General features: G+C 37.0%; 48 protein-coding genes. 20 read left to right on the top strand and 28 right to left on the bottom strand.

The window, feature by feature from the left end:
- Positions 1–126: 126 nt before the first annotated feature.
- Positions 127–570, bottom strand: a complete 444-nt coding sequence (locus tag BGO88_RS06155; RefSeq protein ID WP_056073015.1) for a DUF4268 domain-containing protein — start codon at positions 568–570, stop codon at positions 127–129.
- Between the two features lie 66 nt (positions 571–636).
- Between BGO88_RS06155 and BGO88_RS06150 the strand changes: the two genes are divergently transcribed.
- Both BGO88_RS06150 and BGO88_RS06145 read left to right on the top strand, forming a co-directional pair.
- A complete protein-coding gene (locus BGO88_RS06150) occupies positions 637–1,275 on the top strand; it encodes an NUDIX hydrolase (RefSeq protein WP_273237985.1) in 639 nt (212 codons plus the stop codon).
- Positions 1,276–1,327: 52 nt separating this feature from the next.
- On the top strand, positions 1,328–2,143 hold the full coding sequence (locus tag BGO88_RS06145) for a lysophospholipid acyltransferase family protein (protein ID WP_101473022.1): 816 nt from the start codon (positions 1,328–1,330) through the stop codon (positions 2,141–2,143).
- A gap of 31 nt (positions 2,144–2,174) precedes the next feature.
- Here BGO88_RS06145 and BGO88_RS06140 read toward each other — a convergent pair whose 3' ends face one another.
- Both BGO88_RS06140 and BGO88_RS06135 read right to left on the bottom strand, forming a co-directional pair.
- Positions 2,175–2,810, bottom strand: a complete 636-nt coding sequence (locus BGO88_RS06140; RefSeq protein WP_286706305.1) for a DUF8845 family protein — start codon at positions 2,808–2,810, stop codon at positions 2,175–2,177.
- A 16-nt stretch (positions 2,811–2,826) separates the two neighbouring features.
- Positions 2,827–3,321: an RNA polymerase sigma factor gene (locus BGO88_RS06135; RefSeq protein ID WP_056073003.1), complete on the bottom strand. Its 495-nt coding sequence runs from the start codon at positions 3,319–3,321 to the stop codon at positions 2,827–2,829.
- A 121-nt stretch (positions 3,322–3,442) separates the two neighbouring features.
- Here BGO88_RS06135 and BGO88_RS06130 point away from each other — a divergent pair, with 121 nt between their 5' ends.
- Complete coding sequence (locus BGO88_RS06130) at positions 3,443–4,747, top strand: NAD(P)/FAD-dependent oxidoreductase (RefSeq protein ID WP_286706304.1); 1,305 nt, start codon at positions 3,443–3,445, stop codon at positions 4,745–4,747.
- On the opposite strand, the gene BGO88_RS06125 is transcribed toward BGO88_RS06130, so the two are convergent.
- Positions 4,748–5,830 (bottom strand): DUF3810 domain-containing protein, encoded by a 1,083-nt coding sequence (locus tag BGO88_RS06125; RefSeq protein ID WP_286706303.1) that lies wholly within the window; start codon positions 5,828–5,830, stop codon positions 4,748–4,750.
- 163 nt (positions 5,831–5,993) lie between these two features.
- Here BGO88_RS06125 and BGO88_RS06120 point away from each other — a divergent pair, with 163 nt between their 5' ends.
- The 3 genes from BGO88_RS06120 to mazG all read left to right on the top strand — a co-directional run bounded on the left by BGO88_RS06120 (position 5,994) and on the right by mazG (position 8,666).
- Positions 5,994–6,251 carry a (2Fe-2S) ferredoxin domain-containing protein gene (locus BGO88_RS06120; RefSeq protein ID WP_056072994.1) on the top strand — a complete coding sequence of 86 codons (258 nt, stop codon included), beginning with the start codon at positions 5,994–5,996 and terminating at the stop codon, positions 6,249–6,251.
- A 59-nt stretch (positions 6,252–6,310) separates the two neighbouring features.
- Entirely contained in the window at positions 6,311–7,777 is a 1,467-nt protein-coding gene (locus BGO88_RS06115; protein ID WP_101473017.1) for an aminoacyl-histidine dipeptidase, read from the top strand.
- 115 nt (positions 7,778–7,892) lie between these two features.
- A complete protein-coding gene (gene mazG, locus BGO88_RS06110) occupies positions 7,893–8,666 on the top strand; it encodes a nucleoside triphosphate pyrophosphohydrolase (RefSeq protein ID WP_286706302.1) in 774 nt (257 codons plus the stop codon).
- 64 nt (positions 8,667–8,730) lie between these two features.
- Here the strand turns inward: mazG and BGO88_RS06105 are convergent, their stop codons facing one another.
- The 18 genes from BGO88_RS06105 to BGO88_RS06020 all read right to left on the bottom strand — a co-directional run bounded on the left by BGO88_RS06105 (position 8,731) and on the right by BGO88_RS06020 (position 30,504).
- Positions 8,731–9,189, bottom strand: a complete 459-nt coding sequence (locus BGO88_RS06105) for a hypothetical protein (protein WP_286706301.1) — start codon at positions 9,187–9,189, stop codon at positions 8,731–8,733.
- Between the two features lie 76 nt (positions 9,190–9,265).
- Positions 9,266–9,619 (bottom strand): hypothetical protein, encoded by a 354-nt coding sequence (locus BGO88_RS06100; protein ID WP_056072969.1) that lies wholly within the window; start codon positions 9,617–9,619, stop codon positions 9,266–9,268.
- 104 nt (positions 9,620–9,723) lie between these two features.
- Complete coding sequence (locus BGO88_RS06095) at positions 9,724–11,754, bottom strand: DUF349 domain-containing protein (RefSeq protein ID WP_286706307.1); 2,031 nt, start codon at positions 11,752–11,754, stop codon at positions 9,724–9,726.
- A 162-nt stretch (positions 11,755–11,916) separates the two neighbouring features.
- Positions 11,917–12,660, bottom strand: a complete 744-nt coding sequence (locus BGO88_RS06090; RefSeq protein ID WP_286706300.1) for a shikimate dehydrogenase family protein — start codon at positions 12,658–12,660, stop codon at positions 11,917–11,919.
- 75 nt (positions 12,661–12,735) lie between these two features.
- Positions 12,736–14,124 (bottom strand): tetratricopeptide repeat protein, encoded by a 1,389-nt coding sequence (locus BGO88_RS06085; protein WP_056072964.1) that lies wholly within the window; start codon positions 14,122–14,124, stop codon positions 12,736–12,738.
- A gap of 127 nt (positions 14,125–14,251) precedes the next feature.
- Positions 14,252–15,451 (bottom strand): aspartate aminotransferase family protein, encoded by a 1,200-nt coding sequence (locus BGO88_RS06080; RefSeq protein ID WP_286706299.1) that lies wholly within the window; start codon positions 15,449–15,451, stop codon positions 14,252–14,254.
- Positions 15,452–15,475: 24 nt separating this feature from the next.
- Complete coding sequence (locus BGO88_RS06075) at positions 15,476–17,173, bottom strand: OstA-like protein (RefSeq protein WP_286706298.1); 1,698 nt, start codon at positions 17,171–17,173, stop codon at positions 15,476–15,478.
- A gap of 321 nt (positions 17,174–17,494) precedes the next feature.
- A complete protein-coding gene (locus BGO88_RS06070) occupies positions 17,495–18,766 on the bottom strand; it encodes an adenylosuccinate synthase (protein ID WP_056072958.1) in 1,272 nt (423 codons plus the stop codon).
- Positions 18,767–18,788: 22 nt separating this feature from the next.
- Positions 18,789–19,253, bottom strand: a complete 465-nt coding sequence (locus tag BGO88_RS06065; RefSeq protein ID WP_056072956.1) for a Fur family transcriptional regulator — start codon at positions 19,251–19,253, stop codon at positions 18,789–18,791.
- Between the two features lie 135 nt (positions 19,254–19,388).
- On the bottom strand, positions 19,389–21,608 hold the full coding sequence (locus BGO88_RS06060; RefSeq protein ID WP_056072953.1) for a RelA/SpoT family protein: 2,220 nt from the start codon (positions 21,606–21,608) through the stop codon (positions 19,389–19,391).
- 144 nt (positions 21,609–21,752) lie between these two features.
- Positions 21,753–23,279 carry a serine hydrolase gene (locus tag BGO88_RS06055; protein WP_286706297.1) on the bottom strand — a complete coding sequence of 509 codons (1,527 nt, stop codon included), beginning with the start codon at positions 23,277–23,279 and terminating at the stop codon, positions 21,753–21,755.
- A 13-nt stretch (positions 23,280–23,292) separates the two neighbouring features.
- Complete coding sequence (locus BGO88_RS06050) at positions 23,293–24,078, bottom strand: TrmH family RNA methyltransferase (protein ID WP_101473010.1); 786 nt, start codon at positions 24,076–24,078, stop codon at positions 23,293–23,295.
- Between the two features lie 155 nt (positions 24,079–24,233).
- Positions 24,234–25,565 carry a DUF58 domain-containing protein gene (locus BGO88_RS06045; protein ID WP_286706296.1) on the bottom strand — a complete coding sequence of 444 codons (1,332 nt, stop codon included), beginning with the start codon at positions 25,563–25,565 and terminating at the stop codon, positions 24,234–24,236.
- Positions 25,566–25,582: 17 nt separating this feature from the next.
- Positions 25,583–26,599 carry an AAA family ATPase gene (locus BGO88_RS06040; RefSeq protein ID WP_056072942.1) on the bottom strand — a complete coding sequence of 339 codons (1,017 nt, stop codon included), beginning with the start codon at positions 26,597–26,599 and terminating at the stop codon, positions 25,583–25,585.
- A gap of 12 nt (positions 26,600–26,611) precedes the next feature.
- Positions 26,612–27,832 (bottom strand): DUF4350 domain-containing protein, encoded by a 1,221-nt coding sequence (locus BGO88_RS06035; protein ID WP_286706295.1) that lies wholly within the window; start codon positions 27,830–27,832, stop codon positions 26,612–26,614.
- Positions 27,832–28,593: a DUF4129 domain-containing protein gene (locus BGO88_RS06030; RefSeq protein ID WP_277017262.1), complete on the bottom strand. Its 762-nt coding sequence runs from the start codon at positions 28,591–28,593 to the stop codon at positions 27,832–27,834. Before BGO88_RS06030 ends, BGO88_RS06035 begins: the two co-directional genes overlap by 1 nt.
- Positions 28,586–29,539 (bottom strand): hypothetical protein, encoded by a 954-nt coding sequence (locus BGO88_RS06025; RefSeq protein WP_286706294.1) that lies wholly within the window; start codon positions 29,537–29,539, stop codon positions 28,586–28,588. The genes BGO88_RS06030 and BGO88_RS06025 overlap by 8 nt, the downstream gene beginning before the upstream one ends.
- Complete coding sequence (locus BGO88_RS06020; RefSeq protein WP_101473006.1) at positions 29,536–30,504, bottom strand: stage II sporulation protein M; 969 nt, start codon at positions 30,502–30,504, stop codon at positions 29,536–29,538. The genes BGO88_RS06025 and BGO88_RS06020 overlap by 4 nt, the downstream gene beginning before the upstream one ends.
- Before the next feature lie 20 nt (positions 30,505–30,524).
- On the opposite strand from BGO88_RS06020, the gene BGO88_RS06015 reads away from it, so the two are divergent.
- Both BGO88_RS06015 and BGO88_RS06010 read left to right on the top strand, forming a co-directional pair.
- The gene (locus BGO88_RS06015; protein ID WP_286706293.1) at positions 30,525–31,268 is read left to right on the top strand and encodes an RDD family protein; all 744 of its coding nucleotides are present in this window, start codon (positions 30,525–30,527) and stop codon (positions 31,266–31,268) included.
- A gap of 156 nt (positions 31,269–31,424) precedes the next feature.
- Positions 31,425–32,027, top strand: coding sequence for a trimeric intracellular cation channel family protein (locus tag BGO88_RS06010; protein WP_056072929.1), 603 nt, complete (start codon positions 31,425–31,427; stop codon positions 32,025–32,027).
- A gap of 1 nt (position 32,028) precedes the next feature.
- Here the strand turns inward: BGO88_RS06010 and BGO88_RS06005 are convergent, their stop codons facing one another.
- Positions 32,029–33,840, bottom strand: a complete 1,812-nt coding sequence (locus BGO88_RS06005) for a T9SS type B sorting domain-containing protein (RefSeq protein ID WP_286706292.1) — start codon at positions 33,838–33,840, stop codon at positions 32,029–32,031.
- Between the two features lie 133 nt (positions 33,841–33,973).
- Here BGO88_RS06005 and BGO88_RS06000 point away from each other — a divergent pair, with 133 nt between their 5' ends.
- Both BGO88_RS06000 and BGO88_RS05995 read left to right on the top strand, forming a co-directional pair.
- Positions 33,974–34,951 carry a GNAT family N-acetyltransferase gene (locus BGO88_RS06000; RefSeq protein ID WP_286706291.1) on the top strand — a complete coding sequence of 326 codons (978 nt, stop codon included), beginning with the start codon at positions 33,974–33,976 and terminating at the stop codon, positions 34,949–34,951.
- Entirely contained in the window at positions 34,948–36,045 is a 1,098-nt protein-coding gene (locus BGO88_RS05995) for a DegT/DnrJ/EryC1/StrS family aminotransferase (RefSeq protein ID WP_286706290.1), read from the top strand. The genes BGO88_RS06000 and BGO88_RS05995 overlap by 4 nt, the downstream gene beginning before the upstream one ends.
- Here the strand turns inward: BGO88_RS05995 and BGO88_RS05990 are convergent.
- Positions 36,042–36,221 (bottom strand): hypothetical protein, encoded by a 180-nt coding sequence (locus tag BGO88_RS05990; protein WP_286706308.1) that lies wholly within the window; start codon positions 36,219–36,221, stop codon positions 36,042–36,044. The genes BGO88_RS05995 and BGO88_RS05990 overlap by 4 nt on opposite strands.
- Here BGO88_RS05990 and BGO88_RS05985 point away from each other — a divergent pair.
- Together BGO88_RS05985 and BGO88_RS05980 are read left to right on the top strand one after the other, a co-directional pair.
- Entirely contained in the window at positions 36,139–37,338 is a 1,200-nt protein-coding gene (locus BGO88_RS05985) for an O-antigen translocase (RefSeq protein ID WP_286706306.1), read from the top strand. The genes BGO88_RS05990 and BGO88_RS05985 overlap by 83 nt on opposite strands.
- Before the next feature lie 17 nt (positions 37,339–37,355).
- A complete protein-coding gene (locus BGO88_RS05980; RefSeq protein ID WP_286706289.1) occupies positions 37,356–38,090 on the top strand; it encodes a glycosyltransferase in 735 nt (244 codons plus the stop codon).
- 5 nt (positions 38,091–38,095) lie between these two features.
- On the opposite strand, the gene BGO88_RS05975 is transcribed toward BGO88_RS05980, so the two are convergent.
- Together BGO88_RS05975 and BGO88_RS05970 are read right to left on the bottom strand one after the other, a co-directional pair.
- Entirely contained in the window at positions 38,096–39,760 is a 1,665-nt protein-coding gene (locus BGO88_RS05975) for a hypothetical protein (protein ID WP_286706288.1), read from the bottom strand.
- A gap of 3 nt (positions 39,761–39,763) precedes the next feature.
- On the bottom strand, positions 39,764–40,915 hold the full coding sequence (locus tag BGO88_RS05970) for a glycosyltransferase family protein (RefSeq protein ID WP_286706287.1): 1,152 nt from the start codon (positions 40,913–40,915) through the stop codon (positions 39,764–39,766).
- Between the two features lie 66 nt (positions 40,916–40,981).
- Between BGO88_RS05970 and BGO88_RS05965 the strand changes: the two genes are divergently transcribed.
- Together BGO88_RS05965 and BGO88_RS05960 are read left to right on the top strand one after the other, a co-directional pair.
- Complete coding sequence (locus BGO88_RS05965) at positions 40,982–42,052, top strand: glycosyltransferase (protein WP_286706286.1); 1,071 nt, start codon at positions 40,982–40,984, stop codon at positions 42,050–42,052.
- A gap of 3 nt (positions 42,053–42,055) precedes the next feature.
- The gene (locus BGO88_RS05960; RefSeq protein ID WP_286706285.1) at positions 42,056–42,454 is read left to right on the top strand and encodes a sugar 3,4-ketoisomerase; all 399 of its coding nucleotides are present in this window, start codon (positions 42,056–42,058) and stop codon (positions 42,452–42,454) included.
- Here the strand turns inward: BGO88_RS05960 and BGO88_RS05955 are convergent.
- Entirely contained in the window at positions 42,445–43,389 is a 945-nt protein-coding gene (locus BGO88_RS05955) for a glycosyltransferase family 2 protein (RefSeq protein WP_286706284.1), read from the bottom strand. The two genes, BGO88_RS05960 and BGO88_RS05955, sit on opposite strands and share 10 nt — an antisense overlap.
- Before the next feature lie 81 nt (positions 43,390–43,470).
- Here BGO88_RS05955 and BGO88_RS05950 point away from each other — a divergent pair, with 81 nt between their 5' ends.
- A complete protein-coding gene (locus BGO88_RS05950; protein ID WP_286706283.1) occupies positions 43,471–44,595 on the top strand; it encodes a glycosyltransferase family protein in 1,125 nt (374 codons plus the stop codon).
- Here BGO88_RS05950 and BGO88_RS05945 read toward each other — a convergent pair.
- Positions 44,592–45,275 carry a cell division ATP-binding protein FtsE gene (locus BGO88_RS05945; protein WP_056072895.1) on the bottom strand — a complete coding sequence of 228 codons (684 nt, stop codon included), beginning with the start codon at positions 45,273–45,275 and terminating at the stop codon, positions 44,592–44,594. The genes BGO88_RS05950 and BGO88_RS05945 overlap by 4 nt on opposite strands.
- 233 nt (positions 45,276–45,508) lie before the next feature.
- Here BGO88_RS05945 and BGO88_RS05940 point away from each other — a divergent pair, with 233 nt between their 5' ends.
- The 5 genes from BGO88_RS05940 to BGO88_RS05920 form a co-directional block, all read left to right on the top strand.
- Positions 45,509–48,526 (top strand): tetratricopeptide repeat protein, encoded by a 3,018-nt coding sequence (locus tag BGO88_RS05940; protein ID WP_286706282.1) that lies wholly within the window; start codon positions 45,509–45,511, stop codon positions 48,524–48,526.
- Positions 48,527–48,558: 32 nt separating this feature from the next.
- Positions 48,559–50,316, top strand: coding sequence for a TonB-dependent receptor (locus BGO88_RS05935; protein ID WP_286706281.1), 1,758 nt, complete (start codon positions 48,559–48,561; stop codon positions 50,314–50,316).
- A 173-nt stretch (positions 50,317–50,489) separates the two neighbouring features.
- Positions 50,490–50,939 (top strand): hypothetical protein, encoded by a 450-nt coding sequence (locus tag BGO88_RS05930; protein ID WP_286706280.1) that lies wholly within the window; start codon positions 50,490–50,492, stop codon positions 50,937–50,939.
- A 206-nt stretch (positions 50,940–51,145) separates the two neighbouring features.
- Entirely contained in the window at positions 51,146–52,762 is a 1,617-nt protein-coding gene (asnB, locus tag BGO88_RS05925; protein ID WP_101472991.1) for an asparagine synthase B, read from the top strand.
- Between the two features lie 220 nt (positions 52,763–52,982).
- A partial coding sequence (locus BGO88_RS05920) for a DNA topoisomerase subunit B (RefSeq protein ID WP_286706279.1) occupies positions 52,983–54,749 on the top strand: 1,767 nt, incomplete at its 3' end.

Raw genomic sequence — 54,749 nt, 5'->3', positions numbered from 1 at the left:
AGTATGTCGCCGCCTTCCTTTGAAAAGGGTTCCCGATTGGGAACCCTTTTTTGTTTTGGGGAAATCCCATAAATAAAATAAGCCAATCAAAATTGGCTTATAAAATTTTCGAAAAGCAAAAGCTATTTAGGTATTAATTTCTAAATCGGTTATATAATCCTGATATTCATAGAAAAATCTTTCAAAAGCATCCATGTTTTCATAGAAGAAATCAAATATGGCTGGCCAGGTTGCCTTATTAAAAAGACTAATCCCTGTTTTTTCAACCCAAATTTTACTTATTACTTTCCCTGTTTCCAGATGAAAGTTTCTTTCAAAAATAACATCCGGAATATATTCGTCCACAAGAATTTGTTTTAAGGACTCAATTTTTTCATAATAGATTTTTCTTTTCTCTTCGTCTTTTGATTCAATATCAATAAGTACTTGTGCTTTTTTATTGTCAACATAAAATTTAAAGGAAAAGTCTTTTATTTTAGTATCGTAAAGAAGCCATTTTCTGGGATATTCCTCAGCGAAATTGACCCAAAATTCTTTTTTTATGATTTGTGCTTCCGCCTTACTATACATTTGGATAAATTGATTTGATTAGAATTAATTTGCGTACCTTTATTGAATCACATTGCAAAATTTATAATGGATTTTCCGGTATTTTTAAAATATATCCCAAAAATAGAAAAAGAAACGCTACCAGCTGTAGAAGCCCATGTAAAAATGGCTTCTTTAGACCGTATTTCTTCATTAATTGATAAATCCTACGATAGAGACGGACTTCGAAATGCGGCAGTCATGATGCTGGTCTATCCTAAAAATACAAAGGCATATCTAGCCTTAATTTTAAGAAATGCTTCTACGGGTATTCATTCTTCACAGGTGGCTTTGCCAGGAGGCAAAGTAGAACCGGAAGACATAAATCTGGCGACTACGGCACTTCGGGAAACTTTTGAAGAAATTGGTGTCCTGCCAGAAAGAATACAAGTTATAAAGGCCTTTTCTGAAGTATATATTCCACCAAGTCGTTTTTTAGTTTTTCCATTTTTAGGAGTATGCCTAAATGAATTAATTTTTGATCCAAGCCCAGATGAAGTTGCAAAAATGATTGAACTGCCTCTTGAAGATCTTATGGACGATACAAATTTGACAAATGTCCAATTAAAAACATCATATGCAGATGAGATTGAGGTTCCGGCATTTGACCTGCAAGGTCATATCGTTTGGGGAGCAACCGCTATGATACTTAATGAGCTTAAAGAAACGATAAAAAGAGTGCTTTAATAGCGATGATTTTGTATGTTTGCCGTTCTGTTTTAAAAATGCTGAATTAATTATGGGATTGTTTAAAAGAAATCCTTTTGGTCATATACTTTTTTTAAAAAAATGGCTTATCCGGGTATTCGGAATACTCACGCACAGGCGTTATAGAGGCTTTAATGAATTACAGATAGACGGATCTGAAATCATCAGGGCACTACCGGATAGGAATGTATTGTTTATTTCAAACCACCAGACTTATTTTGCCGATGTAGTGGCTATGTTTCATGTTTTTAATGCCAGTTTGAAAGGTAGAGAAGACAACATAAAAAATATTGGTTATATCTGGAATCCAAAGCTTAATATTTATTACGTTGCTGCGAAAGAAACAATGAAAGAAGGTCTTCTTCCCAGAATTTTGGCCTATGCTGGAGCGATTACGGTTGAAAGAACCTGGCGTGCCAAAGGAAAAGACATCCAACGTGAAGTCAACCTAAACGATACTGAAAACATTAAAATTGCTTTAGAAGATGGTTGGGTAATCACATTTCCACAAGGAACTACAAAATCTTTTAAACCGGTAAGAAAAGGTACTGCCCATATCATTAAGCAGCATAAACCAATAGTTGTCCCAATTGTTATTGACGGATTCAGACGTTCTTTTGATAAAAAAGGATTACGTTTGAAGAAAAAAGGAATACTTCAGTCTTTTATTATTAAAGAGCCTCTAGATATTGATTATGAAAACGACTCTATTGAAGAAATCGTTGAAAAGGTGGAATACGCGATTGAGCAACATCCTTCCTTTTTAAAAGTACTTCAACCGGAAGTTTTAGAAGAAGTCTTAAAAGTAGAAGAAGAGTTAAATAAAAAAAGAAGATGGGACTATTAATCCCATCTTCTTTTTTTATGACTCAATCTCATTAAAGATCAATCTTTTTCAATTCCTCATAGTTCTTATACAGCTTTCGCATCAGGATGCCATATAGCAATTTGTAGAAAAGCCAGAAGACAGAGGTAAATAGGATTATCATTATAAGCATACTGCCAATAAAGATTGCCATGGTTTTTATACCATCATGCTCAATTTTATCCTTCATTAAGGCCAAATCAGGATTATAAAAATAAGCAATACAGAATCCTATTATCAGACAGAAAATAATCATTCCCAAATTATACCATACATATATATTTACTGTCCTTCGCGTTTTCAATATATTTCTCATCAGGACTTTAGTAGAATCCGTCGTTGAAATAAGCACGTAGTTCTTATAAAACGCATAAATGAAAAAGATGATAACTGCATAGTGGGCATAAGAAAGTACTCTTAAAAACACTACTATGTTATTTATATCAAGTTTGTTAAAATATTCATCATTATTGGAGAAAATACTGATTCCTATCCAAAACAGAAATTCGAAAATACCTATAATCATGATTAATTTCACTACTGAAGATGAACTCTTATGAATCATCTTATAGATATCTTTTTCCGAAACCTGTTGGAAGGAATCTGCTCTCTTCTGCCAGTCTTTCTTTAATAAATCTAATTCTTTCATATTTTTTATTTCCTTATCAAGGATTTAATATTTTCTTTAATTTCCCTTTAATCCTGTTCATTTTCACTCTCGCATTCACTTCGCTGATTCCTAAAGTTTCCGATATTTCCTCATAATCCTTATCTTCCAGGTACATGAAAATTAAAGCTTTTTCAATGTCGTTTAACTGGTATACGGCTTTATACATTAGTTTTATCTGTTCCTCTTCTTCATAATTATAATCCTCCTGCTTAATGAAGTGCTTTGTATTGTCAAATTCTGTTGTGGAAATTGACCGCGTGCTTTTCCTGTATAAGGTAATGGCTGTATTTAGTGCAACGCGATAGGCCCAGGTGGTGAATTTTGAGTCACCTCTGAATTTTGGATAGGCCTTCCAAAGCTGGATTGTTATTTCTTGAAAAAGATCATTATGGGCGTCTTCACCAGACGTATATAATCTACAAATCTTGTGGATTATATTCTGGTTTTCTTTTAACTGTTTGACAAAAGACTTTTCTAAATCTTGACCCATGTTGTGTTAGTAGCGTATAAAGCAATTTTGTTACAAGTTAGCCAAATTTTATTTTAGCAGGCCTGGAGTAGCCTTATTTTTCGATAGAAAACTTCGTATCTTGCAGTAAGAATAAAGTAAGATGAATATTCCACAGTCAGATTATCCAAGAATTGTTATAGTAGGTGGCGGTTTTGCAGGAATTGCATTGGCCAAGAAATTAAAAAATAAACCCGTGCAGGTAGTGCTTTTGGATAAGCATAATTACCATACTTTCCAGCCACTCCTGTATCAGGTGGCAACTGGCGGTTTAGAAGCAGGCTCGATTGCCTATCCGATCCGGAAAGTCGTGCACGAATATAAAAACTTCTATTTCAGACTGTGCCATGTCAATGACATCAACACAAAAAACAATAAAATTATAGCCGATATTGGCGAACTCCGATACGATTATCTGGTCATTGCAACAGGTTCCAAGACCAACTATTTTGGGAATAAGGAAATCGAAAGAAATAGTATTGCCATGAAAACCATTCCACAGTCGCTTAATATCCGTAGTCTTATACTCGAAAATTTTGAACAGGCACTTCTGACTGATGATGAACATGAGAGGAATGCATTGATTAATTTTGTTCTGGTTGGAGGCGGTCCTACAGGCGTAGAACTGGCAGGAGCTTTGGCAGAAATGAAGAATGCCATATTGCAAAAAGACTATCCGGATTTGGATATCAGCAAAATGCAGATTAACCTTATCCAAAGCGGAGACAGAATCCTCAATACAATGTCTGAAAAATCATCTGCTGCTGCAGAAAAATACCTGAAAAACCTTGGCGTAAACGTTTTAAAAAACATTAGGGTGACCAGTTATGACGGAAGGACAATATCTACCAATACGGATGTTGTTTTGGAAACTGCCACATTGATTTGGACAGCCGGAGTACAGGGAGCAATGGTCAATGGCCTTCCGGCTTCTTCACTGATGGAAAAAGTTGAAAGAATCAAAGTGAATGAATATAATCAGGTAATTGGTTTCCCTAATATTTTTGCCATTGGAGATATTGCAATGATGCCCACCGAAGAATACCCGCAAGGTCACCCTATGGTGGCACAACCGGCATTGCAGCAAGGCCGATTACTGGGAGAAAATATTATAAAACTCATCCAAAATCAGGAAATGAAACCTTTCCATTATAATGATAAAGGGTCAATGGCAACAATTGGAAGAAATAAGGCCGTTGTCGATTTGCCTAATTATCATTTTCATGGTGTCTTTGCCTGGTTCGTATGGATGTTTGTGCATCTTTTTTCACTAATCGGATTTAAAAATAAGGCGGTGGTCTTTTTAAACTGGCTCTATAACTATATCCGTTTTGACCGTGAGGGAAGACTGATTGTGAGGCCTTATAAAAAGAAAAGCTTTACCAGTTTTACTTTTGATGAAATCTGATTAAAGAGGATGGTTTTTATAATAACCAATCATGAACCCTACAAATTTGCTATAACTTTCCAGACCGTCTTTTTGCTGGTTTATCTTTAGGAAATGGTCATAGAAATAATGGAAAAAGGTATCGACAGGTGTTTGGTAGCTTTTCCAGAAATCTTTTGTTTCCTGAAAGTCTTTCAGTATTCCGGGATGGATAAGTGGCAGGAATTCTTTACTTTTTCCTTCTTCAATTTTTTCAAGATTACTCAGGCAGTATTTCAAAGCATACGAATAGCCTGAATACCGGAAATAATCATCTTTATTATTTATTGATGCAAGATAGCCTATGAAATTGGCCTCGCTTTCTGAAGCATAGCCAATCTGGTGCGCCATTTCATGACAGACCGTTGTAGGGAAGTTGTATTTTGGAATTTTATAATTAACCTGTGCCTCATTTGTAAAAGGATTCAGGTAGCCGCCAAAACCCATATAAGTCAGCGGAAGACTTACCAGTGATTTTTTAATGCTTGGAATTTGGTAGTCAAAGTATGGATGTTTTTTTTCAAGATTGCCATATCCGCTTAGCGTCATCGCGTATATGGTTTTAATATCATAAGGACTGACAACCTGTGAGCTATCATTTTTTACAATCCTGCTATGGATTTCATTGGTTTTGACAATCATCTTTTTGGTAAATGCTTCCAATTCTTCCAAGGTATATTCTTTATCAATGCCCATTTTGGCATATAAGGGTATACGATGGTAATTTAAGCCCCACAAACAGTTGAAGAAAAAATAAAAAATAGAAATAGAAGCCAGAATAGAAAGTGTTTTTGATTTCCAGTCTGATTTCCATGATTTCCATGAAAGGACTTCTTTTCTTTTCTTATATAGTTTATACAACAGAAAAATAATCAAAACCAGATACAAAACATCACCTACAGAAAATGGAAGGCTGCCAAAAACGGTTCTTGAAATTTTAGAAACACTCAGATAGAAGCCATTACTGTAGTATTTTTCAATGACTTCAGGAAAAAAAGACACTATCTTGAGCAGAACTACCTGAATCACCAAAAAAATGCTCCAAATAATTTTTGATTTCTTCATAACAGAATGTTTGTTTCCGTAAATATACGACAGAACGATTTAAAGTTTTTTAGAACTCAAATTTTAGGCAAAAATTAATACCACAGACCCGTTCGGAAAGAATAATTAGTCGTAAAATTGCAGTAGGTTTTAACGCAAAATCAAGAGCTTACTTTGATGGTTTATGAAAAAGAAAAATGATGAGAAGATAATTTTTTTCTGTAATGGAAAAAAGTGTGGTAAGTACAATAAAGAACCGAAAGATTATCTCAAAAAGAAAATTGTTGAATTTGGTCTGGAAGATAAGGTTTGCGTTTCAAAAATGGACTGTCAGGGAATGTGCAAAAAGGCTCCGGTAGTTTGTATACAACCAAAAGATGTCTGGAAAAAAGAAGTTTCCGTAAAAAAAGCCAAAAAAATATTTGAAAAACATATCCTCTAACACCGGCCTTAGCCTGGGGGATTTTGTAACTTTGCTATACACTAAATTCAAAATAAATAATGAGTCAGGAAATAAGAAACCTTGAACCCAAAGCACTTTGGAATAAATTTGCCGACTTGAATGCTGTACCGCGCCCTTCTAAAAAAGAAGAAAGAGTCATTGCTTTCATGAAAGATTTTGGCAAAAAACTTGGTCTTGAAACTATTGAAGACGAAGTAGGAAACGTAATCATCAAAAAACCGGCAACTGCTGGTATGGAAAATAGGAAGACCATTGTCATGCAGTCGCATTTGGACATGGTACACCAAAAAAATAACGATACCGTTTTTGATTTTGATACTCAGGGTATTGAAATGTATGTAGACAATGGATGGGTTCGTGCCAAAGGAACTACACTTGGAGCAGATAACGGACTAGGTGTTGCTACAATCATGGCTATTTTGGAATCTACTGATATTCCTCACCCGGCAATCGAAGCTTTGTTTACTATTGACGAAGAAACTGGAATGACCGGAGCAATGGGACTAAAAGGAGGTTTGTTGGACGGTGAAATTCTATTGAATCTGGATACCGAAGAAGACGATGAAATTGACATAGGTTGTGCCGGAGGAATTGATGTGACGGCTACTGCTGAATATGATGAAGAAGACACACCGGAAGGATCTGTAGGTTATTCTATTACCGTTAAAGGCTTGCAGGGAGGACATTCAGGAATGGATATTCACAAAGGGCTTGGTAATGCCAATAAGATTATGAACCGTTTGTTATTTGACGGTTTCGATAATTTTGGATTACAAATTTCTGAAATCAAAGGAGGAAGCCTTAGAAATGCAATTCCGCGCGAGAGTGTTGCAAAAGTGATTATCGCTAAGGTTTATGACGAAGCCTTTGTTTTTGATATGCAGGAAATCGTAAATGAAATCAAGACAGAATTCAAGACGATGGAACCTAATCTCGAAATCTTGTTTGAAAAGCTGGATACGGTTCCGGCAAAGGTAATGCCATCTATAGCGCAATTTTATTTCGTCAGGGCAATGTATACTGCCCATAATGGTGTTTATAGAATGAGTGCTGATTTTGACGACCTGGTTGAAACATCTAACAATATTGCAAAAGTTATTGTAGGCGAAGGAAAATTATCTGTTCAGTGTCTTACCCGCTCATCTGTAGAATCTTCAAAAATGGACCTGGCTAACGCTTTGCGTTCTGCATTTGAACTGATGGGCTGTGAGGTAGAGTTTACGGGTTCTTATCCGGGATGGACACCTAATGCAAAATCAGAAATTCTTGATATATTGACAGGAATCTACGAGAAGCAAAACGGAAGCAAACCGAATGTGGTGGCCTGCCATGCAGGTTTGGAATGCGGAATATTAGGAACGAATTATCCGGATATGGACATGATTTCTTTTGGTCCTACTATCAAAGGTGCGCATTCTCCTGATGAAAGGGCAGATATCGCTTCGGCTCAAAAATACTGGAAATTTGTTCTGGAAATACTGAAAAATATTCCAAACAAGAATTAATTCTTGTAAAATTTTAAGCCACAGATTAAAAGATTGGCACAGGTAGGATAATCCGAAATCTGTGAAAATCCTCCAATCTGTGGCTGTTTTTTTATCTTTTATAAAAACCTTTCCTATGAATTCAAGACAGCAGAAACTCGATGCTTTTGGCAGATTGTTAGATATTATGGACGATTTGCGCGAAAAATGTCCCTGGGATAAAAAACAGACTTTGCAGACTTTAAGACACCTTACCATAGAAGAAACTTATGAATTGGGAGATGCTATTCTGGATAATGACCTGCAGGAGATTAAAAAAGAATTGGGAGACCTTTTGCTACATATTGTTTTTTATGCCAAAATAGGAAGCGAAACCAATGATTTCGACATTGCTGATGTTTGCAATGAGATTTGTGAAAAGTTGATTTACCGCCATCCGCATATTTATGGAGATGTAACTGTAGCGGATGAAGAAGAAGTCAAGCAAAATTGGGAAAAGCTGAAACTCAAGGAAGGTAAAAAATCAGTTTTGGAAGGTGTTCCTAAAAGTCTTCCTGCACTTGTAAAGGCAAGCAGAATCCAGGATAAGGTAAAAGGTGTGGGATTTGATTGGGAAGAACCGCATCAGGTTTGGGATAAGGTTGAGGAGGAGATTCAGGAATTCCAGGAAGAAATCAAAAACGGAGACCAGGATAAAATCGAATCTGAATTTGGAGACGTTTTGTTTTCCATGATAAATTATGCCCGATTCCTGAAAATTAATCCTGAAGATGCTCTGGAAAGAACCAATAAGAAATTTATTAAGAGATTTCAATATCTTGAAAATAAAGCTAACGAATTAGGAAAGCAATTATCCGAAATGACATTGGCAGAAATGGATGTTTTCTGGAACGAAGCCAAGAGATTGTAAAATAAAAAGGCTGCCTAAAAATAGACAGCCCTTTCAAATGAATTATAATTAACACAACTAACCTTTAGATAGTATTTTCAACAATCAATTGCCATTTTTTGGCTATTTGTTCGTTTTCCTGCCAATAGGCTTTTCCTAATTTATCCGTTTCTAAATCGTACAGTACGATTGTGGTTGTATTTCCGTTCTTTAATTTGAACGTAAATATTATTTTGTCATCATTATTCCCTGAAGATGTTTCTTCAATCCTGCAAGAGTTAACTTCGCTTAAATCAACAAAAGAAGCTCTGTCATTTTCTTTATTCAGGTCAATAAATAAAAAGCCTTTATTGGTTTTGTCAAGTGAATAGATTTTCTTGTAATGAGTTTCCTTTGTTGAAAAATCATATTTTCCCTGACGGAAATGATTAAAAATTTCTGTTACTTTCTTTTTGTTTTTTGCCTGATTGTTGGCAATATAGATTAAAGGTACGGCGCAAATCAATGTTAGCACCAACCCTATAATTAGAGATGCTGTATCCATTTTTTTAAATTTAATAAATAGTAATTGTAGGCTGTAATACTTTATAGCCTTTCGATTTTAATTCAACAGAATAAAATCACCAGAAAAAATGGAAGGGAAATAATAAGATTGAAACATTCAGGCATCGGTTGATGTCTTGTTTCAAAAAAGCTGCAGTAGCTTTGCAGGTGCTGAATCCTGAAAAACTTACATCGTAGTAAAATTCAAACCATTTGGCATAGGTAGGAAGGTCTGCTCTTGGGTTTGAAATGGAGTTTATGCTTATTTCCTGATTGATAAAGGCAGAAGCTTTGAGAAAATCAACCTGCTCAATTGATTTTTTATTTTGAGGAATGGATGTAGCGCCAAAAGCCTTCGCTTCCTCCGTTTGACTAAAAAAGAGAGAAACCAGGAAAATAAAAAACACGGTGATGTTTTTAATCCATTTCATCGCGCAAAGATACCTTTTATCCGAGAGGAATAAAAGGAATACGGTTTTTAAATACTATAAATCAATGAAAAGCCCCACAATTGCGGGGCTTTTATCTGAAAATTTTATTCTGTTTTTAAGTTTCTGACCTGTTTCAGCTTTTCTTTCCACATCTGTAGGCTTTCTTTATGTCTTTCAATATTTTTCTTTACTTCAAGCACCATCGGATTGTCTTTTTTTGCATTTGCAAAAAACTGAATGTTATTTTCAAGCTGGAAAATTTCCTGTTGTACTTCTTCAATTTTGCGAATCAGGAAGATTTTCTCATTCTCTAATTTTCTGCTATCGTCAGAGCTGGAAAGCTGGTCAATTCTGCTGTTGAATCGCGCCATTTCCGAATCTTTCTTGCTTAGGCTAAGCTTGTCGAACAAGGCATCCAGTATCTTATTGAATTTTCCTTCAATATGACGTCTGGCGTGTGGCACTTTTCCAAAGCCTTTCCAGGTTTCGATATGGGCTTTGATAGCATCTAAATCTGCTTTGTGTTCGCCTGTCAATTCAAAATCCCTGATGGTTTCAAGATAAGCTTTCTTTTTCTCAAATGCTTCCAGTTCTTCTGAATTTACTTCATTTCTCTGGGCATGAAGTTTGTCAAAATAATGATTACACGCTTCTTTGAATTCTTTCCAGATACTGTCTGAATATTTTCTTGGAACATGGCCAATCTGCTTCCATTCTTCCTGAATTTGTTTCATTACAGGAGTGGTTGCTGCAAAATCTTCACTGTCTTTTAATGATTTGGCTCTTTCCACCAAAGCCATTTTTTTGTTCAGGTTTTCCTGCTGGTCTTTTTTAATATCCTTATAGAAAGAGTTTTTCAGTGCATTGAAGTCACGGACAGCATTTTTAAAGGCAGACCAGGTTTCTTCATTAACATCAGCTGGAACTTTTCCGGTGGCAAAGAACTCATTGCGTAAAGCTTCAACTTTTTCAATTTGAGCCTGCCATGAAGAGTGTGCTTCGACTTTTTCTTTGGCAAGTTCCGCTATTTTTGATATAATCTCTTTTTTCTTCTCAAGATTTTCCTGTTCTGTACCTCTTTGTTTTTCGAACAGTAATTCTCTTTTATCATGGATTTTTTTAGTCAGTTCACTAAATGTGTTCCAAATTGCTTCACGGTGTTCTCTTGAAACCGGGCCTATATCTTCTTTCCAGATTTTATGAAGGTCTTGCAATTCGCGGAATGCCTTGTTAACATCCGGCTCATTCACAAGTTCTTCAACACGGGAAATGATTCTTTGCTTTTGCTCAAGGTTGTGCTTAAAGTCCAAATCTCTGGCTTCTCTGTCAAGATGCAGGTAATCATAGAAATTTTCAACATGGAAATGATAGTTATTCCAAACGTGGTTGTATTTGTCTCTTGGAATAGGGCCGGCATTTTTCCATCTTTCACGCAATTCATTGAAATGCTTCAGCGTGTCCTTGATATTTTCCTGTGGATTGATTAATTCTTTAAGTTCTTCAACAATAGCCAAACGCGCATCCAGATTTGCCTTTAGATTGTTTTGAAGGCTTTTGAAATGTGTATTTTTCTTGTCTCTATATTGATTAATTAGTGTGTCAAATTTGACTTTTAATGGAAGATGGTAATGGAAATCTTCTGTAGTGTCCGGGTTTTCAGCCAGAAACTCTTCTCTTTTCTCTTCAATAAAGTGGTTGTATTTTGATAGGAAAGCAGAACGAAGCTCTTCTACATGGTCTTTCACAGACATTACTTTTTCTACAGCAACAAGTTTTTCCAGTTCTGCTACAAGCGATTCCATGTCCATTGCTTCATAATCCTGCATCGGGATTTCATGACGCTCTTTTAGGGTTTCATCTTCGCTTTCTTCAGCATTGGAGTCAGCTATGGCGTCCAAAGCTTTTTGGTTGTCACTCACAACAACGGTTTCTTCCAGTTCTTCCGGAGAAATTTCTATGGCATCCGCAGTTTCAGAAACAACATCATTTGCATCGTCTGAACTTACTTCTGTGGCGTCAGCGTTGTTTTCGGTTGGCTCCTCAATTTGCGAATTTTCGTTTTGAGACACATTTTGTGTTTCATTTTCGTTACTTCCATCTGCTTCATGCAGGTTATCATTCTTTTCTTCTAACATCATTAAATGTTTATGGTTGGTAATACTTTCGTTTGGAAAGATAGTAAAGGCATCTGAAAATTCAAAGAAAAACCAATATTTTACTCGATTTTCCGGGTTATTCTTTTTTTGCGAATAGGGCTGTTTCAGATTCTGACGATTTGTTTTTTATTTTTTTTAAGCTTATCGATTCCAGATTTTCCATGATTTTTCGGCCTGATACTGTAGCATTTCCAAACCGTTTTTAATCTTTGCGCCTTGTTTTTTTGCTTTTTTAAGGAAGATAGTTTCCGCAGGATTATAAATCAGGTCGTGAGCAATATGTTTTGGCGTAAAATACTCATAAGGAATAGGAGGAAAGGCATCAGTATTTGGCGATGTGCCAAGCGGTGTGCAATTGATTACAATTTGATGGTTGTCAAAAGTGGTGGCATTGACCAGATTATATCCAATACTTTCGCCTGTTGCCTCTCTGGAAACGAAAGTATATAAAATTCCGAGTTCTTCTAATGCATAGGCAATGCCTTTTGAGGCGCCTCCTGTTCCAAGAATCAAGGCTTTTTTGTGGTGGGGTTCCAATAAAGGTTCTAACGATTTCTTGAAACCATAGTAATCGGTATTATAGCCTTTTAAATTTCCTTTTCGGGTGACTTTTATAGTGTTGACTGCGCCAATCTTTTCTGCTTTTCTGGAAATCTTATCCAGATAGGGAAGTACGGATTCTTTGTACGGAATCGTCACATTCATCCCTTTTAGGTTGGGATTATTCTTAATGATATTGGGAAATTCTTCAATAGACGGGATGTCAAAGTTTACATAATCGTAGTTTTTCAGATTTAAGGACTTGAATTTTTCTGTAAAATATCCTTTTGAAAAAGAGTATGCGATGTTTTTTCCAAGAAGTCCAAATAAGTGAGTGATTTCCATATAACCAAAATTAAAAGCCTGACAAAGCGAAATTAATCATTTTTGTCAGGCTTTAAAAGTTATGTTTGGTATTGTCTACTTCTTATTAATCATTTCCTGGACATCTTCTCTTGCCCAAACATCTGGAAACAGGTTCTCCAAAATGGTGTGATTTTCAAAACTTACACGCAAACCGTTACTCAGATGGAATTTTCCTTTGGCTTCGTCTCCTTCTGCAAAATACAGTCCGGCCAGGCGGTATTCCAATTGGAATTCTTCAGGGAAATATTCTGAAGCCTGCAATAACGTATGTATAGCAGCATCGTATTCGCCCAGATTTTGCAAGATGTCAATCCAATACAGCCAGGTGTCTAATTCATAATCTCCAAACTCTACAGCTTTTCGGTATCCCATTTCAGCTTCTTCCAGAAAATCCAAAGCTCTGTTGATGGTGGCATAACGTTTCCAGTATAATCTGTTTTCGTTGTCAATCCCGATAGCTTTGTTCACATAAAACAAGGCTTTCTGATAGTTTTTCTGTCTTACATAGAAATCGGTAATCGCAATCCATCCCTTGTCTAACAACGGGTCCTCATGTACGGTTTTATGGAAATATTTCAGAGCCAAAGGCTTGTTGCCTAATTTCTCATAACATTTTCCAATTCGCAATAGGGCATACGATGTAGGGTCATCCAGTTCGATGGTCCTGTTATAGCTTTCAATCGCTTCTTCATAACGTTTAAGACGCTCCAAAGATTTTGCTTTTTCCATAAAAGCACCCATGAATTCGTCATCAATCATTGAAGCATAATCGAAGCAACGTAAGGCATTTTCATAATCCTGTAATCCGTAGTAAAGTCTTCCGCTTTGATGCCAGGCGATTTCACTGTAAGGATTCCGGTCAATATATTTCTCAAGGAAAGCAATAGCTTCCTTGTTTTGGTCTAAAAATTCAAAACAATACACCACATTATATAATGCGGCCTGGTCTTCCACATCTTCTTCCAGACATTTAATAAAATTCTCTTTCGCTAATTCCAGATTGTCCATAAAAAGATATTCCATTCCAATCAGGTTGTAAACGTCAGCATAATCATCCGTAAGCTTTAAGGCTTCCTGTAATAATTCTACCGCTTTTTCGTGATTGTCTCTCTTGGAATAAATATTGGCTTTTTGGATAAAAATTTCTTCGTTTTGAGGTTCAATGGCGTAAAGTTCATTTAAAAGCTTTTCAGCAGTTTCAAGCTTGTCATCATATACCAACATTTCTACTTGTACTAGTTTTAAGCCTGTAGAACGAGGGTGCTGCTCAAGCGCTAATTTTAAGGCCTTTTTGGCCAGAGACGCTTTACCCATATCCAGGTAGTGAAGAATAATTTCTTCAAATTCTTCCGAATCAAAGAAGAGAACTTTGTTGGTTTTCAACATGGATTCGAACTTGGACAAGGATAAATTGTAATCTTCTTCATCGTGACTCAAATGCATACTCTTTGTTTTTAAAATTATCCTTAATAAATTTAGGGAACGTAAATCTTTTGTCGAGGTTGGGCTAAAATTGTTGTGAACAATTTAATTAACAAAACTCCTCTCTGTAAGTTACGGATTTTTATTGTTAAATCCTAGTTTTTAGAGCAGAATACACTTCATCCATTACTTCCAGCATAATGGCACAGCCTTCTTTGATTTCTTCTTCAGAAATGGTCAGAGGAGGCGTAATCCGGATTGCTTTTCCTTCAAACAGCAGCCAAAATAGAATGAGTCCTTTGTCCTGGCATTTCAGGATAATTTGGTTTGTTATTTCAGCATCTTCTGTCATTGCCGCCAGCATTAATCCACGTCCTCTTATTTCTTTTATCAAAGGATGTACCAAAAGCGAACGGAAAAGCTTTTCTTTTTCAAGTGTTTGCGGAATCAGGTCGGTTTCTGTGATTTCCTGAAGCGTAGCAAGGCTTGCGGCCGCTATGACAGGATGTCCTCCAAAGGTTGTGATATGTCCAAGTTTTGGATTGTCACTTAATAAATCCATCATTTCTGACGAAGCCGTAAAAGCGCCTACAGGCATTCCGCCACCCATTCCTTTACCTAAAATTATAATATCGGGTACAATGTCATAGTTTTCAAAACCGAACAGCTTTCCGGTTCTTCCAAAACCCGGCTGGATTTCATCTATAATCATCAAGGCACCTACTTCCGTGCACCGTTCTCTTACTTTTTTCAAAAACCCATTTTCGGGCTGAATGAATCCCGCACCGCCTTGAATACTTTCCAATATGATTCCGGCCGTTTTTGTCGTGATTTTTTTAAGGTCTTCTTCGTTGTTGAATGTAATGAAATCGACATCAGGAATTAACGGACGGAAAGCCCGTTTTCTTTCTTCAAATCCCATAACGCTCATAGAGCCCATCGTATTGCCATGATAAGCATTATTGCATGAAATAAGCTGGCTGCGTCCTGTAACTCTTCGGGCCAGTTTTAAAGCACCTTCGGTGGCTTCTGTACCCGAATTGACCAGATATGTTTTTTCAAGTGGCTTAGGTAAGAGTGAAGCTAATAATTTGCAAAACTCAACAGCCGGATTTTGAGAATATTCGCCATATACCATGACATGTGAATATTTGTCGAGCTGGTTTTTTATGGCATCATTGACTCTTTTGTTCTGATGGCCTAATGTACAGGCCGATACTCCGGCTACGAAGTCAAGATATTTTTTATTGTTTGTGTCGTATATATAAGAACCGATGGCGTGAGAAACTTCCATTCCAAGCGGGTAAGGGGAAGTTTGTGCCTGGTATTTTTGAAAATCTTTATTCATTTTATTTGCATTATGGTAGTGGCATTACTGAGTTTTTGCTTTCTTCTCCAGCTTTTTCTCAGGTTTTTTCTTGTCGTAATCCAGAGTTTCTTTGCGGACTTCCATAGGAGTATCTTCCCTGGCTTTGTCAATTTTGCTCTGTTTTAGTATTTTTTCATGGATTTCGTTTTCCTCGGGAGAAAATATATCGTCTTTGGTTTTTATTATTTCATCGCCCCGCCAGAGGAATCCTCTAAGTTTCCGTGCGTTTTCAGGAAGGTCTTTTTCAGGATAACTTTCACTTTCAGGATTTGTAAAAGAGGTTACAGTCGTAATTTTATTGTCTTCCAGTTCCAGATGGATACGGCTGCTGATTCCTTTGTCAATAGCAACCAATTGTCCTTTATCATAGCCATAATAAAGCTTTTCTGTATTTTTAACGAGGTCGACTTCATATAATTTGTTGTCCCGGAACTTGCCATATAAATTAACACCTTTGACCTGATTATAGCCGGTGCCTAAAGTGTCTTTTGAGGCTATAAAAGCATCCGTCAATACTTTGAGTGAATCCAGTTTTTCAGTTTCAGGATTTGAGATAAGATGTATTACCTTTCCCGTCAATTGGTTTTCTCCATTCCAGATAACCGGTCTTCCAATTAATTGTGTCAGTCCGTTTTTTTGATTCGAATGTAAGGAATCGCATTTGCCGCTCATGTCAATTTTATAAAATCGAACGTTATTAAAAGCACGAACAATACGGTTTTCCGGTTTTCCGGTAACCATCAGCTTTTTCCCATGGACATAAAGTGTATCTTTTTCTATCAAGGTAGCGGCGACGGCTCTTTTGGTCATGACTAAAGAATCCTGATTCCGGTAGACTTCACCATAATGTCCCCGAACAATTCCTTTGTTAATCGAATCTGTTATCTTAACATTATTGGTTGCCGAAGCAAATTCACGGTTCCGGTCATAATACAAACTATCTCCTCTTATAAGACGGTTGTCGTATTTGATATAGGAATTTTTGACGAAATGGGCAAAATTTTTCTTGGTGTCATAAAATCCCTTTTCGGTATAGATAAAGTTTTCCTTGCTGGTAATTGTTGAAGGGCCAAACAGATAGGAATGACCCGAATTGGAATAGTAATCGAGATGGTTTGACTTGATTACATATTTCGGGTTTGTTATGGTAACAGCGGTCAGGAACTGGAATTTCTTTTCATTAAGGTAATATCTTCCTGATTTGCTCCTTAAAGTATTTTCCTGGTCTTTTATGGTTCCGTAGGTAGTATAGTAAGCCTGTTGGATTCTCCTGTCGAAATTAATGGTATCAGTTGTCAGTGTCATTTTCGGGTCACGCATTACTACGTTTCCGGTAGCGAAGGCAAATTTTATATTACCCTGGTATTCAGCATAACGGCTGTCCATAAATACGGTATCGCCCTGATTCATTTTTACATCACCAAAAGCTTTTATATAGTTTTCTTTTTGGAACAAATAGGCTGTGTTGCAAGTCATCCTAACACCATCATGCAGGATTCTCACATTTCCTCTGTATCGGATAGCCCCGGGAATTTCTTCCTGTTGGATATCGACAAAGTCGGAATTCTCTACTATGATTTTTTTTGGTGGAGCCTGTGCCAGCAGCGTATTGAAACTCAGTAGTATAAAAAAGCTTGCAAGAAATAAAAAGTTCTTCTTCAATGGATGGAATTTTGGTTCAAATTTAATTAAAATCTCCATATCTGATTTTTAATTAAGAATTATTTGTGTAATCAATTGAAAGTAAATCTGGTTAAGCGGATTTTTTTATAATTTGCTTCACATTGTCAGGATTGAATGACTTTGTATGAGATAAATCTGTAAAAATCTGTGAAATCTAAGGTGTGATTTTTAGAGTTGCCACAGATTAAAGGATTAAAAGGATTTTTTTAGAAATTTATCTGTGAGAATCTGCGAAATCTGTGGCGTAATTTTTTTAGAGTTGCCGCAGATTAATCGATAGGAAGGATTTTATAAATCTATAAAAACAAAAAACGCCTTGAAATTATCAAGGCGTTGTTCTTATTTTAAAATTGTCTGTTTTCTGTCAGGACCAACGGATATGACTTTAATTGGCACTTCTACAAAATTTTCAATGAATTCGACGTATTCTTTTAATTCTGAAGGAAGTTCGTTATAGGTAGTCATTCCGGTAAGGTCTGCTTTCCATCCTTTTTTCTCCACATAAACGGGAGAAACATTTTCCGGTTCGATATTGTAAGGAAGGTGGTCAATTTCAGTTCCTTTGTAATTGTAAGCCGTACAGATTTTCAGCGTGTCAAATCCGGATAATACATCGCCTTTCATCATGTATAAAGCGGTTACTCCATTGACCTGGATAGCATATTTCAAGGCTACCAAATCTAACCATCCGCATCGTCTGGCACGACCCGTAACAGAACCAAATTCGTTTCCGACTTTTGCCATTGTTTCACCGTCCTTGTCAAAAAGTTCGGTAGGAAACGGACCGCTTCCAACTCTTGTTGTATAGGCTTTGAAAATTCCAAACACTTCTTTTACGCGATTAGGAGCGATTCCCAGTCCCGTGCAAGCTCCTGCTGCTGTTGTATTTGAAGAAGTAACAAAAGGATAAGTTCCGAAATCAATATCTAAAAGTGAGCCTTGCGCTCCTTCTGCTAAAATTGATTTGCCTTCTTTCATGGCCTTGTTGATATATTCTTCGCTGTCGATGAATTGTAGTGTTTTTAGGACTTCAATCGATTCGAAAAATTCATCTTCCAATTCTTTTAGGTCATATTGCAGGTCAACATCATAAAAAGCAATCATGGCTTCATGTTTGTCAGCCAATGCTCTGTATCGTTCTTTAAAATCAGCCAATTCGATATCGCCCACACGAAGACCATTTCTTCCGGTTTTGTCCATGTAAGTAGGCCCGATTCCTTTTAAGGTTGAACCAATTTTTGCTTTGCCTTTCGATGCTTCCGAAGCAGCATCAAGCAAACGGTGTGTTGGTAAAATAAGGTGTGCTTTTCTTGAGATAATCAATCGTGACTGGATATCAATATCAAATTTTGCCAGGCCTTCCAATTCTTTTTGGAAAACAACCGGGTCGATTACGACTCCGTTTCCAATAATATTGATTGAATTTTTATGAAAAATTCCTGAAGGAATAGTTCTCAAAACGTGCTTGATTCCATCAAATTCAAGCGTGTGTCCTGCGTTAGGTCCGCCTTGAAAACGGGCAATAATATCGTACTTTGAAGTGAGAACGTCAACAATTTTTCCTTTGCCTTCGTCGCCCCACTGCAAGCCGAGTAGTAAATCTACGGTCATTTTTTTGTTGTTAGTTGTTTATTTATTCTTTAGGTGTAGTCTTTTTGTTTCCGTAAAGGTAAAGGGAGTGGTTGTGAATTTCGATATCAAAAATTTCTTCGATAGTTTTTTTGATGCTTTGGATTCGCGGGTCGCAAAACTCTATCACCTCGCCAGAATCTGTCATGATGATATGGTCGTGCTGTTTGTCGAAATAGGATTTTTCGTAATGTGCCTGATTTTGTCCGAATTGGTGTTTTCTTACCAGGGCACAGTCCAATAAAAGTTCAATCGTGTTGTAAAGCGTAGCCCTGCTCACACGATAATTTTTGTTTTTCATCTTGATATAAAGAGATTCGATGTCGAAATGCTCCTCATTATCATAAATCTCCTGGAGAATAGCATAGCGCTCAGGAGTTTTGCGATGTCCTTTTGTTTCAAGATATTTTGTAAAAACATTTTTTACAATCTCTTGATTTTTATTGTTATCTACGGAAATTAGTGTCATATCCTGCAAAGATAAATCATTTTATTTCAAGTATCAAGTTTCTCGTTTGTTGATTTTTACCTAAAAAAATATTAAAACTTTTTAGTGTAGAAAAACGATTGTTTTCTTGATTTGTAAATGGCTTCGATTCCGATTTTAATTCTTGTTAATTCTTGTGACTTTATCGATTCCATCAATCTTTTTGATGTTTTCAATCAGTTTTTTCAGAATGGTATTGTTTTGTACGATAACTACAACCTGTCCGTTAAAAATACCGGCATCACCACTAAGCGAAATACTCTGGATGTTTACGTGCATGTTGTTAGAAATTACTTTGGTCAGTTCGTTGGTCAAACCAAGCGTATCCATTCCGGTAATGTTCAATATGGCTTTAAATTCCTGCTGTGACGAATCAATCCATTTCGCCTTGATGATTCTGTAGGCATAGTTTGATTGCAGGCTGATTGCGTTGGGACAGTCTTTTTTATGGACTTTTATTCCTTCATTGATGGTTACGAATCCAAAAACTTCGTCTCCGGGAATCGGGTTACAGCAGGTGGCTAGTTTATAATCCAGTTTGTCCTGTTCTTTTCCAAAAACCAGCATGTCGTAATTATTGCTGATTTCCGGTTTGTTGATGGTTTCCGGATTGCTGGAAGGCGTACGTTTGATTTTGTTCTTAAAGAAATTCATAAACGTATTGCTCTTCTGGGCAGCAAAGTCTTTGAGCTGTTGGTTGTCAATAGCCCCAATTCCCACACGGTAGAAAAGGTCAAGGCTGGTTTTCAACTTGAAATAATTGACCAGTTCGTTTACGGTCGTTTCAGTCATATTGACTTTTAAATGACGTAATTTTCGGGTCAGTAATTCTTTTCCGTCTTCTGCAATTTTCTTTGTATTCTCGTTAAGGACGTTTTTGATTTTGGTTTTGGCACGGGATGTCGTTACATAATCCAACCAATGTGATGTGGGTTTTTGGTTTGGCGAGGTAATGACTTCAATCTGGTCGCCACTGTTCAGCACATGGTTCAACGGGACTAATTTTCCGTTAACTCTGGTTCCGCGTGTTCGGATTCCAATTTCGGAGTGGATACTAAAGGCAAAATCCAATGATGTTGCACCTTTAGGAAGCGATTTAATTTCTCCTTTTGGCGTGAAGACATAAATTTCTTTAGAGTAGAGGTTTAGTTTGAAATCTTCTACAAAGTCTACCGCATTGGTGGAGGCATTTTCCAGGGCTTCTTTTAAAAGATTCAGCCAGGTATCCAAACCGTGCTCTTCAGAACCACCTTGTTTGTATTTATAGTGTGCAGCGTAGCCTTTTTCGGCAATTTCGTCCATTCTTTCGCTTCGCACCTGAATTTCTACCCAACGTCCTTTAGGTCCCATTACTGTAATGTGAAGAGCTTCATAACCGGTTGATTTTGGAGAGGAAATCCAATCGCGCAAACGGCTCGGACTCGGACGATAATGGTCGGTTACGATGGAATATATTTTCCAGGCAAGGAATTTTTCTTCGCTTGGAGTAGCCTTATAGATAATTCTCAAAGCGAATTTATCATATACTTCATCAAAGCTCACACCTTGGGCAAGCATTTTTTTCCGGATGGAGAAAATGGATTTTGGACGGCCTTTGATGATATAGTCGATTCCTTCGGCATCAAGCGATTCTTTCAATACATCAGAAATAGACTTGATGTATTCGTCCTGTTGCTCTTTGGTTTCTTTTATTTTGCTGACAATGTCGTTATAGATTTCAGGTTCTGTATATTTCAAACCTAAATCTTCCAGCTGGTTTTTAATGTTGTATAATCCCAAACGATGGGCCAGCGGTGCATAAATATAGAGAGTTTCCGATGCGATTTTTGCCTGCTTATAATCTACCATTGATTCCATGGTTTGCATGTTGTGCAAACGGTCGGCAATCTTGATAAGGATAACGCGTACGTCATCGTTTAGGGTGAGCAGCATTTTGCGGAAGTTTTCCGCCTGCATCGAGATTTCATTATCGGTTTTTACCTGGGCTATTTTGGTCAATCCTTCAACGATTTTTGCAATCTTCGGATTGAACATTCTTTCAATGTCTTCTACAGTAATATCGGTATCTTCAACTACATCATGCATTAGTGCTGCGGCAATAGAAGTTGCGCCCAAACCAATTTCCGAAGCTACAATTTTAGCCACGGCAATAGGGTGGAAGATGTAGGCTTCGCCAGATTTCCTGCGTTGGTCCTTGTGGGCATCTACAGCCACGTCAAAAGCCTTACGGATTAGTTTTTTGTCATCTTCCGACAATGTTTGGTAACTGATTCGTAAAAGCTCTTTGTATTCCCTCGCAATTGCCTTGTTCTCTTGTTCTAAATCAATCTCTACCATGGCGTTTCTGATGTTTGTTAGCTATTGACTAAAAGTAAAATAAAGTTTTTGAATTTGCAATTTTTTTGCCTCTTTGTATAAAAGCAAAAACCGCTCCAAATGGGGCGGTTTTTATATTCTGAAAAACAGTTGAATAGGTCTTCGCTATTTTATTCTGAAAAAGTTAAGGTCCTGGAAATCATAGCTAAAATCTGTGGCAGGAGAAATTGGCTTCATGGTAAATCCTGCGTTGTCTTTTTCAAAGAAGATATGGGCATCTGCATGAAAATAGCGATTGTCCCATTTTACTACGAAATTATTGTCTTTATAAAAGAAAATTTCGCCTTTAAGTTGAGGTGAACGTTTGGAAGCAAAATACATTTTTCCCTTTTTTTCAGTGATGGCAACCTCGCCAAACCAATTGTCTTTATAGGTTCCGATATACTTTTTGGTGTCGATTTTCTGGTTTTTGTTTTTTGCGACAGTTTGCCATACTTCGTCTGTAACTTTGTCTGCTTTTTCTCCTGAAGCTTTTTCCCTGTCACTGAAATATTTGACGTGGTCAAAAGGTTCCATTCCCAGATAGCTGTCTTTAATTGTATTGGTTATGGCAGAAAAAGCGGCTCCTGATTGTTGGTTGGTAAAAACAATGATTCCAAGTTGAAGTTCTGGTATCAGGGTTACCTGGGTTACGATTCCTTCCAGACCTCCTGTATGTGAAGCCTGCATTTTTCCTTTAACATCATTTAGTTGCCAGCCCAAACCATAGGCTTTAAAAAGTGAATTATAAGGAGGAACGGGTTTATTAGGCATCAATGTTTGTGGCGTCCACATTTCGGCATGTTCTTTTTCCGAGAATATTTTCTGCCCGCTGCCATATTTTCCTTTATTCAGTTGCATAATTGCCCATTTACTCATGTCGTTTACGCTGGAATAAATACCTGCGGCGGCGTCAAACAGTTGGTTTTTATAGCGTGAGATGACTTTTAGTTTTCCGTCAATCGGCACGTGAGGGACAATAACATTGGACGTGTCTTTTAGTCTTACCCATGAAGAAGCCGTATTGGTCATGCCAAGCGGTTTTATGATTCTGTTTTCTACAAATTCATTCCATGTTTGTCCGCTTGCTTTATGCACTACTTCTCCGGCAATGATGTATAAAAGATTATCATAATCGTATTTTGCCCTGAATCCGGAAACCGGTTTTAGGTACTGGATGTTTTCGATAATGTCTTCGGCTGTGAAATCTGAACCGTCAGGCCATATCATCAAATCGCCTGCCCCAAGTCCAAGGCCACTACGGTGTGTCAACAGGTCCCGAACCGTAAATTCATTGGTAACGTAGTCGTTATACATTTTGAAATCAGGAAGGTATTTGACGACTTTGTCATCCCATTTGATTTTGCCTTCGTCTACAAGCATTGCCAGTGCCGCACTTGTAAATGCTTTACTGTTGGAGGCAATTCCGAACAGTGTGTTTTCATCCACTTTTTGCTTCGTAATTATTGACTTTACACCGTAACCTTTGGCATGAACAATCTTTCCGTCTTTTACAACAGCTACGGCAATACCCGGAACATCAAATGTTTTTATGGTTTTTTCAACAACTTCGTCGATTTGAGTTGGTGTGATTTGCGCATAAATGCTGGTGCTTATTAAAAAAGTAGCTAAGAAACCTAATTTAAAATTCATAATTCGTAATTAATTAAAATCCTCTTTGTCTTTTTGCTTCAAAAATCAAGATGGCTGCTGCAACAGAAACATTCATCGAATCGATGGCTCCCTGCATTGGGATAATGATGTTTTGAGTTGAATTGTCGCGCCATTCCTGTGTTAATCCTGTGGCTTCCGTTCCTACAACCAATGCGGTTGGGGTTGTATAATTCTGAGTATGATAGCCTGTTGAATCCTGCAAGGTAGCGCAATAAATACTGATGTTTTTTTCTTTTAAGAAAGCAATAATTTCTTCGGTAGTTCCCGTTGCAATCTGGTTTGTAAACAGGCATCCAACGCTGGAACGTACGATATTGGGATTGTATAAATCGCTTTTTGGATTGGCAATGATTACGGCATCCAGCTTTGCAGCATCGGCAGTTCGTAGCATAGCGCCAATATTTCCAGGCTTTTCAGGAGATTCAGCAATTAAAATCAATGGATTTTTGCCCAGATTCAATTCTGAAAGGGAAAGATTTTTTGATTTTGCTACCGCCAAGATGCCTTCTGTAGTATCACGGTAGGCCAGTTTCTGGTATACATCTTTGCTGATTTCAATCAATTCTGCAGAGCCGGAAAGTTTTTTGGCGTCGTATTCGGAAATGATTTCAGGCAGAAATAAAATCGTTTCTATTTCATAACTGCCTTTTTGGGCCAATTCAATTTCTCTGTGGCCTTCAATTAAAAACGTTCCGGTCTGTTTCCGTGCTTTGGATTTTTCCTGAAGCAGTACCAGCGATTTGATAAATGGATTCTGAACTGAAGTGATTTGTTTCAAGATTCTGGATTTCTAAGCTGCTAAGGTACTAAATCAAAAATCTAAAGTCAAAAGTTCTGAAGTCAAAAGTTCTGAAGTCGAAAGTTCTGAAGTCGAAAGTCGAAAGTCGAAAGTCAAAAGTCCTAAATCAAAAATCTTAAATCAAAAATCCCAAATTATAAGATTCCCCTTGCCTTAATCTCCAGATATTTATTAATAGTATCTAAAGTCAGGTTTTCAGGCTGGGTCAATACGGAGTGGATTCCATATTTTTTCAGTTCGTTTACAATCAGTCGCTTTTCAAATGCAAATTTTTCGGCAATTACTTTATCATATACTTCCTGTATAGTGACTGCTTTCGAGTTGATAATATCGTTTAATTCTGTGTTTTGGAAAAATACAACCACCAATAAATGGTTTTTAGCAATTCCTTTCAGGTAAGGAAGTTGGCGGTGCAAACTGTCGAGCGTTTCAAAATTAGTATACAGAATGATTAAACTTCTGTGGTTGATATTTTTCTTTATATCGACATACAAACGGCTATAGTCGCTTTCAAAGAAATCAGTTTTGACATTGTAAAGATTTTCCAGAATTTGATGCATCTGCGAAGAGCGCCTTTCGGCAGCAACGCGGTTTTCTACTTTTTTAGAAAAGGTAAACATTCCGGCCTTGTCCTGCTTTTTTAAAATGACATTGGATAGAACCAGTGTTGCATTTATGGCATAATCCAACAGGCTGAGTCCGTTAAAGGGCATTTTCATGACACGTCCTTTGTCAATAGCCATATAAATAGACTGCGATTTTTCATCCTGGAATTGGTTGACCATTAAAGCATTTTTCTTGGCGGTCGCTTTCCAGTTCAGCGTGCGGATATCATCGCCCTGTACATATTCTTTAATCTGTTCAAATTCCATTGTATGGCCAATTCTCCTGATTTTCTTTACACCATATTGGAATAAATTGTTGGAAAATGCCATCAGGTCATATTTTCTTAATTGAATATACGACGGATAAGTAGGAACCATCTGGTTTTTATTGAATGTAAACCTTCTGGAAACGAGTCTTAGCGGTGAGAGTACATAAATGTTCAGATTTCCAAATACATATTCACCTCTTGAAGTCGGACGAAGATAATATTGGATATCGTCCTGTGAGGATGCCCTGATTCTTCTTTTTATTCCAAAATTGCGAATCTGAAACTGTTCCGGAATTTCGTCTATGATTTTTACGCCAATAGGAAAGGTGTAGTAGTTTCTTATTGTAACTCCAATAGGATTTTCATCTCCGTTTGACAGTTTTTCGGGAGCGATTCGGGTGCCTTCGATTCCATGTTTGGCGCTAAACAAAATAAGTATATCAAGAGCCAGAAAGCCTAAAAGTATCAGTAATAAATAGCTGGCGGCGTTGTAAAGTGCCGGAAAAATAAAGGCAACGCAATACAAGAATCCCACGCCAATCAGCGCGTAAAAAAAGAAATTGTTGATGTATAATTTTTTAAGCAGTTTCAACGGACGTAACTTTTAAATTATCTTGGAATTTCGATGGCTTCGATGACCTGTTTGATGATTTCGATACTGGTGATGCCTTCCATTTCACGTTCCGGAGTTACGATAACTCTATGTTGTAAAACAGGAATAGCGGCTTCTTTAATGTCTTCCGGCGTTACGAAATCTCTTCCGCGGATTGCGGCATATCCTTTTGCCGCGTTTAAGATGGCAATAGAAGCACGAGGCGAAGCACCCAAATACAGGAAAGCATTTTCACGCGTATTGATAACCAGTTTGGCGATATATTCCAAAAGTTGCGGTTCAACAATAATCTGCTTTACCAAAGATTGATATTTCTGGATTTCTTCTGAAGATAATACTGTTTGGATATTATCCAATTTTCCATGATTTTGTAATTGGTGTTCTTTCTGGATGATAAGGATTTCTTCATCCAGCTTTGGATAGTCTATGTTGATTTTGAACAGGAACCGGTCCAATTGAGCTTCCGGCAGGCGGTAGGTTCCTTCCTGTTCGATAGGGTTTTGGGTTGCAATTACCAGGAACGGTGCTTCCATATCATAAGTAATTCCGTCCATCGTAATTTGACGCTCTTCCATAACCTCAAACAAAGCGGCCTGAGTTTTGGCAGGAGCCCTGTTAATCTCATCAATGAGGACAAGATTGGAGAAAACAGGCCCTTTTTTGAATTCAAATTCTGACTTTTTTAAGTCGTATACAGAAGTTCCCAAAATATCTGACGGCATCAAATCCGGCGTAAACTGAATCCTGCTGAAACCAATGTTTAGGGTTTTGGCAACCAATTTTGCGGTGATTGTTTTGGCAACTCCGGGCACACCTTCCAAAAGGACATGTCCGTTTGAAAGAATGGCAACCAAAAGCTGGTCAATCATTTTGTGTTGTCCTACAATGACGCTACTGATTTCTGCCCTGATTTTTTCGATACTCTCCTGTAGCTGGCTCAAATCTATTCGGGATTGAAAATTTACATTCTCAATTGGATTTACATTCGGATTGTGTGCTGTATTTTCTTCCATTTTGTAATTGGATTATGTTTCTTGATTGTTTTTTTCTTTGGCGAGAATTTTCTCTATGGCTGTATTCAAGGCAATCAGGTCGCTTTCAATACTTTGATGGTAACTCTTTCTGCGTTGGTTGATAAGATAGACTACCTTTTGGATGTCTTCTATTTTCTTGCCGGATTTTTGCTGGAGCTTCTTTTCAAAGTTTTCATCCAGAACTGTAGTATCCAACAAATAATCGTTTCTTATTTTTTCGAGGAAATATATGATTTTCTTTTCAATTATATTATCGTGATTTCCTTCCTGGAAATATAAGTTGCCAATGGTCTTTGTAAAGTCTACAGTAGTGTTTTCCAAAGGTTTTATAATAGGGACGATTCGTTGTTTTCTTTTTGCATTAAATATGAAGAAAACAATCATCCCCAGCAAGAATATATACCATGCCGCTTTTAATGCCGGTTGACTCAGGATATAACGCATTGGGGAACCTGAAACGATTTCTCCCGACTGATTTTTTAAAAGCCAGAATACTTCACCATCGGTATAGCTTAAGACCTTGGCGGCATATTCCGAATGATTGCCTTTTAAAAGATGATAGTTGGTGAATACAACAGGTTGCGTATGCAGATAGAATTCCCCTTTGCCATAAGGCACCTTTATGAAATCGACCAGTTTTTCCTTGGTGTTTTCATGATATCCGAGTACTGTCGTATTTAAAGTGTCAATTTTTTCAAAATAGGAATTTCCGGCACCTACGGAAATATCGTATTTTTTCTTGCCCAAATGCGGGTTGGCCAATGAAGTGAAAATAGTATCCCGACCCATAAATTTTGAAGAATAGCTAAATTTTAGGCTGTCCATCAATTTTTGAGGAAATGATTTTGAACTGATAAAAATTTTATTGCCATGTTGGGCAAAGTATAAAAGTTCTTGTGTCGATTCGTCATCAATCATATATTGGTCAGAAACAGACAGAATCGTTCCGCGAATAGTATATGTATTTACAAGACTGTCATAATCATATTTTGGTTCAAAATATTGATAGGCAGTCTCTGTAATTCGATTTACTTTTTGTCCGAATAAGGCAGGAGCCTCCTCATTAAAGACATACAACCCGAAAGGGATTTTATCTTTAATATCATAAGTTGGTGTCCAGTTGATGGGCTTTGGACGGGTCACGTCAATATAAACAATGCCTACCAAAAGCAGTACCAAAAACACGATATATATTTTGATAGTCTTGTTCATTATAAAGTTTTTATTGTTTTTTCAAACGATTGTATTGCCTGGGAGAACGTTTCTTCCCCTAGCTCAAACTCACCATACCAAATATAGTTGTACAGGTAAGAAAGATAGGCAAAGTCGTTTCTGAGCTTTTCGTTTTTTATTTCATAGAGATAGTCAGAATTTGTTTTTTCGATATCCCACTCGATTATTTCTTTTGAAGTGAGTTCTTTCAGAAGCCACAAATAATAATAGCGTATTACCAAACGGTTTTCACCCGATTTTACCGCTTCTTTTATCAGTTTTTCAAAATCTACCAGATGGAGGTTCTTTTCAATTTCGTCATAATGGATGACTTTCTTGTCAGACGATTTTCCAAATATCCATTGTCCTTCGTCATTCATAATTGCTTTTACGATGAGGTAGATTACAAACAGGATGACAATGACTGCTAGTATTTTTAGGATTAATTCGACGGCAGACATTGAAGCTTCGTCATTGCCCAGGCTGAAAATTTTATTATACCAATAGGCGAGCCACTCCTTGAAACGTTCCCATGCGCTTTTTTCTTTAGATTTGGGTTCATAATCAAAACTGGAATCGCTGTATTTTTCTTTAAAATTGGAAAAAGAACGTTCTTTTATTTTTGTGGAGTCAATAATAATATCTTTTTCAGAAAATTTTGAAGCTACGGTAACCGAATCCGTTTTGGCAACAGCAAGCGAGTCCTGTCCGAAAGTATTCAGGCAGAAGAAAAATAAAAATATGTAAAGCAGCTTATTCAAAATTTGTTCCGATAGTGTCAATTTCACCAAAGGTGGAGTTGTTTTCATCATGTTCTCTTCGGCTATAGTAAATCAAGCCCTGATTGACAATTAGGAGGTTGTTTAATATGTAGTTAGCCAGAATTGCGATGACAAACAATATGGTCATGAGTATTCCAAAAGTGGAGAAGGCATCCTGTGTAGGTGCGGTTGAGCCGCCTTCAATTGAAGAAAAAAGCAGAACCATTGCAATTACATACGGAATCATTGAAAAGATGGTTAGTATAATCTGAATAATCATATACATAAGCATGGTAACACCCACAATTGGCCAAAACTGCTTTTTTAGATAACTAATGGCATTACCCAGTGAAGTGAAGTAACCATTCTTAGTATTCAGGTAATCAAAGAATGCCAATGTAATCAAACTGGAAATGGCCGGAAGTGCAATTATCATCAACGGTATTCCGATAATAATGAATGAAAGAAACAGCAAGACAATAAATAAGATTGCCACAGCCGGAATTATTACAAATAGGGAAATAATAAAGAATAAGAGAATTTTTCCGGTTTTGTTTTTTAGGCCGTTTATTATATCTCTGGTGTCAAAACTACTTCCTGAATTTTTATCATACAGGTCAAGATAGACAATCGGATAAGCAAAATTCAGTAATGAGAGAAAAAGAGACAGCAGTATAAATCCGACAAGTGAAGTGATAAACAATCCCAGGTTTTCATTAAAAAGCTTGTCTACAGGATTGTATCCGGTATTGGTATTCTCGAATGTAGAAAAAATAGCCTCAAAATAAATTTTCGATAGAAAATAAATAAAAACCACTAACAGCAGTAGGAAAATCCCGTTGATGACAAAATAGTTTTTAAGGAAATGTTTTCCGTCTTTTTTGAAAAAAGAGAAAGTGTCGTTAAGGTAGTCGTTAAAATTTCTTTTCTTGAATAAGGTTATCATTTGGCGGATTGTATTTTTTTATTGACTATAAAAGGAAATATGAGGAAATAAAAAGAAATCAAGGATAAGGTAGATAAGATGATAAACACATTCAGCCAGTTAGGCATTTCGAGTGAATAGCGGGTTACAAAGCCTTCCAGAATTCCGGCCCCAATAGTAAAAGGCATTGTTCCTAAAAAGATTTTTAAGCTGTTTTTGAATCCTATTTTAAACGAAGTCATCCGGGAATAGGTCTTTGGGAATAATATCGAAGCACCTAAAATAAATCCGGCAGCAGCTTCAATAACAATGGCAAAAATTTCCATAGAGCCATGAATCCATATTCCTCTAACGCTTTCCCAAAATACGCCCTGCTCGTAGAAAAAATATTGAAAAGCACCCAGCATAATACAGTTTTGAATCAGTATGTAAAAAGTTCCCAGTCCGGCAAAAATACCATAGAGAAAACACCTTAGGCCAACATATAAGTTGTTTAGCGTGATTCCAATTGTCATACCCCAATTACTTCCGTCTTTGTAAATAGCGACCGGGTTGCCATCTTTGATATTACCCAAAGTTTTATTGACATAATTATCCCCTAAAATAAGCCTTACAAAATCGGGGTCATATTTGGCCGAAACAACACCAATTGCAGTAGTCAGAAAGAAAAGGAGGAATGCATACAGAACATATCTCCGGTATTGATAAACCAGTAACGGAACTTCTGTAGAAAAAAAGTAGACAAACCTGTTGGTTTCTGTTCTTTTTGTCTTGTAAATTTTTTGGTAAATCTGCGCCGCCAGATAGTTAAGATAGACAACGGTCTTGCTTTTAGGATAATAAGTTTGTGCATAAGACAAATCGTTGACCAAATGTATATACAAACTGGCCATTTCATCAGGATTTTTTTTAGCTTTACCGAAAATTGCTTGTTCAAAATCAAGCCATTTTTCTTTATTTTGCTTTATGAATGCAATTTCTCTCATTGGAAGCTAAAATATAAAATATGACACAATTATCTATAAATACGACTCAAAATGTCAATATTAATTTTACGGCGGCTTCAATAGGTGACAGGATTTTGGCTTATCTCCTTGATTTTTTGGCAAAAACGGCATATCTGATTGTCATATATTCTGTGTTTTTTTACGGTTTAGGCATTAATAAGCTTCTGGATAAGATGGATGATTGGTCCCGGATTTCAATACTGGTGCTGTTTTACATGCCGGTTGCTTTTTATTCGCTTCTTTTAGAGAGTCTGCTTGAAGGACAAACATTAGGCAAAAGGCTGCTTAAAATTAAAGTGGTAAAAATTGACGGTTATCAGGCTTCTTTCGGAGACTATCTTATGCGATGGCTTTTTAGAATAATTGATGTTAGTTTTAGCAGTGGTATAGTAGGATTGGTTAGCATAATAGCCAGTGAAAAATCGCAAAGGTTAGGAGATATGGCGGGAGGAACATCGGTTATTACATTAAAAAATAACATTAATATTAATCATACTATTTTAGAAGAAATTGATGTCAGCTATGTACCCACTTATCCTCTGGTGATAAAACTAAGCGACAACGATGCCCGAATTATTAAAGAAACTTTTAATAGCGCAAGGGCAAACAAAGATTATCACATGATTACGCGATTGAAGACAAAAATTGAAGATGTTACAGGAATCAGAAACCAATCAGGCAATGATGAAGATTTCATTAAAACGATTTTGAAAGATTATAATTACTATACACAGAAAATGTAGCGAATAGTTGATAGTTGATAGTGGTTAGTCGAAAGTTGGAAGTTGGAAGTCGAAGGTCAAAAGTCGAAAGTCGAAAGTCGAAAGTCAAAAATCATAAATCCCACATCATAAATCAAAAATCAAAAATCCCAAATCCAAAAATTCACCAAACTACACATGTTTTATCTTTTAGATATAATCGGAACTATGGCTTTTGCGCTTTCCGGCGCTTTAACGGCAATGAATAAAAGGCTTGACCCTTTTGGAGTTTTTATTATCGCCTTTGTGACAGCTGTTGGAGGCGGAACCTTGCGGGATACGCTAATTGGCCGTACTCCTGTGGGATGGATGCGCGATTTGAATTATGTTTACTTTATTATAGCAGGCTATTTTCTTGCCATCATTTTCAGAAAGAAACTCGACAGGCTGCGAACTTCATTGTTTTTGTTTGATACGATAGGATTGGGCGTTTTTACGCTCATCGGACTTGAGAAGGGATTGGATACGAATCTTCATCCGATAATCTGTATTGCTTTGGGAACGATGACGGCTTGTTTTGGAGGTGTAACAAGAGATATTCTTTGTAATGAAATACCCGTAATCTTCAGAAGGGAGATTTATGCCACGATTTGTATTGTTGGCGGAATTTTATTTTTTATCCTCAAACATTGGAATCTGGATAATGATATCCTTTATGTAATTACTTCCTGCGTGATGATTTCGCTCCGACTTCTGGCTGTTAAATTCAAATGGTATCTTCCGGCATTAAAGCAAAACTAAATTATCGGGTCAGGTATACATACCCTGTCAGCGGGGTTTTATAATCAGGGTCGTTGAGATCAAGTACATAATAATAAGTGCCATCCGGAAGGTCATTTCCGCCAATTTGGATGCCTTTGGTTGCTTGGCCATACCAGTTTTCAGTATCGTTATTTCCCGTCCAGACCAAAGTACCCCAACGGTTGTAGATAGAAAGCTTGAAGTTTACAAATATATCTCTCAGCCCTCTTATAAAGAAAAAATCATTCCACCCGTCGTCATTAGCCGTTACGGCGTTATAAACTATTGGCGGACAGTTTTTAGTGTCCAGCAAAAAGGAAGTAATGCTGTAGCAATTTTCATCTTCTATCCTAACAAAGATTTCTTTTGGTGTAGAAGAAGCAACATAATGGTTTGTGTTAGGAATTGGGTTTTGGTTTGCCTGTGCTTCTTCTTGGGAATTAAAAAAATGGACAACATGGTCTGGGTCAACTTTTACAATTTCTTCGTAATGTGAAAAATCGAAAGTGCCTTTTTTTAGTCCTTCATTACAGGCCAATATTTTATCAAGCAGATTAAATTCCGGCGAAACCAGCATAGAAATCGAAACGGAAAATTCATTGTTCGTTTCGTCTAATTCGGTTACAATTCCGGTACCGTTTCCGGTATCATCAACTACAAATTTTAAAGTAAAATCATTTGGAATTTCATCAGGTATGGTCAGAAAAATAGTATCACTATAGCTGCCGCCAATAGGAATTGGCGGAACAGTCAGGGTTTGCTCAATCAGGTTTCCGTCTGCATAAATTGCAATTGGAACTTCGGCCATTAAAGGATTTGTACTGTCAAGATTATATACGGTATAATCAACCATAATCCTTCGCGAATTGCATTCCAGTGCTACATTGTCTATAGAAATAGTGGCATCGGGAAGCTGATTGTTCAGTTTGGTAAGGATAGTGCTTATCATTACAAAATCCTGTTCCGATGTTAGCTGGATTTCTACAGATTCATCATTAATCTGAATGTAATTCTGGATTTCATATACATCCAGGTCCATATTGTACAGGGTTCTGGAATTGGTAAAAGAATTAGTGCCGTTAAATGCATTATTGGCAGGATTTAAGGCATTGCTTAGTATGTGTCCATTAATTTTTAAAGACTCTGTAAATCCTGCGGTAGGCAAATTTACGTCACCTTCCCAGGCAATAAAGCCTATTTTTGAACCGGCATTGTCAATTACATTCAGGCTATTTAGTGTTAATGTCAGGTGATTTTGTGTTCTTGAAACACCTTGCAGACCATCATATACATTGATTTGGTTCAGCGGAAAGCTTTCATTTTTATAAACGATTACAATTGCCCAACCTGCAAAATTCGTACGATTGTTGCAGTAATGGTTCGCATCTAAAAAGGGAGATACATCTAAATCAGACAGGGTATAGTTTCCGTTTCCTGTAGAAAGTATTTGAGAGGTAACATCTGTAAAGGCACAGAAATAGTCAAGGTCGTTCTGGAAGTAGGCGAAGTTTCTTTCAGAAGTAATGGGAACACCGTTTAAAACCACGTTCCAGTCGCCGGTTCCTGAACCTGCCCAGTACAGATATGCTTTTTCAATCTCATCGTTAACACCCATGTTTAGGGTTGCGGACGAAGAGGTGGTGATGGTACAAAAATTATTGAGATTGTTCTCGGAGGTGTTTAATGTATTTCCAATGATAGTAAAATCATAACGTCCGTTGAATTGCCTGAATAAAGCTACATCCTGTGCAAAGGCGACACAGGAAAAAAAGAAAAGGACAACAAAATTTCTAATTTGTAGTTTTAGATTCACCCGATAATCAATTGAAAGATATAAAGATACTATTTATTTACAATAGAGTATGTTAACAAAATAAAATTAGCTTTAACGAATGGTTCAATCATATCCAAAAAATTAGTACTTTTCCAAAGCATAAAAACAAGCCGTGAGAAACTATACTGTCAGGAAATATCAAGCTGGAGACTATCTTAATTGGAATGCTTTTGTGGCTAATGCCAAAAATGCTACCTTTTTGTTTCATAGAGATTTTATGGAATATCATAGTGACAGGTTTCGTGACTATTCCCTTGTGGTTTTAGATGGTGAAAACTGGATTGCGGTGTTGCCGGCAAATGTAGTGGGAGATACCGTATTCTCACACCAGGGGCTCACTTATGGAGGTATAGTCTGTGATGTAAAATTGAAACAGTCCATGATGCTCCTTATTGTAAAAAACATAATGCAATATCTTGAAGCTGCTGGAATAAAGAAACTCCATTTTAAGATGATGCCGTCTATTTATTTTGACTATCCTTCAGACGAACTCAATTACGCCCTGTTTTTGGCAGATGCAAAACTGACAAGAAGAGACGCCTTATCTGTTATTGATAATTCGAGACCGCATAAGATTTCCCGTGCCAGAAGAGCTTGTGTACGCAGAGGACAACAATTAGGGTTGACCATAAAAGAAGAGCCTGATTTCAGGCTATTCTGGGATGAAATTCTTATTCCGAACATTTCTGCGAAACATGATGCCAAACCGGTTCATACGGTTGAAGAAATTGAAAAACTCCATCGTTTATTTCCGGAGAATATCCGACATTTTAATGTGTATTTTGAAGGAAAGATAGTTGCCGGAACTACCATTTTTATTTCTAAAAATGTTGCACATCCTCAATATGTTTCTGGTCAAAATGAAAAAAATGAACTGGGTTCACTTGATTTCCTATACAGCCATTTGATTCTTGAAGTGTTTAAGGATAAAAGATTCTTTGATTTTGGTATTTCAAATGAGGAAAACGGACGAAAACTTAACGAAGGCCTTATTTTCTGGAAAGAGAGTTTTGGTGCCAGGACACTTACACAAGATTTTTATGAAATCGCTACTTCCAATTATGACAAGCTAGAAAATGTTTTGATATGATAAAATTTCTGGATTTAAAGAAAGTAAATCAGCCTTATGAACAGGCTTTTCAAGATAAGATGAAAACTGTCATGGATAAGGGCTGGTATATTCTAGGTGATGAAATCAAGGCATTTGAAACTAATTTTGCCCACTATTGCGGCACAAAATATTGCATTGGCGTTGGAAACGGACTAGATGCTTTGGTACTGATTCTTAAAGCCTATATACAATTAGGAAAACTCCATAAAGGAGATGAAGTAATCATTCCGGCAAACACCTACATCGCCAGTATTTTGGCTGTGCTTCAGGCAGACCTGATACCCGTGTTGGTCGAACCCAATTTGGAGACGTACAATCTGGACCCTAACACCGTAGAAAAAGCCATTACATCTAAAACAAAAGCGATTCTGCCCGTTCATCTTTACGGACAATTGGCTCCAATGAAAGAAATTAATACGTTGGCAAAAAAAAACAATTTGCTTGTGATAGAAGATGCAGCTCAAAGTCATGGTGCTGTTCTGTATTCTCAAAAATCAGGAAACTGGGGCGATGCCGCAGCATTTAGTTTTTATCCGGGAAAGAACCTGGGAGCTTTAGGCGATGCGGGAGCCATCACAACAAACGATGATGCGTTGGCAAAGATGATTTTTGCAATCCGTAATTATGGTTCCGAAAAAAAATATGTCCATGACTATATTGGTATAAATTCACGTCTGGATGAATTACAGGCTGCTTTTTTGAGTGTAAAACTGCCAAATCTGGATAAAGAAAATGCGGTAAGGAAAAAAATAGCGGAACGTTATCTGTCAGAAATTAAGAATGATAAGATAAAACTGCCTTTCTTTGATGGTACGCAAAATCACGTTTTTCATCTTTTTGTAATCAGGACTGCAAACAGGGAAGAATTACAAGAGTATTTGTCAGCCAATACCATCCAGACCCTGATTCATTACCCAACGCCACCACACCATCAAAAAGCACTTTCTTATATGGGTGGTTTGTCATTTCCAATTACGGAAAAAATCCATCGTGAGGTTTTAAGTCTGCCTATAAGTCCGGTAATGACAGACGAGGAGGTAAGCTATGTAATTGAAATAATTAATAAATTCTAATTGGTTTCTGTAAAGAAAATAGTAGGGTCTTCGCTATTCAAGGTAACTTCTTTGAACAGTATCAGCGTAATCATAAAGCTTCTGATAGGCATAGTGTCGTCAAAGGTTGTTGCTGTTTTTTTAGGAGCTCCGGGCATGGCCTTGGTAGGCAATATGCGAAACTTTTTTTCGTCCATCGAAACAATAACCACTTTGGGTTTTCAGAACGGAATTGTAAAATATACTGCTGAAAACAAAGATGATGAAGACCGGTTGAAAAGAGTAATTTCTACTGTTTTTATAGCCTTATTAGTGTCTTCTGTACTCTTTGCTCTGGCTCTTTTTATCTTTAGTAATTTTTGGAACAACCAGGTTTTCGGAGAGCGAAATAATTATGATTTTGTCATTTCAATTCTGGCGATTTCAATTCCGTTTTATGTGATGAATGTTTTTTTTACAAGCATTCTGAATGGTTTCGGGAAATTTCATAAGGTAATTTACATTGCTATTTTTGGAAATATCATCGGATTGCTCATTTCCGTGATTCTGATATGGAAGTTGAATATTGCCGGAGCCTTGATTTCGATTGCAGCCACACCTGCACTACTTTTGATAGTTGCCTATTTGTACTTCAGGTCACTGATGAATGTGCGGGAATATATCCATTTCCGTTACTTCGATTTTGACGTTATCAGAAACCTGTCTTCATTTTCATTGATGGCTTTTGTGTCAGGATTCTTTGGTCCGTTGGTTTATCTGAACATAAGAAATAATGTCATTGAAAAGTTAGGAGAAGAACAAGCCGGATACTGGTCTGCAATGGAAAGGATTTCTTCCAATTATCTGTTGTTTATTTCGACATTGCTAACAGTTTATTTCCTTCCAAAACTTATAATGGCTGTCAACAATCACGAAACTAAAAAAGTGTTTTACAGCTACTACAAAACAATTTTGCCGCTTTTTATTTTTGTCGCTGCAATTATTTATATCCTTAGAGACTTTATTGTTAAATTACTGTTTACAAAAGAGTTTTTACCGGTTGAAGACTTATTTCAATGGCAACTTATAGGCGATACCTTCAAAGTAGCTTCGATGATTTTAGGGTATGAATTTTTTGCAAAAAAAATGACATTGGCTTTTATCGTAACAGAACTCATTTCTTTGGGAGTTTTATATGTGTCCAGTATCCTTTTTATTGACTTCTATGGTGTTGAAGGTATTGTTAAGGCCCATGCTTTTACGTATGTGTTCTATTTTTTGGTGTTGGGAGTTTATTTCAAAATTAAAATGAAGCCTGTCGGCAGTGGGTATTAATGTCTAAACAAAACTAAATGAATCAGGCACTTTTTATTATACCATTTTATAATGAAGGAAAAAGAATTTCATTTGATTCTTATCGGGAAATCATCGATGCTTCAAAAGAAATAGATTTCCTGTTGATAAATGACGGGAGTTCTGATGATACTTTGGATGTATTAAACAGGCTTTCTGAGGAATTGCAAAACTGTACTGTATATAGTTTATCTCAAAACTCAGGTAAGGCTGAAGCGATTAGGCAAGGCATATTACACAATCCAAAAGAATACGAATATATTGGCTATCTCGATGCAGATTTTTCGACTCCGGTTTCTGAAATGATAAAATTACTGGACTATGCGAAAAAAAACAGGGATATTGATATTGTTTTGGGAAGCCGCGTAAAGCTTCTGGGAAATGAAGTGGTAAGGTCACAGGCAAGACACTATTTCGGTCGAATCTTCGCCACCATAATCAGTAAGCTGATTTTACGCGTTCCGGTTTATGATACGCAATGCGGAGCAAAAATCATTAAGGGCGATATAGCAAAAAAACTATTTGATAAACCATTTCTAACCCGATGGATTTTTGATGTTGAAATGCTGTTACGATATAAAATGAGCTATTCCGATTCGTTGGCAACTGTTAAAGAATTTCCTTTAGAAATCTGGATTGAAAAAGGAAATACTTCCATAAAATTAAAAGAATTCCTGATTTTTCCATTTCAGATTCTGAAAATATATTTCCATTACAATAAGAAAAAAGGGTAGTCTTTTTAATGAACTGATTTCCTTACAATAGTGGGGTATATTTCATTTCTTTCCTGAGTATTGAAGATGATGAAATGCGCTGTTTCATCTATTTTTTTGAAATTTCGGTAGATATACATAGCGGTAACACTAAAATCATCTCTGTTTTCAAACATAAATTCCTCGCCTTCCAGAAAGCTTTTTTCGAAAAAGATAAAATTTTCCTTTTTTGCAGCAATCTTTAAAATCCGTTCCGGATCTCTGTTTATCTCATTATTTGTGAGCCAATCTGCCGGTAACACGCTTTGGGTATTAAAAACATAATGCGCCATAGGAAAACTGGGAGCAACAATATAATTATTGCCATATTTTTTGACCAGAGATTTAAGGTCGAGCAATTTTTCGCCAGTGTCCTTATTAGTTATAAGGTACTTTAATTTTGGTGAAACCTCTGCAAGCGAATAATTTAATTCTGAAAATGGTTTTTCTCTATACGGTTTTAGATTTGAAGAATAAGCCAATACTAAAATGATACTACCAGTAAAGATAAATAGCTTTTGGTTATATACTTTATCTAATTCTTCTTCAAATAAAACGGTAATTGAAAGGATTATTCCGGTCGAGAAGAAGATAGGGTAATTATAGCCCATGCTTATAGAACAGCTCCAGGCAATCAAAAGCACCAGCAGGATGGGGACGAAATAGTAAAAACGCTTCCAATCTTTTATTATCTTACTGATTACGGCCAAAACAGTCGAAAGCATTGCAATTCTGGAAGCGATTAAAAAATCGCTGAAAAAGCATAAGGAAAAAGAGAAAACAAGTAAAACAATTGACAGGTTTTTTAAATATCCCGGAATCGTTAGGGGTTTCTGCTTTGGGAAGTAAAACAATAAAAAAGCGGATACGATAAGCAAAGGAATAAAAACAGAAATTCTGGGATAAGTAATTATATAATCCAGAAAACCGGAATAAAGAAGGTCTTTAAAATGGGTCTGTCCCGTTGTCTGCTCTAAAAATTCATGTAGCGAAGAGGTATAAGCCACCCATGAGAGGAAAAGCAGTAAAAAAAGAACCAGATACAAAAAGAAAAACAGGCCTTTTTTAATGCCTTGCAAGCAGGTTATGGCAAACAGAAACCCAAAGGGAATCAAATAAAAGGACTGTTTTGTAAGTGATGACAACAGGCAAAACAGGGCAATTGCCAGGAGCTGAAGGTTGCTTGATTTTTTACTTAAAGAAAGGATATACAATGCAATGACGGAGAAAAACAGACCGTCTGTTGTAGGCCATGGATAGGCGGTAAAGTTTAATAAGGAAATGACAAGCCCAAGTATCATTAAAGCCCATTTGTTGAACTTTATTTGCTGCGGATAAAAATTGGTAAAACTTTTGACAGCCAGAACTACCTGCAAACCAAACAGCAAATAATTTGTGACTTTTATAAAATAAAATTGGCCAATTTCAGGAAGTATTTTAATAAAAATGGCTTGAAAATATAGTGTCGACGGTGGAGCTTTGTATACAAAATCTTTATAAACATCCTGTCCGTTAGCAATTCGCCAGGAGTAACCCGGAATATACCCCGTATCCCATGTTTCAAAACCATACCTTGCCGTGAAAATACAATATACAGCAAGGATAAGAAAGAATAAAAGACGATAGATACTATTGGCCTGAATTGTTTTCATGAATTAAGGGTTAGTTGTATTCCAGCTTTCGGTATATATTTCAGCGATTTTGACAAAATGGTGTTCTTTTTCAATGAATTGGCGAGCCCTTTTTCCAATCAAAGTCAATTCTTCTGGGTTTTCAATCAAAAACGAAAGCTGTTGTACTATAGATTCAACATCAGGCAAAGCATTAATAGCCACACTATCCGTTAGCTGATAATACTCCTGAAACTCTGTTTCAGCTCCTGTAAAAACAACTTTTCCTATTGCCATTGCTTCTAAAGCATTATAACCCTGGTCGAAAGCATAAATCTGGTCGAGAATAATATGGGCCGAACGTATGTATTTTTGGTACTCGTCATACGGCAGACTATTGACAATTCTGATTTCGACCTTATCACCATATTTTAATTCTATTTTGGATAGTGCCTCTAAAAAAACAGAACTTCCTTTTTTGACAGCGCTATACTTATTAACTCCATGAAAAATAACAATCTTAGATGGGATTTCCATCGGAATAAATTCAAGTTTATCGGTATTTATCGGATTAGGAATGAATGTGAAATCGAATCCTGTCTGTTCCATCGGGATTTTATAATCAAGGTCCGATACTAACAGCCCGTCGCAATTTGTTTGTACAAAATCAAAAAGCTTACGCTGCTGGTTGTTGGTATAATTCAACGTATAATTATAGTACTTTTTGTTGGCGGTTGGATTGTTGAAATAAGGTGTGAGTACAGAATATTTCAAATTGTTTTTTAGCAGGACATCAACAATTGGAGTCTCGTCTCCGCAAATCAAAAGAAATTTTTTTGAGTTTTGGGCAAATAGCTTTTCATAAAGCCTTAGCGCCAATTTGGGATAGGTTTCTATAGCATTGGAATTAATCAGCTGAACAACATCATAACCTTTTAGTATTGGCAGTAGTTTTCGAAACCGATAAGCCCTTTCATAGGCTTCAAGGTCCAGCCTAAACAATTTTCGGGTAATCCTGTTGCAGAAGCTGAGTAAGGAGTTGGAAGCTACTAATGTTGAAGAAATTGGAAAATCAACAGGATATTTTTTAAAATCATCTCCGGTACCCACAATATGCACTTCATGTCCTAAAGCAGTAAGTCCTTCCTTTAATGAATTGTGTAACCTGCTGAATTCTCCAACGAGTAGAATCCTCATAATTGTTTATATTTGTTTCAAAAATAATTAAAAAAGTAGCAACAGATGCATCAAACCAAAATATGTTTGATAGGAATTACTCTTTCAAATGGTGGCGCGCAAAAGATTCATGCTATTTTGTCAAATTTTTTTTCCAGCAAAAATATAGAGGTACATAATATTGTCATCTTAGATGAGGTGACTTATGATTTCTCAGGAGAATTGCTAAACCTGGGCAAACTGAAAGATAAGGGAAACGGCATATGGAATAATCTGAAACGGTTTCTGATACTGAAAAGATATATCAAAGAGAATAAATTTGATTATATAATCGACGTAAGAACCAGAAACAACCAGATTAAGGAATTCCTGATAACGAAATTTGCTTACAAAGCACCGTATATACCCATGATTCATAGCTATAATACGGATTGGTATTTCCCTAAAAATAAATTTTTAGCAAAAAATATTTTTTCGAACGCCTATGGTATTGTTTGCGTATCGAAAGAAATAGAGGAGAAAGTCAGGAACAAATACGGATATAAAAACCTGAAAACAATCTATAATCCGCTTGAAATTGATAAAATTGTATCCCTGTCAAAAGAAAGGATAAATTTGAATTTCGAATATGTTTTTGCGGCAGGGCGAATGGTTTTTGATAATAATAAGCAATTTGATAAGCTGATTCGGGGATATGCGGCCTCGAAGCTTCCTTCCCAAAACATCAGGTTAGTATTGCTTGGAGATGGTCCGCAAAAAGAATATTTACAAAACGTAGCACAATCTGAAAAACTTGGAGATAAGGTAGTATTTTTGGATTTCCAGAACAATCCGTTTCAGTATATGAAATCGGCACGATTTACTATTCTGGCAAGTAAAAATGAAGGATTGCCCAATATTATAACAGAATCATTAGCCTGCGGTGTGCCTGTAGTGGCCTTTGATTGCAAGTCCGGACCGCGGGAATTGATTGAAAATGGCAAAAATGGACTTTTGGTAGAAGACCAGAATTTCGATGCCCTTGTCAAGGCAATGGATGAAATGAATGAAAATGAGACATTACGTGCAACTTGCAGAGAGAATGCCTTTGAAAGCATAGAACGCTTTTCGGTAGAAAAAATAGGTGCCGAATGGCTTGAATATTTAAAAATAAAATAGGTAATGAATATTGAAATTATTGAAATTCCTAAAATAGAAGATTACAGAGGAAACATAGCCGTTATTGAAAATGAGGTTGTTCCTTTTGAAATTAAGCGTGTTTATTACCTGTTCGATGTTCCCAGCAGTTCCTACAGGGGCGGTCACGCACACAAAACATTAATGCAATTATTGATTCCGCTATCAGGAAGTTTTGATGTAATGTTGAGTGACGGTAAGGAAAAACAAGTGGTTACACTTAACAAACCCGATAAAGGACTTCTGATAAAACCAACAACCTGGAGAGAATTAGGGAATTTTTCGTCTGGTGCCGTATGCCTTGTTATCGCTTCAGAAGTCTATCAGGAAGAGGACTATATCAGGGAATTCGACCAATTTATAGAACATGTAAATCAGTCATAAATTGACACCAGAATATTTTTGCGCTCAAGATATTTTTTAAAAGCATAGAATTTTCGGGCAACAAAAACAGGCATCGCCATTACCAATTTAGCTTTTAAGGGAATATTGGTCTTGTCAACAGATTGCATATAGAAATTGTAAGTTTTCATATCGCCGGCCAGTTTATGCTGTATGGCAAAAAAAACTCTGTGAAGGTCGAGGTATTTCTTTAATGACGGGTTTTGTTTCTCTTCTTCCTGAAATTCATCCAGTCTCGCATAGGAACGCTTTAGTGTTTTTTCCAACGAAATCCTGTTTTCCGCATCAAGCACGTGTCTGGAGGAAATTTCATTATCAAAAGCCACATCATATTGCAAGGCAAGGCGAATCCATAAATCCGTATCTTCTCCGGCACCTAACGTAATTGTGGTTTTAAATCCTCCAATTTCATTCAAGATGGTTCTTGGAACGGCAACTGCCGAAGTCCAGGCTATCCTGTCAATATAGCTCGACTTAAAAAAATCCTTTACAATTCCCTGCCAAGGATGGGAAGGAATGTCAATATGTTTTGGCTTTATTACTTTATCAGCATTAAAAAAACGCTCATAATTTGTGCAGTAAAGACCACATTCCGGGAACATCTTATACAGATTGGACAATTGCTCTAAATGGTTAGGAAACCAATAATCATCAGCATCAAGGAAAGCAACCAAAGTGCCGGAAGCTTTTGTTATCCCGTAGTTTCGTGCTTTAGAAACGCCTTGGTTTTCTGTAGAGAATAGTTGGATTCTGGTATCGCTGATTTCTAAGGCTCTTGCTTCACTATTATCTGTAGAACCGTCATTTACCAGAATAACCTCAAAATCGTTAAACGTTTGCGCCAATAAGCTGCTTAACGTATTTCTAATGCTGTTTTCCTTGTTGTATAAAGGTATGATGACGGAAAAAAAAGGCATTCTTAAAGAGGTTATGAGGTTTTTGTCAAAAGTACTTTTTTTATTGAAATAAGCCTAAAAACTGTATTTTTGTTTTTATCTATGCAGAAAAAAGAACTTCATATAGTTAGCTTTGACAACCCGTTTCCTCCCAATTATGGAGGTGCCATCGAAGTTTTTTATAAGATAAAAGCACTGCATGAGATTGGCTATGCGATTTATCTGCACTGTTTTGTAAATTCTGTGCCTGAACAAAGTCCGGAATTGGACGCCATTGTTTCAGAGGTATATTTCTATAAAAACTCGCACAATCCATTTTATTTCTTTTCAAAAACCCCGTTTTCTGTACTTTCCAGAAACAACAGGGAACTTTTAAATAACCTGAAAAAAAATAATGCCCCTATTTTATACGAAGGCCTAAAAACGGCTTATTGTTTTGAAGATAAATTGTTACAAAATAGGGTAAAAGTCATCCGGTTGCATAATCTGGAACAGGACTATTTCAAGGGAATTGCTTTAAGTGAAAACAATCTGATTAAAAAGGCCTTGTATTTTCTGGAAAGCAAAAAGTACGAATCATATGAAAAGAAATTACAACACTTTGACAAAGTTCTGGCACTTTCCAGGTTTGAAAATGACTATGTCAATTCAAGATTCCACAACTCATCCTATATTCCCGTCTTCCATGGCAATGAAAAGGTTGAAATTATAGAAGGATTTGGTAAATATGCTTTTTATCATGGAGATTTAAGGACTTCCGACAATCGAAAGGTTGTGAAATATCTTATTGAGGTTTTTAAGGATTTGGATTATAAGCTTGTAATAGCCTCAGGGTCAAAAGAAAAAATGGTCAGAAGGCTGATTGGAAATACCCAAAATATAGAATTTGTATTTTTAAAAGATTTCGAAATGCTGAAACAGCTTTTGGGCAAGGCACATATTAATCTAATCCTTTCTTTTCAGAGGTCGGGTACCAAGCTTAAATTGCTGAATTCTTTATTCAGGAGCCGTTTCTGTATTATCAATGAGAATATTATTGATGATGAAATCGTCTCGGATTTCTGCATAAAAACAGATTCAAAAGAGAAATTAATTTCACTTATTAATTTCCTGAAATCGCAACCGTATTTGGATGGCGAAAAGAAAAAAGCAGTACTGGAAGAATATTTAAATGATAGAACAAATGCCCAAATCTTATTAGGAATTTTAGATAGCCTAAACCGTTAAACTGTTCTTTGAACCACTTCAAAAACAGAACCGCTGTCACATTTCAATGTTTTGGAAGGAAATTTCATCAAAAGGGCATAATCATGCGTTGCCATGATGATTGTCTTTCCGTTTGCATTGATTTTTCGCAATACATCCATAACTTCAACACTGGTTTGCGGATCAAGGTTTCCCGTAGGCTCATCTGCCAGAATAATTTCCGGGTCATTCAGCAAGGCTCTTGCAATCGCAATTCGCTGCTGCTCTCCTCCGGATAGCTGATGCGGCATTTTATTGGCAAAGTTCTTCATGCCCACTTTTTCCAAAACTTCTTCTATCTTAACCTGCATCTCCTGTTTGTCTGTCCAGCCTGTGGCTTTCAAAACAAAAATCATGTTTTCCTGTACGTTTCGGTCCGGGAGCAATTTGAAATCCTGGAATACAATACCAATTTTACGTCTCAGGTAAGGAATGTTCTTTTCTTTAAGTGTCGCCAGGTCATAGTCCACAATACTTCCTTGTCCTTCCGTTAGAGGAAGATCAGCATACAAAGTTTTCATGAAGCTGCTTTTTCCGGAACCGGTTTTTCCAATAATATAAAGGAATTCGCCATGTTTTACTTCAATATTTACATTCGATAAAATGAGGTTTTTCTCCTGATAGATATTTACGTTTCTTAAAAAAAGCACAGGTTGCGACATAGTAATCTTGTTTATGTTGTAAAAGTAATAAGTTAACGTGCTTTATCAAAATTAAATTGCAAATCGTTGTTTTTAATTTCTGTCGGTTTGTATTCTTTTGAGTTTCAATGTTCCCAAACCGCAATAGCATAAAACTTCAAATGTTAAAAAAGATGTTTACAATAAACACAAAAGAGCTTCCGTTATAAACTTAAGAATTTGATATATTTGGATATTAAACAAAACCATTAAAAATGCACAGACTTTCAAGGTTATTTCTGTTGTTTTCATTTATAGGGACCGCTCCGGTTTTTGCTCAGCAGACAGCAATTTATACCAACGATTTAACGGAATACAATAAAGCCGTTTCGCTTTATAACGACAAGCAGTATCAGGCTGCCCAGATTATTTTCGAAAAAGTAAAAGCTGACAACAGCAATAAGAATTCGGATATCGAAGCGGATTGTGCTTACTATATAGCGAACTGCGCTATCCGCCTGAATCAGGCTAATGCTGATCAGATGATGGAAAGTTTTGTAGAAGACTATCCGACCAGTACCAAGCAAAATCAGGCCTATATTGAAGTGGCGCATTATTACTTTGAGCAGGGTAAATATCCGCAATCGCTCAAATGGTTTGACAAGGTTGACGAAGGTTCGTTAAGCAATAATGACAGAGAAAGATATAACTTCCAAAAAGGCTATACCTTTTTTACAGCGGGAAATAAAAAAGAAGCTACAAATTATTTCAACCAGGTGCTGAATTCAAAAGAATACGGTTCTCAGGCAAAGTATTATTTGGGTTTCATGGCCTATGAGTCGGATGATTATACCAAAGCCACCAAATTATTTGATGAGGTTTCCGGTGAAGAAAAATATCAGGAGAAGATGTCTTACTTCCAAGCAGACATGAACTTCAAATTGGGCAAATTTGATAAGGCGATAGAATTGGGGAAAGCAGCGATGGCTAAATCAAATGCTTTGGAAAAATCGGAATTGAACAAAATTATAGGAGAGAGCTATTTCAATTTAAAAAAATACGATCAGGCAATTCCATACCTGAACGAATACAAAGGGAAAAAAGGAAAATGGAATAATACCGATTTTTACCAGCTTGGATATGCTTACTACAAGCAAAACGACTACGAAAATGCGATTTCACAATTCAATAAAATTATTGACGGACAAGATTTTGTAGCACAGAATGCCTATTATCATTTAGGAGAAAGCTACTTAAAAACCGACAGGAAGCAACAGGCGCTAAATGCCTTTAAAAATGCTTCTGAAATGGCATTTGATGCAAAAATCCAGGAAGATGCCTATCTGAATTATGCCAAACTCAGCTACGAAATTGGTAACTCTTACCAGAGCATTCCTGCCGTTTTAAACGGTTTTATTGAAAAATATCCAAACAATCCGAGTCGGGCAGAAATCGAAACACTTCTAATCAACTCCTACATCACCTCAAAAAACTATAAAGAAGCACTCACATTATTGGAAAAAAATAAAGCTTCTAATAGAGAGGCCTATCAAAAAGTTACTTTTTACAGAGGTTTGGAATTGTATACGGATGGCAATTATCAGGAGGCACTTGCCATGTTCAAGAAATCTTTAGGAGAAAGAAGCAATGCCAGATTCACAGCCCGTGCCACTTTTTGGAAAGCAGAAACAGAATATGTTCTGGATAGTTTTAAAGAAGCTGTACTTACTTATAAACAATTTTTAGGTGATGCCGAAGCTAAAAACACGCCGGAGAATAAAAACATTTACTATAACCTGGGTTATGCCTATTTTAAGCTGAAAGATTACGATCAGGCCGCAACCAACTTCCAAAGCTATATTTCAGGTCCAAAAGACGATAAGGTTCGTCTGAATGATGCCTATTTGCGTTTGGGTGACAGTTATTATGTTTCTTCAAAATACTGGCCGGCAATGGAGGCCTATAACAAAGCTATTGAAATCAAAGGCGTTGATGCAGATTATGCTGCTTATCAAAAAGCAATCAGCTATGGTTTTGTGGCCAGAAACGAAAAGAAAATTGAAGAGCTCAACAGCTTTATCAAGAACTTCCCTAAATCACAACTTCGTGACGATGCCCTTTATGAGTTAGGAAACACCTATGTAGCAGAAAAAAAGACCGAAAGCGCTATTCAGACCTATGATAAATTGATTGCAGAATACAGAGAAAGTTCCTATACATCAAAAGCTATCCTGCGTCAGGGATTGGTGTATTATAATGCAGAAAAAGATGATCAGGCACTAACCAAACTTAAAAAAGTAGTAGCCGAATTTCCAAATACTCCGGAAGCTTTGGAGGCCGTATCGACAGCAAGGCTGATTTATCTGGATAAAGGAAAAGTAGACGAATATGCTACCTGGGTAAAAACCCTGGACTTTGTTGAAGTGTCTGATGCAGAATTGGATAATGATACATACGGAGCGGCTGAAAAGCAATATCTTCAGAATAACATCAAACCCGCAATTGCAGCATTGAGCGGTTATATAGCGAAATTCCCGAACGGAATCAATTCTCTGAAAGCAAATTTCTATCTCGCGCAATCCTATTTTGCAGATGGTTTGGAAAATAATGCCATCCCGAATTATGAATTTGTAATTGCAAAACCAAGAAATGAGTTTACAGAGCAATCGCTTGCAAGACTGTCTCAGATTTTGCTCAAAAAAGCGGATTATGCAAAAGCAGTTCCGGTTTTGAAAAGATTAGAAACGGAGGCCGATTATCCGCAAAACATAACATTTGCGCAGTCCAATCTCATGAAATCGTATTATGAGCAAAAAGATTACGCTAATGCGGTAGTATATGCTGAAAAAGTTTTGGCAAATGCGAAAACAGACGACAGGGTAAAAAGTGATGCCCAGGTTATAGTGGCACGTTCTGCAATAAAAATCAATGACGAGGTTAAAGCCAAAGCAGCCTATGCAAAATTGCAGACCATTGCTAAGGGAGAACTGGCAGCAGAAGCATTGTTTTATGATGCCTATTTCAAAAATAAAGACGGGAAATTTGAGGCATCAAATACAGCCGTACAGAAATTGGCCAAAGACTATTCCGGATATAAATATTTTGGAGCCAAAGGACTGGTTGTAATGGCGAAAAATTTCTACGGACTAAAAGACAGCTTCCAGGCAAATTACATTTTGGAAAGCGTCCTTAAAAATTTTAAGGATTATCCGGACGTTATTGAAGAAGCCCAAAAAGAATTGGATATTATTAAAGGAGAAGAAGCCAAACGCAACTCATCCATCCAGAATTAATCACATCTCATTCTAAATACAATTTAAGTAATATGACACATAAAACCCAATATAAGATTGCTTTATTATTTCTTTTCGCTGGCCTGCAAGGCGTTTTTGCCCAAAAGAAGGATGAGAATATCGGAACCGAAGTTGTAAACGTGGTAAAGCCATATACGCCAACTATTTCTGATGCTTTTAAAGTGAAAGAAACACCGCCATTGGAAGACGAAGACAATACAAAAAAGGAAGAAATCAAATACAACATCTTTTCCTTTCCGGTAGCTTCTACTTTTACGCCGGCAAAAGGAAGGGCTGCTTCTGTTGACAAGGCAAAACAGGAAAAATTATATAAGAATTATGCAACTTTGGGTGTTGGAAACTATGGTACTCTGAATGCGGAATTGTTTGTAACCGAAAACCTGAACCGTAACGAATATGTGGGAGGAATGCTTCGCCATCTTTCTTCGCAGGGAGGTATTGATGACCTTTTGCTGGATGACAAATTCTATAATACATCCCTTGACCTGACATATGGGAATCAGCAAAAAGACTTTTCTTGGAATGTAGATGCCGGTTATCAGCACCAGGTATATAATTGGTACGGATTGCGAAATGACTTTGCCAATGATCTGGCTGATCCGCAAGACAGGCAAGACCTTATAAACAGTATCGATCCGCAGCAAACCTACCAGAATATTTATTTGGGAGGCCGAATCAGTGCCAAAGAAAGTATCTTTAAAGAAGCAAGCCTGAAATTCAACCATTTCTCTGATGCTTTCGGTTCTTCAGAGAACAGATTTTATGTAAAACCTACTGTTGGTTTTGAAATTTCAGGAAACAAGATTAATGCGAATTTCATAGTGGATTATCTGGGCGGATCTTTTGAAAAAGATTATTTTGGTACAACAGCTATTAATTATGGCTTTACCAATATTGGTATACAGCCAAGTTTTGTATACCAGCAAGATGACCTGACAGTCAACCTGGGAGCCGGGCTTTTTTATAGCATGGATAATGAAAACAGCGATAACAAATTCTTTGTTTATCCACAGATTACGGCTACCTACAGAATCGTAGGGGATGTCATGATTGCTTATGCCGGAGCAGAAGGTAGCCTGAAGCAGAATTCATACCGTGATTTTACACAGGAAAACTTTTTCGTGTCGCCAACTCTGTCAATTGCTCCAACTGACCAGAAATATGATATCTATGTTGGTCTAAAAGGAAAAATAGCAAATAATGTTAGCTTTAATATTAGAGGTTCATACAAAAATGAAGACGGAAAGGCTGTTTTCCTTAGTAATCCATACAATAATGAAAACCCAAATCAGGAAGGCTATGCTTTTGGGAACTCCTTCAGTGTCTTATATGATAATGTAAAGACGATGAGCTTTTTTGGAGAGCTGAAGGCTGATTTTTCTAAAAACGTTTCTTTTGGCATAAACGGAACATTCAATAGCTACAAGACAGATGAATTGGCGGAAGCATGGAATCTTCCGGAACTTCAGGTAGCGGCAAACCTTGACTTCAATATTACTGAAAAATGGTATGCAGGAGCCAGCGTTTTCTTTGTAGGCGAAAGAAAAGATGTTTTTAGCTACACTTCCCTGTTGAGAAACGAATTAGAAACTGTAACCCTGGATAGCTATTTTGATTTGAATATGCATGTAGGATATAAATACAACGACAGGCTTACGGCTTTTCTAAAAGGAAATAACCTCACCAGTCAGGATTATCAAAAATGGCTAAATTATCCTGTACAAGGAATCCAGGTTTTGTTGGGGGCAAGCTATAAATTTGATTTTTAATAAGTCGAAAGTCAAAAGTCAAAAGTCAAAAGTCAAAAGTCGAAAGTCAAAAATCAGAAATCTAAAAATCACAAATATCAAAAAGCCTGCATTTACCTGTAGGCTTTTTTATTCCAAAAAGAAATCAGCGAAAATCAGCGTCATCTGTTTTATCCGCGACTAAAAAATACCCAATGACACTCAAAGAAAAAACACTACATTATTATAAGCAATTGGTACAGGATAAAATCGATGCCTTTCAGGATATGATTTCAAACCTGACAGATGATGCCCAAAATGATGCAAAGGGCTCTGCCGGAGACAAACATGAAACAGCACTGTCCATGATGCATCTGGAGCAGGAAAAACTCAATCACAAGCTAAAAGAATTTCTGGAGCAGAAAGGCGTCCTTGACAAGATTGATGCTTCAAAAGAAACCAAAATAATTACCTTGGGAAGTGTGGTCAAAGCAAACGGAATCTTATTGTTCATGAGCGCAGCACTTCCAAAAATTAAAATAGAAGGGAAAAATATTATTGCACTCTCACCGCAATCACCATTAGGAAATAAGCTTCTGGGACAGCAGGTTGGTTATAGTTTTGAAATTAACGGCACAAAATACCTGATAGAAGAAGTCCAATAAAAAAGAAATTAAATCACCATCCAAACGGATGGTTTTTTTATGAAATAAACCAAATGGGCTGTTTTCAGACGGATAAAATTTCATAATTGCTAAAAAGTTTTTATTTTAATTTTAATTTGTAACTAAAAACAAATTTATAGTTTAATAAATAAAACAAAAACCACAAATTTGCTTTAATAAAATAATCGAATTTAAAAAGTAAAGATATGTGCGGGATATTAGCAATTATAGGAAAAGGAAAAGACGAAGAATTAGTAAGGCAGCTTTCCAAAAGAATGTCGCATCGAGGACCGGATGAAAGTGACCTGCATGTGACGGAAAACGGACATATCTTAAGCCACGAACGCTTATCTATTATTGACCTCCATTCAGGAAGGCAGCCAATTAAAGGAACCAGGTCAGCCTATATGGTTCATAATGGTGAAATCTACAACCATCAGGAACTTAGAGATACGGTATTGAAACACCATACTTTTAGAACCAAATCAGATTCGGAAGTAATCGTACATCTGTATGAGGAGTTCGGATATGATTTTCTGAATATGCTGGATGGTGATTTCGCTTTTGTCATCATTGATGGTGATGATTTCATAGCAGGCAGAGATGCGGTTGGAGTGAAACCTTTGTATTATGGACTTGATGAAAGAGGTCGTATTTATTTTGCTTCAGAAATGAAGCCTATGGCAGACCAGTGCAAGACATTCGCTACTTTTCCTCCCGGACATTATTATACGCAAAAAACGGGCTTTGTGAAGTATTACAGGCCGGAATATGAAGACCATGAAAAAGCTACGGAAGCGTTGGATTTGGTAAAAATTCGCGAAACTTTGACCGAGGCGACACGAAAAAGGCTAATGAGTGATGTGCCTATTGGAGTATTGCTTTCCGGCGGGCTTGATTCATCGTTAACATCATCTATAGCGGCACGGCTATTAAAGGAAAAAGGTAAGGAATTGCGTTCCTTTTCTATAGGATTGGATGCAGAAGCTCCTGACGCAAAAGCAGCCCGAAAAGTGGCTGAATTTTTAGGCACAGACCACCATGAAATCTATTTTACGATTGAGCAGGGAATTGAAATTCTGGATAAACTAATCTGGCATCTGGAAACTTATGATGTAACCTCGATACGGGCCAGCACGCCAATGTATTTCCTTTCGAAAGCGATTACAGACATGGGTGTGAAAGTAGTGCTGTCTGGAGAAGGAGCCGATGAGATTTTTGGAGGCTATCTTTATTTCAGAAATGCACCATCAACAGAAGATTTTCAAAAGGAAACTATTGAAAGAGTACAGAAACTGTTTACTGCCGATTTGCTACGTGCTGATAAGTCAACAATGGCACATGGGCTGGAAGCAAGAGTTCCGTTTTTAGATAAGGCATTTCTGGATTTGGCAATCAGTATCCGTCCGGAAGAAAAGCAGCCAAAAACATATGACGGAGTTGAAAAATACATCCTGAGAAAGGCATTTGACACGCCTGAAAATCCTTATCTGCCACAAGAAGTATTATGGAGGCAAAAAGAACAGTTTTCAGATGGAGTAGGCTATAGCTGGATTGACACGCTGATAGAGTACTGCTCTTCCCGGGTTACAGATTTGCAAATGGAACAGGCTGCCGAGCGTTTTACATACAATACACCGGTAACGAAAGAAGCCTACTTCTACCGCGATATTTTCCATAAACATTTTCCGCAGTTAAGTGCGGCACAGACCGTGAGGAAATGGATACCGAAATGGCAGGAAAACTTAGACCCTAGCGGCAGGGCAAATGCGGCCCACATACAGGCGGATACGGCGATATCAAAAACCGGTGCTGTAGCCTGATTTAAAAATAAAAGTTTAGTTTGTTTGTTGCAAAAGCGTTCACTTTAGGGTGGCGCTTTTTGCTTTTTTAAAAGGCCTGCTTTATGTTGAAAAATAAATGGACAAACCTTAAAAATGTTGATAACTTAAGTGCTAAAATCTCCTTTTGTGGCTGATTATCACTCCTGTTTTTATATATTTGTTCGTTAAACAAAAAAATACCTTTTTAGACAGATTATATATGAGCGAAGAAATCAAGAAGAGCAATTATTCAGCCGATAGTATTCAAGCATTAGAAGGGATGGAGCACGTAAGAATGCGTCCGTCGATGTATATTGGAGATGTAGGTGTAAGAGGTTTGCACCACTTAGTTTATGAAGTTGTCGATAACTCAATCGATGAGGCAATGGGTGGCCATTGCGACACTATATCCGTTACCATTAATGAAGATAATTCCGTAACCGTTGAAGATAACGGGCGTGGAATTCCTGTGGATATTCATAAAAAAGAAGGCGTTTCCGCACTTGAGGTTGTAATGACTAAAATTGGTGCCGGAGGTAAATTCGATAAAGATTCCTATAAAGTTTCCGGAGGTTTGCACGGGGTAGGTGTTTCTGTTGTAAACGCCTTGTCCAATCATATGAAATCTACTGTTTTCCGCGATGGAAAAATTTATGAGCAGGAATATGAAAGAGGAAAAGCGCTTTATCCGGTAAAACAAATCGGGGAGACGGAAAAACGTGGAACAAGACAGACGTTTTATCCGGACGATACTATTTTTACGCAAACAACAGAATTTTCATATGACACCCTTTCTGCCCGTATGCGTGAGCTTTCATTCCTGAACAAAGGGATCACGATTACGTTTACAGACAGAAGAGTAAAAGATGAAAAAGGAGAGTTCCTGAGTGAAGTTTTCCATTCAGATGAAGGTCTTAAAGAATACATCCGTTTCTTAGACGGCAACCGTGAGCCTATTATTTCGCATGTAATCAGCATGGAAAGCGAAAAAGGTGAAATACCTGTGGAGGTTGCTTTGATATACAATACCAGCTACTCGGAGAATATATTCTCTTATGTAAATAATATCAATACTCACGAAGGAGGAACGCATTTGCAAGGTTTCAGAACCGGTTTGACCCGTTCGCTTAAAAAATATGCCGATGCTTCCGGTCTTTTGGAAAAATTGAAATTTGAAATCACGGGAGACGATTTCCGTGAAGGTCTTACGGCTATTATTTCCGTAAAAGTTTCAGAACCTCAATTTGAGGGACAGACCAAAACAAAATTGGGTAACAGAGAAGTAGTTTCTCCGGTGAGCCAGGCCGTAGGCGATATGATTGAAGCCTATCTGGAAGAAAACCCAAATGATGCAAGAGTAATCGTTCAGAAAGTTATTTTGGCTGCACAAGCGCGTCACGCTGCTAAAAAAGCGCGTGAAATGGTGCAAAGAAAAACCGTTATGGGCGGTGGCGGATTACCGGGTAAATTATCCGACTGTTCAGAACAGGATCCGGCAAAATGTGAAGTTTTCCTTGTTGAGGGAGATTCTGCGGGAGGAACTGCAAAACAAGGTCGTGACAGAAATTTCCAGGCTATTCTTCCGTTGCGTGGTAAAATCCTGAACGTTGAAAAGGCGATGCACCATAAAGTTTTTGAAAATGAGGAAATCCGAAACATTTTCACGGCTCTTGGGGTAACTATAGGAACGGCAGAAGATTCGAAAGCTTTGAATATTGAAAAATTAAGATACCATAAAGTAGTAATCATGTGTGATGCCGATGTCGACGGTTCTCACATTTCTACCTTAATATTAACCTTCTTCTTTAGATTTATGAAGGAATTGATTGAGAACGGACACGTTTACATCGCGACACCTCCTTTATATATGGTAAAGAAAGGAAACAAAAAAGAATATGCATGGAACGACGCACAACGTGATGAAATTACGGAAAGAATGGGTGGTGGTTCCAGCGTGCAGCGATATAAAGGTCTTGGAGAGATGAAT

It is taken from the genome of Flavobacterium sp. 38-13, from assembly GCF_001899155.1.
In the GTDB taxonomy this organism is placed as follows: domain Bacteria; phylum Bacteroidota; class Bacteroidia; order Flavobacteriales; family Flavobacteriaceae; genus Flavobacterium; species Flavobacterium lindanitolerans.
Note: the sequence above shows the minus strand (reverse complement) of the source record. Positions and strands in the feature narration are given on the sequence as shown.

Coding starts and splice junctions, on each gene's coding strand:
- BGO88_RS06075 (WP_286706298.1), bottom strand. CDS start 17,173: ATGGAGATTTTAATTAAATTTGAACCAAAATTCCATCCATTGAAGAAG.
- BGO88_RS05955 (WP_286706284.1), bottom strand. CDS start 43,389: ATGCCTTTTTTTTCCGTCATCATACCTTTATACAACAAGGAAAACAGC.
- BGO88_RS06090 (WP_286706300.1), bottom strand. CDS start 12,660: ATGGAAATCACTCACTTATTTGGACTTCTTGGAAAAAACATCGCATAC.
- BGO88_RS06020 (WP_101473006.1), bottom strand. CDS start 30,504: ATGAGAGAAATTGCATTCATAAAGCAAAATAAAGAAAAATGGCTTGAT.
- BGO88_RS06040 (WP_056072942.1), bottom strand. CDS start 26,599: ATGGAAGAAAATACAGCACACAATCCGAATGTAAATCCAATTGAGAAT.
- BGO88_RS05935 (WP_286706281.1), top strand. CDS start 48,559: ATGACACATAAAACCCAATATAAGATTGCTTTATTATTTCTTTTCGCT.
- mazG (WP_286706302.1), top strand. CDS start 7,893: ATGAATTCAAGACAGCAGAAACTCGATGCTTTTGGCAGATTGTTAGAT.
- BGO88_RS06130 (WP_286706304.1), top strand. CDS start 3,443: ATGAATATTCCACAGTCAGATTATCCAAGAATTGTTATAGTAGGTGGC.
- BGO88_RS05980 (WP_286706289.1), top strand. CDS start 37,356: ATGAATCAGGCACTTTTTATTATACCATTTTATAATGAAGGAAAAAGA.
- BGO88_RS05975 (WP_286706288.1), bottom strand. CDS start 39,760: ATGAAAACAATTCAGGCCAATAGTATCTATCGTCTTTTATTCTTTCTT.
- BGO88_RS06145 (WP_101473022.1), top strand. CDS start 1,328: ATGGGATTGTTTAAAAGAAATCCTTTTGGTCATATACTTTTTTTAAAA.
- BGO88_RS05945 (WP_056072895.1), bottom strand. CDS start 45,275: ATGTCGCAACCTGTGCTTTTTTTAAGAAACGTAAATATCTATCAGGAG.
- BGO88_RS06070 (WP_056072958.1), bottom strand. CDS start 18,766: ATGACCGTAGATTTACTACTCGGCTTGCAGTGGGGCGACGAAGGCAAA.
- BGO88_RS06150 (WP_273237985.1), top strand. CDS start 637: ATGGATTTTCCGGTATTTTTAAAATATATCCCAAAAATAGAAAAAGAA.
- BGO88_RS05930 (WP_286706280.1), top strand. CDS start 50,490: ATGACACTCAAAGAAAAAACACTACATTATTATAAGCAATTGGTACAG.
- BGO88_RS06140 (WP_286706305.1), bottom strand. CDS start 2,810: ATGAAAGAATTAGATTTATTAAAGAAAGACTGGCAGAAGAGAGCAGAT.
- BGO88_RS06080 (WP_286706299.1), bottom strand. CDS start 15,451: ATGAATAAAGATTTTCAAAAATACCAGGCACAAACTTCCCCTTACCCG.
- BGO88_RS06115 (WP_101473017.1), top strand. CDS start 6,311: ATGAGTCAGGAAATAAGAAACCTTGAACCCAAAGCACTTTGGAATAAA.
- BGO88_RS05940 (WP_286706282.1), top strand. CDS start 45,509: ATGCACAGACTTTCAAGGTTATTTCTGTTGTTTTCATTTATAGGGACC.
- BGO88_RS06155 (WP_056073015.1), bottom strand. CDS start 570: ATGTATAGTAAGGCGGAAGCACAAATCATAAAAAAAGAATTTTGGGTC.
- BGO88_RS06135 (WP_056073003.1), bottom strand. CDS start 3,321: ATGGGTCAAGATTTAGAAAAGTCTTTTGTCAAACAGTTAAAAGAAAAC.
- BGO88_RS05970 (WP_286706287.1), bottom strand. CDS start 40,915: ATGAGGATTCTACTCGTTGGAGAATTCAGCAGGTTACACAATTCATTA.
- BGO88_RS06100 (WP_056072969.1), bottom strand. CDS start 9,619: ATGAAATGGATTAAAAACATCACCGTGTTTTTTATTTTCCTGGTTTCT.
- BGO88_RS06010 (WP_056072929.1), top strand. CDS start 31,425: ATGTTTTATCTTTTAGATATAATCGGAACTATGGCTTTTGCGCTTTCC.
- BGO88_RS06025 (WP_286706294.1), bottom strand. CDS start 29,539: ATGATAACCTTATTCAAGAAAAGAAATTTTAACGACTACCTTAACGAC.
- BGO88_RS06095 (WP_286706307.1), bottom strand. CDS start 11,754: ATGTTAGAAGAAAAGAATGATAACCTGCATGAAGCAGATGGAAGTAAC.
- BGO88_RS06055 (WP_286706297.1), bottom strand. CDS start 23,279: ATGAATTTTAAATTAGGTTTCTTAGCTACTTTTTTAATAAGCACCAGC.
- BGO88_RS05995 (WP_286706290.1), top strand. CDS start 34,948: ATGATAAAATTTCTGGATTTAAAGAAAGTAAATCAGCCTTATGAACAG.
- BGO88_RS06035 (WP_286706295.1), bottom strand. CDS start 27,832: ATGAACAAGACTATCAAAATATATATCGTGTTTTTGGTACTGCTTTTG.
- asnB (WP_101472991.1), top strand. CDS start 51,146: ATGTGCGGGATATTAGCAATTATAGGAAAAGGAAAAGACGAAGAATTA.
- BGO88_RS06060 (WP_056072953.1), bottom strand. CDS start 21,608: ATGGTAGAGATTGATTTAGAACAAGAGAACAAGGCAATTGCGAGGGAA.
- BGO88_RS06125 (WP_286706303.1), bottom strand. CDS start 5,830: ATGAAGAAATCAAAAATTATTTGGAGCATTTTTTTGGTGATTCAGGTA.
- BGO88_RS05990 (WP_286706308.1), bottom strand. CDS start 36,221: ATGGACGAAAAAAAGTTTCGCATATTGCCTACCAAGGCCATGCCCGGA.
- BGO88_RS06105 (WP_286706301.1), bottom strand. CDS start 9,189: ATGGATACAGCATCTCTAATTATAGGGTTGGTGCTAACATTGATTTGC.
- BGO88_RS06120 (WP_056072994.1), top strand. CDS start 5,994: ATGAAAAAGAAAAATGATGAGAAGATAATTTTTTTCTGTAATGGAAAA.
- BGO88_RS06015 (WP_286706293.1), top strand. CDS start 30,525: ATGACACAATTATCTATAAATACGACTCAAAATGTCAATATTAATTTT.
- BGO88_RS06065 (WP_056072956.1), bottom strand. CDS start 19,253: ATGACACTAATTTCCGTAGATAACAATAAAAATCAAGAGATTGTAAAA.
- BGO88_RS05950 (WP_286706283.1), top strand. CDS start 43,471: ATGCAGAAAAAAGAACTTCATATAGTTAGCTTTGACAACCCGTTTCCT.
- BGO88_RS06085 (WP_056072964.1), bottom strand. CDS start 14,124: ATGCATTTGAGTCACGATGAAGAAGATTACAATTTATCCTTGTCCAAG.
- BGO88_RS05960 (WP_286706285.1), top strand. CDS start 42,056: ATGAATATTGAAATTATTGAAATTCCTAAAATAGAAGATTACAGAGGA.